The following is a 57,671-nucleotide window of genomic DNA, read 5'->3' as shown; positions in this document are numbered from 1 at the left end:
GAAGAAAGAAAAAAAGACATTATAAATCTGCTAGGAAAATCTGAAGCAGAGAAAACGAAATTAAACTAACTATTACTAACAAAAATGATTAAGAAATTAATAAGTGGTGCTGTTTTGTCCATCCTTTTGACCACAAGCGGACAAGCACAATCAGTTCAAAATACTGATAAACAAATAGTAAAAGTTGACTTTGATTTTTTTCAAAGAAGACTAGAAGAAGTTCATGACCCAAGTTATGATTCGTGGGTAATTAATGAAGGAAAAGAAACCGAAAAATCATTTAATAATGTGTCATTTAAGCTAAAAGGGAACTTTACTTCAAAGTGGTATAAAGTTGGAATGAATGCTCCATTTTACAACAAATTAGGAAGTGACGGTTTGGTTACGGCAGAAAATTTAGAATTGAAAATCAGCGGATTGAAATCGGGAAAACATACGCTTTTAACTTTTCATAATGCTTTTGATGTCATTACAGGAAAAACTTTTTCTCCAATCAAAATCTATGTAAACGGAAAACTTCAGGAAACAGTAAATGCAAGTCAGAGAGCCAATGCTAAAATTGATGCTTCAATGGCTTACATTACTTTTAATGCTGAGAAAGGAAAAGATGTAATTGTTCGTTTTGAAATTGATTCTACTTCAAATCCTGATATCGTAAAACAGATTGTAATTAACGGTTTTGAAATTGATACGCCAAATTTGATGAATCAGGCCAGAACTCCAGAACCAAAAAACAGAGACGAACATGTTGAAGTGGGTAAAACTTTAACTCTAAAATGGGATGCTGTAAAAAACGTAGCATCGCATAAAATATATTTCGGTGAAGATAAAAATGCGGTAGAAAACGCAACTGAATCTTCAAAAGAATTTAAGGGAAAACTAACTGAGAAATCGTATTCAGTTTCTGATTTATACAGCGGAACAACGTATTACTGGAGAGTCGATGAAGTGGATAATAATGGCGAAGTTACATTAGGAAATGTTTGGTCGTTTAAACCTGCTCAATTGGCTTTTCCAGGTGCTGAAGGTTACGGACGTTACGCTGTTGGAGGTCGTGGCGGAAAAGTAATTGAAGTAACGAACTTAAATGACGATGGGCCAGGAAGTTTACGTGACGCCATCAATCAGGAAATTGGACCTAGAACGATTGTTTTTAATGTTTCGGGAAATATAAAACTGGCTTCGAGATTGGTGGCAAATCAGCCTTATATTACTATTGCAGGACAAACTGCTCCAGGCGAAGGAATTACAATCAGTAGAGCGCCAATTGGGTTGACAGGAAATGATGGTGTAATTCGATTTTTAAAAGTGAGAATCGGAGGCGGAACTACTTTTGACGGAATGGGATTAACGGGCGCTGATTATAGTATTATCGATCACTGCTCGATTAGCTGGACAATTGATGAATCGTTTAGTTCGCGTGGTGCGCATCATATCACTTTACAACGAACTTTAATTTCTGAAGCTTTAAACATTGCGGGGCATGATAAATATCCAGCTGGAAAAATGCACGGTTTTGCAGCTACAATTGGCGGTGATATTGGTAGTTTTCATCATAATTTATTAGCACATAATCAAGGTCGTAACTGGAGCATTGGTGGTGGCTTAAATGGTGACGGTTATTACACAGGAAGACTGGATATCACAAACAATGTGGTTTACAATTGGGGTGGAAGAACAACTGACGGAGGAGCAAACGAAGTAAATTTTGTAAACAATTTTTATAAACCAGGTGCTTCAACTACCATATTTGTGGCATTAAATGCGCAGCATGAAGGCGTGGGAAAAGGAATGCAACGTTATTATTTTAACGGAAACATTATGCCAGGTTATTTTGATGAGAAATCTCAGGATAAAGGCAGAAAATCTACTATAAGTCATAACGAGAAAGTAGAATATGAAACTTTCGTTGATAAACCATTTTTTCCTTCTTACGTAGAAACGCAATCAGCGAAAGCGGCGTATAAAAATGTACTTTCAGATGTTGGTGCCAATCAGCCGTTTTTTGACAAACACGATAACAGAATTGTAGATGAAACTCTTAAAGGAACTTTCACTTACAAAGGAAGTAAAAGCGGATTAGGCGGAATGATTGATAACGAACAAGATGCAGGAGGGTGGCCAAATTTTGCATCAGAAACTCGTCCTGCAGATTGGGATACAGATCATGACGGTTTGCCAAACTGGTGGGAAAAAGCTTTTGGTTTAAACGAAAATTCAAAAGCTGGAGATTTTTCAGATGCAAATCAGGATACAGACAAAGACGGATTTACGCAGTTGGATAATTATTTAGACTGGTTGGCTCAGCCTCATTATTTTGTGAATACTGGAGAGAAAAAAACTTTAAATGCTCCAGATTATTTTAAAGGCTATGAAAACAAACCAGTTTATACTTTCTCAGATCTTAAAAATGGAAAAGTAGTTTTAAAAGGAAAAGAAATTCAGTTTACAACCGTTGAAAAAGGATTCGCATCTTTCATCCTAACCGTAAAAGATGCAGACGGAGATTCAATGAGCAGAACCATTAATTTCTTTATTAAGTAAAATTAGTTAGCCACGAATTCACGAATAAATATCTTCAAAGATTATCCAAAATAATTCGCGAATTCGTGGCGGAAAAAATCTGAATAATCTGCTAAATCTGCGAGAGATTAATTTTTTCCCGCAGATTTGGCAGATCAAGCAGATAAAAAATCCGTTTTAATCCGCGTTTTGCCAAGGGCAATCCGTATTATCAGCGTTACAAAATCATCACAATTAAAAAAATGAAAAAGAACATCATTATATCCTCTTTATTTCTTTCAACCGTAATCTTTGCACAGAACAAAGGTTTAGTTGCGAATTCAGAAAGTCCGTATTCGAAATTACAAAGCGTCGGCCTGCAAGATGTAAAATGGACAAACGGTTTTTGGAAAGAACAATTTGATGTAGAAACCAAAAATACTTTGCCATACATGTGGGATTTGTATCATAACGATGAAGTTTCGCATGCTTACAAAAACTTCGAAATTGCAGCAGGTTTAAGCAAAGGAACTTTCAAAGGGCCTTCGTTTCATGATGGTGATTTCTATAAGATTTTTGAAGGAATGGCAGCAACGTATGCCGTTACAAAAGATAAAAAACTCGATGCCGAAATGGATAAAGCTATTGCGCTTTTCGCGAAAGTGCAGCGTAAAGACGGCTATATTCATACTCCGGTTTTAATTGATGAACGCTGGGGAACTTTAGGGCCAGAAGAAGTAAAAAAACAACTGGGTTTTGAGAAATACAATATGGGACATTTAATGACTGCAGCTTGTATTCATTATCGTGCCACGGGTAAAACAAACTTCTTGAACATCGCAAAAGGTGTTGCCGATTTCTTGTATGATTTCTACAAAAAAGCTTCACCAGAATTGGCTCGAAATGCGATTTGTCCGTCTCATTATATGGGAATTGTCGAAATGTATAGAACGACTAAAAATCCGAAATACTTAGAATTGGCTAATAATCTAATTGATATTAGAGGAACTACAAACGACGGAACCGATGATAATCAGGATAGAGTTCCGTTTAGACAGCAGACAACTGCAATGGGTCACGCCGTAAGAGCAAATTATCTTTACGCTGGAGTTGCTGATTTGTATGCCGAAACGGGAGAAAAGAAATTATTAGACAATTTAGAATCGATTTGGGATGATGTAACGTATCGTAAAATGTACATTACAGGTGGCTGTGGTTCTTTATACGACGGCGTTTCGCCAGACGGAACTTCTTATGATCCAACTGTAGTTCAGAAAATTCATCAAGCATATGGAAGACCTTTTCAATTGCCAAATGCAACGGCTCATACCGAAACCTGTGCTAATATTGGAAATGTATTATGGAATTGGAGAATGCTTCAAATTACAGGAGATGCCAAATATGCTGATATCGTTGAATTAGCATTATACAATAGCGTGCTTTCGGGAATGGATTTAGAAGGAGAAAAATTCCTTTACAATAATCCGCTGAATGTTTCAAATGATTTGCCATTTCATCAAAGATGGGGAAATGAACGTGAAGGGTATATTGCCTTATCCAACTGTTGTGCACCAAACGTAACCAGAACAATTGCTGAAGTTGGAAATTATGCTTACAATATTTCTAAAGATGGTTTGTATGTGAATTTATACGGAAGTAATCAATTGAAAACAAAATCTTTAAACGGAGAAGAAATCGAAATTGAACAGCAAACCAATTATCCGTGGGACGGGAAAATAACGTTGAAAATTGTAAAAGCGCCAAAAGATTTACAGAACTTCTTTTTGAGAATTCCGGGTTGGAGTCAGAATGCTGTAGTTTCGGTTAATAATTCGAAAATTACAGATAAAATCGTTTCGGGAACTTATTTGAAATTAAATCAAAAATGGAAAAAGGGAGATATTATTGAATTGAATCTTCCAATGCCAGTTGAATTAATGGAAGCGAATCCATTAGTAGAAGAAGTTAAAAATCAGGTAGCCGTAAAAAGAGGACCTTTGGTATATTGTTTAGAATCAGATCAGCTTCCTGCTAAAATAAGTGTTAATGATGTGGCTTTAAAAGTAAATTCGAAATTTGCTACGAATCCGTTTACATTAAATAATAGAAATTTAGTAAGCATTGATGCAGAAGCTGTTATAAATTCTAATAATTCATGGGATAAAACGTTATACAAACCGCTTTCTGCTAAAAATGAAAATACTGTACAAGTAAAACTGATTCCGTATTTTGCGTGGGGAAATAAAGGAAAAGGAGAAATGACGGTTTGGATGTCGCATTAAAATTATATATAGATTCCTATTTTTTTGTAGAGGCGCACTGCAGTGCGTCTACGCCATGTATATCAAAGATTGTGGTTACGTTGCGTTAGACGCACTGCGGTGCGTCTCTACAGATATACATTGTGTAAAAATTTTAAATATTAAAAACTATGAAATATATTCTGGCTTTATTTTTAATAACACTTTCACTATCAGCCCAAACGCTCGATAATAAACTTGCTGTAACCGTTGCTCAAGACGGTTCAGGAGATTTCAAAACGATTCAGGAAGCGGTGAATAATATAAAAGATAATTCAGAGAAACGTGTTGTAATTACTATAAAGCCTGGAAAGTATGTTGAAAAGTTAGAAATTCCTGCTTCAAAATCTTTCATTACTTTAAAAGGAATTGATAGAAGTAAAACCATTATTTCATTTGATGATTATTCTGGTAAACCACTCAGGGAACCAGATCCGTCGGGTAAAAAAGAATTTGGAACAGGAACTTCGTATTCTTTCATGATCAAAGGAAATGATTGTACGCTTGAAAATCTTACTGTCGAAAACACAGCAGGAAGAGTAGGGCAGGCAGTGGCGCTTCACATAACGAGTGATAGAGTTATTGTGAAAAATTGTAATCTTTTAGGAAATCAGGATACACTTTACTTATCAGAAGGAAATACAAGAACTTATTTCGAAAACTGCTTTATCAACGGAACAACCGATTTTATTTTCGGAGCTGCAACGGCTTATTTTTATAAATGTACAATAGAAAGTTTAGTGAATTCTTATATTACAGCGGCATCAACTCCGCAAGGGCAGGCTTATGGTTTTGTTTTTGTCGATTGTACGCTTACTGCAAAAGACAAATCGGTGGACAAAGTATTTTTAGGAAGACCTTGGAGACCCTATGCCCAAACTGTTTTTATCAATTCAGATTTAGGTTCGCACATTATTGCGGAAGGTTGGAATGCTTGGATTGACACTAGATTTCCAGATAAAGATAAAACAGCTTATTATGCCGAATTTGGAAGTAAAGGCTCGAGCGCAAAGTATATTTCGCAGCGCGTATCATGGTCGCATCAATTGAAGAAAGAAGATCTTAAAAAATACAATCGAGATTTAGTTTTAAACGGATGGAATCCGAATAAGTAGCGCAATAATTTTACCCAAAATAAGTAACCTTAAACAGGACAAAAATTTATTTTAACAAAAACCCGCTGACATCACTGTTTAGTGGGTTTTTTGCTGTTTTTTGGTTAGCAAAAAATGAATAGATTATCGTTTAAATTTTGTTGGTCAGAATTTACTTTTAAAAAATATTTTTTTTAGTAAAAATTATTCAAACTTTTTTTATGCTATCCTGTAAATGCCCTGTTTATCATTTTGTAAGTTTTTTATCGTGAAATAAATATACTTTTAGTATTTTTCTCTATCGTTTTCGTAAGAAAAGGGTATTTCATAAGCGCTTATTTATCAGTAAGTATACTGTTTAATTTTGCAGAATATATACTATATATTTGTTTTTGATATAAATCTTATTGTTTTTTCGTCAAAATGAGTTTGTAAATTTTCTTTTAAGCAAACATTTGTCTTAAATATTTAGGTTCATCTATTTTTTCCATTCGTTTTTTATTAATATTGTTTTTTTAGTCACATTTTTTTTGACATTCTGCGATTAAAACAGGATAGAGCAGGACGGTTCTCATGTATCATCGTCCTATTTTTGGAATATTAAAATAAATGTGTTTTAAACATTTAATAATCTTTAGTTAAGATTTCTTTAAATAAAGTTTTATTATAGTTGAGACATGTTTAAAACATGACTAACTAACATTAATAACCTAACCAAAAAAAACATTTATGAAACAAGCACTTATAAAAAGATGTAGTTTTCTTTTGTTTGCACTGATGAGTGTATTGAGTTATGCTCAAAATCAAGTTACAGTAACGGGAACTGTTACAGACAATTTAGGAGGATTATTGCCTGGAGTTAACGTAACTGAGAAATCTACTAAAAATTCGGTGACGACAGATTACAATGGAAAATATGAGATTAAAGTTAAAAATGGTGGAACTTTAGTTTTTTCTTTCATCGGAATGAAAAAGATTGAAATTCCACTTAATAATCGTTCGATCGTTAACGCAAAAATGGAAGACGATTTTAATCAATTAGAAAATATTGTTGTAGTTGGTTATGGTAGCCAGAAGAAAAAAGAACTTACCGGAGCAATTGCTACTATTAAGGCAGATGACTTAATGGATTTGCCTGTAACAAATTTGTCTGATGCATTAAAAGGATTAGTTCCAGGTGTTAATGTTACTAGTGGAACTGGTCGTCCTGGTGATGCGGGAAGTGTTCAAATTCGTCAAACTTTTAGTTTATCTAAAGATGGAGGTTTTAGTATTCCTTTGATTATCATTGACGATATGATTCAAGTTGATCCTAGTAATGGTAAGCCTACATTAGAGCAGTTTAATAGATTAGATCCTTCGGAGATTGAAAGTATTACGGTGTTAAAAGATGGTTCTGCTGCAATTTACGGTTCTCGTGCTTCTCAAGGAGCGATTGTGGTAAAAACGAAACGCGGTAAAGCGGGTAAAGCGAAATTTAGCTATAATAGCCAATTTGCAATAAATGATGCAGTTAGCCACAGTAAAGTGTTAGACGCTTATGAGTTTGGGGTTTTCAGTAATAGATTCTTTAAATCGAGAGTAGCGGCGCCTGCTGTTATTGACCCAGCTACAATATATTCTGATGCAGAATTGGAGCAAATGAAAGGTTTAGATTATAACTGGTTAAAAGAAGCTTGGAGACCAGCTATTCAGCAAAAACACTCTTTTAATGTAAGTGGAGGTAGTGAAGATATTACTTATTTTGCGGGTGCAACTTACTTGACACAAGATGCTAATTTAGGAAACCAGAAATATGATAAATGGAATTTCCGTACAGGAATCAATGCGAAAATTGCCAAGAATTTAGATTTTTCTGCTTCTGTTTCTGGTAATGTTGGAACAGTTGATAAATCATTCACTAAAGCATCATCAAATATTAGTGATGGTAGTTATGCTTCTGCGGCGGGTGGAGAACAAGCAGATTACGGATTCTTGCTACACATGCCACAACATGTGCCTTGGCAAACAACTGTAGATGGTAATCAATATTATGTTTCTCCTTTTCCTAATTCAAACAAAAATTTTGGAAGCGCAAATGCAAATAATAATATTGCAGGGTGGAACTATTTTGCCAATTTGAATAATGGTTCGCATCAAGTTACTGATGATAATACATTTAATGTAAATGCTTCATTGAATTACAAACTAGCCGCGGTTAAAGGTTTGTCTTTCAAGGTAACTTTTTCGAGAAATCAAAGTTCATCTTATACTGAGCAAATTCAATTGCCATATGATTTAGTTAGAATTAGAGATTATCAGCTTCAAGATAAACACTTAGCAAGTGCAGCAGATCCTAGTTTTTATGATTCGGCAACTAATCCGACAGGTAGTTATATTTTAGAAACAAACGTAAGAAACTCAAGAGTTTATTATAACAATACAAACGGTAAAAGTACTCAGGGAGATTTCCTTATTAATTATGACAGAACTTTTGGAGATCACCAAATTGGTGCAATGGTAGGTGGTGAAGCTTCTGAAGTATACAATACATTTACACGTTTGGCTTATGAGCAAACAGGTAAAGATTATTTAGGAGATTATCGTACAGCTGGTCAATTAAGCCTTTCTAACAGCCAGGCTACAAAAGTAGAAGGAGGAACATTATCTTACTTTGGACGTTTGAATTATAGCTATAAGCAAAAATATTTGTTCCAGTTTATTCTTCGTAGCGATGCTTCTACAAAATTTGCACCAGAGAATTATTGGGGAACTTTCCCATCTGTTCAATTGGGTTGGGTAATGTCTAAAGAAAGCTGGTTTGAAAAAAGTGTGCCATGGGTTGACTTCTTTAAAATTCGTTATTCTATCGGAAAAACAGGAAAAGATAATATTCAGCCTTGGAGATGGGAACAATATTATGATCTTATCGTAGACAAAGGGTTTCAATTTGGCCCTGGAACAGCTACAAGTGGTGGAGGATTTAATGGAAATGGTTTAACTCCTAGAGTAAATCCAAATAGAAATGCAACATGGGATACCACTATAAAAAACAACGTTGGAGTTGATATTAATTTGTTGAAAAACAGATTAAGCCTAACTTATGATTTCTATTACGATAAAAATAAAGACATGTTAACAGACATGAGTAGCGCTGTAGGTGTGCCAATTTCTGTGGGAGGAGCATATGCTGAACAAAACTATGGTCAAATTGATGCATGGGGACATGAAATTGCTATTAACTGGAGTGATAAGATAAAAAGTAATATGAGTTACAATATTGGAGTCAACTTTGCTTATAACAATAATGAAATCAAAAAGTATCCTGATCAAGGAAATCTTGTACCGTCTAGCAATACTACACGTGTAGGTTATTCAACGTTTAATCCTGTGTGGGGATTTGCAGTATGGAAAGGCACATCAACAGGAGATGGTATTTTACGTACAGATGAAGATATTGCAAACTATTGGGCGTATTTAACAGAGCGTGCTACAGCAGTTGGAGGAGTGCCAAGATATTTCGATATCAATTCTATGTCAGGTATGAGAAAAGGATCTTTAGCTTATCAGGATGTTGCAGGTCAACTTAATCCAGATGGAACTTTGGCACCGGCAGACGGACAAATCATGAAAGAAAATGATTATGTGAAATTAGCAAACAGCAGTAGAACTTATAATATTGTAACAAACTTAGGTTTCAAATATGATGCATTTTCTTTAAGAACTCAAATATCAACTTCTTGGGGTGGTGCTACTTTTGTAGATTTAGTAAATCAAGGTACATCATCTGCAAACAATATGTGGTCTCGAGAAAGCTTCTGGAGTGATATGTATGGCGATGATAATCCAAATGGTAAATATCCAAACGTAGCGCAATGGACATACATGTCAAGTCCATCAGATTTTTGGCAGGTAAATACTTTCCGTTGTTTTGTAAGAAACTTAAGTCTTAATTATGATATTCCGAAGAAAGTTTTTGCAGATACAAAAATTTCTGGCATCACATTGGGTGTAACAGGTAATAATCTTTGGGATCTATACAATCCTTATCCAGATCATTATAGAAATATGTATGATAATTCTTCTGTAAATTATCCTACACTTAGAACTTGGTCGCTTAATTTTAACGTATCATTCTAATCAAAATTAAAAGAAATTATGAAAACACCATTTAAATATATAACGTTATCACTATTGCTTGCAGTAGGCGCTGCCTCTTGTAGTGATGATTTTCTAAAGGATAAGAAAGGTTATGGTTTTTACGATGATACTTTCTACCAAACCCAAGAACGTGTACAAGCTTACGTAGATAATCAATATTATGATTTTTATAATGCTTATAAGTCACCAACTGCTACTATTATTGGCTCTTATACCGATACAAATTCTAGATTGACAGAAGAAATAGGAGGAACGCAGGATTTTATCAATCCGAACAAGACACTTATTAACGCTGCTGATGCAAGTGGTTATTATGGAGCAAAATTAGCGACTAGTATTAATAACCATCCTTACAATAGAATTAGAGAATGTAATGCCTTTTTAGAAGATGTAGATGTAAAAGGTGCAAATTTGGATAAAACATTTCGTGATCAGTCAAAAGGACAAATGTATTACCTGCGCGCTATGCAGTACTTTGATTTAATGCGTGTTTATGGAGGCGTTCCTATTGTAACGACTGTTCAAGATGCATCGGCTACTGATCCTTCAATTCAGTTACCTAGAGCAAAAGTTTCTGAAGTTGTGGCACAAATTGTTAGTGATTTAGATATGGCTGCAAGTTTATTGCCTAGAAACTGGGGAGCTGCAGCTTACGGACGCTTTACTAAAGGAGCTGCGATGGCTCAGAAATCGAGAGTACTTTTAACATTTGCTAGCCCTTTATTTAATAAAAACTGGGACGGTTCAAATGAACGTTGGGAAGCAGCTTTGAAAGCAGGATTGGAAGCAGAAGCTCAATTGACTGCTGACGGGTATGGATTATATGGAAGCAATGCAAAACAATGGGAACAAATGTTCTTGATTGATAATGCTTTCTGTTCAGAAGCAATCACAGTACAGCTTTGCGGATTTGGTGTTACTTCTCAAGCAATTAATAACTCTTGGGAAAAAGGAATTCGTTTATTGAGTTTAGGAGGAACAGGTGGAGGAGTTGCTGCTCCAAAAGAAATGATTGATTTATTTCCGATGGCAGATGGTCGTAGACCAACTGCAGCAAATGGCTACAACGATTTTACTTTCTTTCTTAACAGAGATCCTAGATTTTATAGAACTTTTGCCTTCTCTGGTTCCAAATGGGGAAGCAAAGAAACGCCAAATAGTGTTCTTTGGGCTTACCGTTGGTTGGATGGTTCAAATAAAGCAGGATTTTCAGATGGGAATACTGCAATATCAAGCCCTGCTTTCGTAAGAAAAATGACTAATACCGCCGCTAGTAAAGAAACTAACTTCCAGTATTCTGGGACAGATATTTTTGAATATCGTTACGCTGAATTATTATTGAATATTGCAGAATGTTATGCCGCTTTAGGGCAAACAAACAATACTTTAAATTATTTAGGTAAAATCAGAAATCGTGTTGGTATACCAGCTGCAAATAATTATGGAATTGGTACATTATCAGATAAATATCAAGCCATTGAAGCGGTTTTATATGAAAGAAGAGTAGAATTAGCCTACGAAGGAAAACGTTTTTGGGATGTTCAAAGATGGATGCTATATGATAATGAAGTTCTTCCTGGAGTTGTAGGCGGTACTGTTAGTAAATTAGGTTTAACACCAATTAACGGAACAAAACGTACTGGTAACTTTTTGCAATATAAAAATACTGCAAGTTCTACAAGTACAGATCCTCTTGCGACAGATCGTCAAAATTTAGTTGCTGATCCAGATGCGGCAAATTTCCAAACTCAATTAACAACGTTGGCTGCATTTTATGAGGCAAACTTTATTCGCACAGCATTAGTTACGCCTATGGATAACTTTAATGGAGCACCTGTTAATATCAAATTCAATCCAAACTATTATATTAATGGTTTAAATACAACAGCTTTAACATCAAATCCATGGTTGTTACAAACGATTGGTTGGAATGATAACTTTGGTGGACTTGGAACTTTCAACTACCAAGAATAAATTTAACTATTAAGAAACAGAATTTTATATCAAGCTTTTCACCTGTATTCGTCAAAAGATACAGGTGATTTGTTTAAAAAGAATTACCACAACTAGAAATTAACATGAAAAATTCCGCATTATTTATCGCATCATCTCTGCTTTTTTTAGGAAGTGCAAAATGTTTTGCTCAATATCCTAAGATAAGTCCAGAAGTTCAGGCTCAGGAAAAAGCTATCAAAGAAGAAGCTCAAAGACTTTCTGATGAAGCTTGGACAAAAGCTTTAGTTGTTATTGAAGAAGAAGCAAAACATGGAAAACCTTACATTCCGTGGGCAGCAAGACCAACTGATTTACCACAGGCAGAAATTCCTGCTTTCCCAGGTGCTGAAGGTGGAGGAATGTACACATTTGGGGGTCGTGGTGGAAAAGTTTACACAGTAACAAGTCTTGAAGACCGTGGACCAGGAACATTGCGTGAAGCTTGCGAGCAAGGGGGAGCGAGAATAGTGGTATTTAATGTTGCTGGAATTATTAGATTAAAAAGTCCGTTGATTATTCGTGCACCTTACATTACGATTGCAGGTCAGACTGCTCCTGGTGATGGTGTTTGTATTGCAGGAGAATCAACTTGGATTGATACGCATGATGTAATTATTAGACACGTACGTTTCCGTCGTGGAGAAACTTTCGTAGGTCGTCGTGATGACGCTATTGGAGGAAATCCTGTTGGAAATATCATGATCGACCACGTTTCTGCAACTTGGGGATTAGACGAAAATATGTCAATTTACAGACACATGTACAATCCGGGACCAGGTTATCCAGACATCAAAGTGGGAACAGTAAATATTACCATCCAAAATAGTTTATTCGGAGAAGCTTTAGATACTTATAATCACGCTTTTGGAAGTACTTTAGGTGGAGAAAATTGTTCTTTCATGAGAAACATGTGGGCTAACAATGCAGGAAGAAACCCTTCTATTGGGTGGAATGGAATTTTTAATTTTGTAAACAACGTAGTTTTCAATTGGTACAACAGATCTACAGATGGTGGAGATTACACTGCAAACTACAACATCATCAACAATTTCTACAAACCAGGTCCAGTAACCGATTTAACACAGCCAATTAGCTACAGAATCTTAAAACCAGAATCAGGAAGAAGTAAATTACCTTATATGGTTTTTGGTCGTGCTTATGTAAACGGAAATGTTGTAAATGGAAACGAAAAAGTAACTAAAGACAACTGGGATGGTGGAATTCAGTTAGAAAATAAAAAAGGGGAATTAATGACTTACGATGAAGCAAAAGAATACTTTGCTAAAATGAAAGCAGTTAAACCTTTCCCAATGCCTTGGTTCAACAAATTTATGACTGCTGAAGAGTCTTATGAATTTGTACTTAAAAATGTTGGGGCAACGCTTCCAATTAGAGATAAAGTTGACGAAAGAATCGTAAGAACGGTAAAAACTGGAGTTCCAGAATATGCAAAAGGATTAGAGAAAAAGACCTTCTACCAATTCGAACACAGACGTTTACCGATGGATTCTTATAAAAAAGGAATTATCACTGATATTTCGCAAGTTGGAGGATATCCTGAATATAAAGGAAAACCTTATGTAGATACAGACAAAGACGGAATGCCGGATGCATGGGAGAAAAAATACGGTTTAAACCCGAACGACCCATCTGACGCACAAGGAGATTTGAACGGAGATGGTTATTCTAACATTGAAGATTATATCAATGGTGTAAATCCTGCAATAAAAGTGGATTGGAAAGATTTGGCTAATAACAAAGAAACATTAGTTAGACCTTTATTAGATTTAAAATAAGAAACAATTTTTGAAACATTCTTGTTTCATAGTAAACAAGAATGTTTTTAAAAAAGAGCCTGAAGGGCTCAAAGCACTAACATAGGACAACGTCCTATGTATAAAATGAAAGAAAAAGCCCTGAAAGGGCGAAAGCAATTAATGGTGTGCTGCTTGTAAAGACTTACGCCCTTTCAGGGCTATGTCTATATGAATTGTGAGTCATAGGATTTTATCCTATGGTGTTGCTTAAAGGCCGTTGGCCTTATGATTGAGTTAAAAAATAACTAAAAAAAGAAAGACAATGGCACTAAATAAATTAAATGCAGGTTTATTATCGCTGGTTTTTGCCTTTTCAACTTTAAATGCGCAACAGCATTTAGATCCTGAATATGTAAAAGTTACTAACGAAAGAGCTGCAAAAATCGTTACCAAATTAGATTTGAAAAACGAAGCAAAAGAAAAAGCAGTTTCAAATATCATCGCGCAGCAATTCAGAGATTTAACTGAAATTCAAGATGGAAGAGATGCTGAAATTAAAAAAGTAAAAGAAGACACCTCTTTAGCAAAAGAAAAGCAAAACGAGAAAATTGATAAACTGAAAGCAAAGGCAGACGAATCAATTGCAAAACTGCATAAATCTTACATCAAAAAATTAAGTAAAGAATTATCAGAAGACAAAATCACTGAGGTTAAAGACGGAATGACTTATGGTGTGCTTCCAATTACAGTGGCAGGTTACAACGACATGCTTCCAAATTTAACAGCAGAACAAAAAGATTATATCTACAAAGCTTTAGTTGAAGCCAGAGAACATGCAATGGACGCAGGTTCTTCTAAAGAAAAACATGGCTGGTTTGGTAAATACAAAGGGAGAATCAACAACTATTTATCAAAACAAGGTTATGATCTAAATAAAGAAAGCAAAGATTGGCACGAACGTGTTGAACAAAGAGAGAAAAACAAAACAAAAGATTCTACTGCAAAAGAATAATCTCTTAAAAACTAACTACTATTAACTAGACCACACAATTCAAATGCAAAATATTTTTCCCAACCGTACTTTAAAAAGAACATTCATGACTTTGTCATTTTGTTCGCTTATGTCATCGGCGTATGCCCAATATCCTGTAATTCCTAAAGATGTTCAAGCAAAAGCGGATGCGGTTTTAGCTGATGAAGAAAAAAGGTTAAGCGAAATCTGGAATGCTAATCTTCATGTAATAAAAGAAGAAGCAAAACAAGGAAAACCTTATTTACCTTGGGCTTCTTATCCAAAAGATTTTGTTTTTGCTGATATTCCTGCTTTTCCAGGTGCTGAAGGCGGTGGCGCATATACACAAGGCGGTCGTGGCGGAAAAATATTTGTCGTGACAAGTTTAGAAGACAGTGGAAAAGGAACTTTCCGTGAAGCCTGTGAAGCTGTTGGAGCAAGAACAATTGTTTTCAATGTTTCAGGAATTATCCGCTTAAAAAAGAGAATCAGCATGCGTGCGCCTTACGTAACTATCGCTGGGCAAACTGCTCCGGGTGACGGAATTTGTATTGCGGGAGAAACTTTAGAAATAGACACACACGACGTTATCATCAGACACATGCGTTTCAGACGCGGGGAAACTGAAGTTGCGAGAAGAGACGATGCGTTGGGTGGAAATCCAATGGGAAATATCATCGTAGATCACTGTTCGGTAAGCTGGGGATTAGACGAAAATATTTCATTATACAGACATCAGTTTGCTGCTAATGCAAAATCGAAATTAGAAAAACTTCCGGCTTGTAATATCACGATTCAAAACACGATTTCGTCAGAAGGTTTAGACACGTATAATCATGCCTTCGGAAGTACAATCGGCGGATTGAATAGTACTTTTATGCGCAACTTATGGGCCGACAACATTTCTAGAAATGCTTCTATCGGAATGTATGGCGACTTTAATTTTGTGAATAACGTAGTATTTAATTGGTGGAATCGTACACTTGATGGTGGTGATTATCGTTCGATGTTAAACATCATCAACAATTATTTCAAACCTGGACCAATAACGCCACAAAACGAGCCTATTGCACATAGAATCGTAAAACCAGAATCAGGATATATTGAACCAAAACAATACGGAAGAGCCTATGTTTCAGGAAACTTTATTGTTGGTTCACCTGAAGTTACAGCGGATAACTGGAATGGTGGAGTACAATTGGAAAATCTTCCAGAAGCGGAAACGGCAGCATTTTTAGCGGCAATCAAACAGCCAAAACCTTTTTCAATGCCAAAGTTTAATATCATGTCGGCAGAAGAAGCTTACGATTTTGTTTTGACGAATGTTGGAGCAACAATTCCGAAAAGAGATGCAGTTGACGAAAGAATTATTAAGCAGGTTAAAACTGGAAAAATCGAAGTAAAAGACGGTTTAGAAAATAATATCGGAAAAGAATATATCAAAAGAAGATTACCAGCTGACTCTTATAAAAAAGGAATCATTACACACCCAGATCAAGTTGGCGGATATCCAACTTACAAAGGAAAAGCCTATAAAGATTCAGACAATGATGGAATTCCAGATGCTTGGGAGAAAAAATATGGTTTAAATCCAAACGATGCTTCAGATGCCAATAAAGATGCAAATGGAGACGGATATACCAACATCGAAAAATATTTTAATGGAATCGATCCAAATAGCAAAACAGATTGGACGAAAACGGAAAACAATACGGATACTTTAGCGAAGCTGAAATCATTGTTGCAGTAGGTAAGTATTCTCAAAGCAAACCTGACAGGTTTTTAAAACCTGTCAGGTTTAAGCACACAAAGAATATCCATCTAGTTTGTCATTTCGACGAAGGAGACCCGAGCGATAGCGAATTGGCGAAGCAAATCTCCACAAGAAACTCCGCAAAGTATATCAATCTTTGTCGATTTAGCAACGAAGATTTATTTCATCCGTTCGCTATCGCTCGGGTCTCCTTCGTCGAAATGACAAGATTGGAGAAAATAGGATTTTATAAATTTATTGTTCCTTAAAAGGTTAATTTTAAGAATCTAAACTCTGAAATTTAAATTAAGAAAAAAAGTGAATTTCGATCAATTAAAAAATATCGTTTCTTCTTTCAAAAACACATTTTCTTTAATGTGTATTGCTTTGTGTATTAGCGGAAACATTACAGCCCAAAACAATTTCCCAGACATTATCAAAACCAAAGAAGGAAAACTTTCTTTCACAACCGATAATCAAGGAAACCAAATCCCAGATTTTTCTTTTGCAGGATATAGAAACTCTGAAGTTGCCATTCCGAATCTAGACAACAAAATTTTTGTTTCGAAACAAGAAGAAGATGCAACGCAGAAAATCCAAAATGCAATTGATTATGTCAGTGCATTAAAACCAGATAAATCAGGTTTTCGTGGAGCAGTGTTGTTAGACAAAGGAACTTTCAAAATCAGCGGAACATTATACATTAGAAAATCGGGAGTTGTTTTAAGAGGAAGCGGTAATGCCGAAAATGGAACTGTACTTTTAGGAACAGGATTAGAAAGAGAAGCTTTAATTAGAATTTTAGGCGTAAACGATAAAGTGTATAAAGATTCATTTGAATTTGCAAACGCTTACACACCACTTGGAACGCAGAAAATTCAGTTAAAAAACACTTCAAAATTAAAAGTTGGCGATGAAATCGAAATCAGCAAACCTTTAACGGATAATTTCATTAAAGAAGTAAACATGCAAGATTTCGGTGGAGAAACTTCTTGGATCGGATGGAAAAAAGGTGATTGGACGACAACTTGGAATCGTGTCGTAACCAAAATAAACGGAAACGAAGTAACGGTAAACGCTCCAATTACAATGTCTTTAGATGATGTTTTTGGAACTTCAAAAGTAACGGTTTATTCTTGGCAGGGAAGAATTGAAAATACTGGAATTGAAAATATCTTAATTAAATCAACTTACAATCCTTCAAACTTAAAAGACGAAGAACATCGTTGGCAAGCAATCAGCATTGAAAGCGCTAGAAATGCTTGGGTAAAACAAGTTAATTTTAAACACTTTGCGGGCGGAGCTGTTACGATTTTAAAAACAAGTCAGCAAGTTACAGTTGAAGATTGTATTGCAACTGAACCAATTTCTGAAATAGCTTCATTTAGAAGACATACTTTTTATACCGAAGGTCAGCAGACCCTTTTCCAACGCTGTTATTCAGAATTTGGATATCATGATTTCGCTGTAGGCGGATTCGGAACAACTGGACCAAATGCTTTCGTACAATGCGAATCGCATTTGCCATTCGAAAACAGTGGCGCAATCGGGAGTTGGGCTACTGGAGTTTTATTTGACATTGCCAATATCGACGGAAAAGCATTAAGCTATAACAACAGAGAACAAGGTGGAAGAGGCGCAGGATGGACAGCTGCTAATTCTGTAATCTGGGAATCATCAGCTTCAAAAGTAGAATGTTATAGTCCGCCAACAGCACAGAACTGGGCTTTTGGAGTTTGGGGACAATTTGGTGGAAACGGACACTGGAAAAACGTAAACGAACATATCAGTCCAAGAAGTTTATTCTATACGCAGTTAGAAGCTAGATTAGGAAAACTTCCAGTTCAGCCATTTATCTATGATTTAGGTTCTGAAGCTTCTTCAAGTCCGAGTGTAGAAGTTGCTGCAGAATTGACTAAAAACGCTGCTACAACGGCAAAAAGTTTACAAGAATTGATTGCAGAAGCTTCAAAAGCAAATCCGATTAATACAGACAGTAAAGGTTTAAAAAATGCAAACGATTTAAAAGTTGCATCAAATAAAACAGAAAAATCAACTTCTAAAGTAACTACAGAAAATGGCTGGTTAACTTTTGAAGGAAAAGTAATCGCAGGAAAACAAACTAACGTTGCTTGGTGGAGAGGGGATTTAAGCGATGATTTCGTAAACAAATCAACACCACATATCACTCGTTTTGTTCCAGGAAGAACAGGAAACGGATTGACTGATAAAGTGCAAGAAACAGTAGATTATTTAACTAAAAATAATATCGTTGCCTTAGAGCACAATTACGGTTTATGGTACGACAGAAGAATGGACGATCATGAACGCGTACGCCGAATTGATGACGATGTTTGGCCACCGTTTTACGAACAGCCTTTCGCAAGAAGCGGAAAAGATTTTGCTTGGGATCATTTAAGCAAATACGATTTAACAAAGTTCAACGATTGGTATTGGAGCCGTTTAGCTCAGTTTGCAACATTAGCAGAACCAAACGGACAACTGTTAATCAATCAGCAATATTTTCAGCACAACATTTTAGAAGCCGGAGCGCACTGGGCAAGTTCACCTTGGCGTTCAGCAAATAATATCAACAGTACAGGATTTCCTGAGCCACCGCCTTATGCAGGAGACAAACGTATTTTTATGGCGGAGCAGTTTTACGATATTACCAATGCTCAAAGAAGAAAATTACATGAAGGTTTCATCAGAAGATCATTCGAAAACTTTCAGGAAAACAGTAATGTAATTCAGTTAACAAGTGCCGAATATACAGGTCCGTTACATTTTATGGAATTTTGGTTAGACCAAGCTCAAAAATGGAAAGACGAAACGGGCAAAAAAGGATTAATTGGTTTAAGTGCGACAAAAGACGTTCAGGATGCTATTTTAAATGATGTTAAAAGAAATAAAACCGTTGATGTAATCGATATTCGTTATTGGTATTACAAAGAAGACGGCTCAGCTTATGCACCGCAAGGAGGCGTAAATTTAGCACCAAGACAGCACGCTAGAAAACTGAAAACTGGAAAAGAAACGGATAATCAGGTATATCGCGCCGTTCGTGAATACCGAGAAAAATATCCTGAAAAAGTTATTTTATATTCAACAGACGGTTCTTCAAGATTCGGATGGCCTGCTTTAATGGCGGGAGCTTCATTGCCAAACATTCCGAAAATCGAATTGCCTCAGTTTTATTCCGCTTTAAGCGAAATGAAATTAGTTGACGGAAATACGTTTTCAGACAATCTTTGGAAATTAGAAAACAAAGGAAAAAGCTATCTTTTTTATTTCAAAAACGATCAAGATATCACAATCGATTTAGCAAACGAAAAAGGAACATTTGAAGTATTTGCAATCAATGCTTCAACAGGAAATATAACCAAAAAAGCCAACATCAGTGGAGGAAAACAAATAACGATTCCACAAGCCGAAATAAAAGAAAAAGTGCTTTTTGTAGTAAAAAAATAAAAGTTTTAATAGCCACGAATTCACGAATTAATTTTGAGAAGTATTAAATCTGCTTAATTTCTCAAATCTGCGAGAGAAAAATTTCACACAGATTTAAGCAGATTCAGCAGATTTTATAAAATTTAGATCTGCGTAAATCTGCCAAAATCAGTAAAATCTGCGTGAAATAAAAAACACAAAGATTATAAAAAAAATAATTCGTGAATTCGTGGCTAAAAACCAAAAAAGATAAATTCAAAAACAACCCAAAATGAATCTGAAAATTAAATCTTTATACGCTCTTTGTATAAGCTTTATGTTGACAGCACAAAGCGGATTTTCGCAATCTGCCAAAACAAAAGCATCTCTGCCTGAAATCAAAGTATCTAAAAATCAGCATTATTTTGTAACCGAAAACGAAAAACCATTTTTCTGGTTAGGCGACACAGGCTGGCTGGCATTCGGAAAACTGGACAGAGCAGGAATTGAGAAATATTTCAAAGACCGAAAAGACAAAGGATTTAATGTCGTTCAGGTAATGGTTTTGCACAACATCAATGCTGTTAATGTTTATGGCGATCCGGCTTTGATAAACGAAGACGTTTCAAAACCTTTGATCACGGCAGGAAATGATTTCAAAGATGCAAAGCAATACGATTACTGGGATCACGTAGATTACACTTTAGATGTAGCTCAGAAAAACGGAATTTACGTTGCAATGGTTCCGGTTTGGGGAACAAATGTTTCAAAAGGAAATAAAGTAAGCAAAGAACAAGCAACAGTTTACGCTAAATTCTTAGCCGACAGATATAAAAACAGAACCAATGTAATTTGGTTAAATGGTGGAGATACACATGGGAACGAATTTCAGGATATCTGGAACGCAATCGGGAATACTCTAAAAACCAACAATCCGAATCAGTTAGTGACTTTTCACCCGTTTGGAAGAACTGATTCTTCAGAGAATTTCCACAACGAAAAATGGTTGGATTTTAATATGTTCCAATCTGGACACAGAAGATACGATCAAGATTCTATAAAAACGAATTTCAAAGAAGACAATTACAAATTTGTTCTAAGAGATTTCGAATTAAAACCAACAAAACCAACACTTGACGGAGAACCATCATACGAAGGAATTCCACACGGTTTACACGACACTCTACAGCCAAAATGGACAGCAAGCGATGTTCGTCGTTACGGATATTGGTCGGTTTTATCAGGCGGAGCAGGATACACATACGGGCACAACGCTGTAATGCAAATGTTCAGAAAAGGCGACAAACCAGCTTACGGAAACAAAGAATTATGGACATCAGCGATCAACACGCCTGGAGCAAAGCAGATGGTTTATATTAAGAAATTAATGGAAGAAGTGCCATTTTTAGAAGGAGTTCCAGATGTTTCTTTAGTGGTTAATCAAGGTCAGAAATACGATTATATTCCAGCCATAAGAGGAGAAAAATACGCTTTGCTATATACTTACAACGGAAGAATAATAGAAGTTAAACTAGGAAAAATTTCAGGAGACAAATTCGAAGCAAGTTGGTACAATCCAAGAAATGGCAAGAAAACTAAAATCGGATCATTTGATAACAAAGGAACTCAAAATTTTCAACCAGAAGGTAAAAAAGAAGATGGTAATGATTGGGTTTTGATTTTGAGATCGAAGTAAGATAAGAGTTTAGAAACCTGACAGGTTTTTAAAACCTGTCGGTTTAAACAATAGCATTTACACGTAATCTTGTCATCCTGACGAAGGAAGGATCACACACGAAACTCGACAAAGATTGGAGAGTTGCTTTACGGAGTTTCTAGTGAGATTCCTCGTTCCTCGGAATGACAAAAAATGAGCTAAAAAATCTGTGCTTATCATTTTATCCCGATAGCTATCGGGAGTGGCAAAAGAAAAAAACACAACTATGAAAAACATACTTATAATACTCTGCTTTATAACCGGATTAAACACCACTTTCGCAAACGATGGCTGGCTGAATATCCTAAACGAAGGCGGAAACAACAAAGGAATAAAATGTACACAAGCCATTCAGAATGCCATTGAAAAAGCTTCTAAAAACGGCGGAGGAACTATTTTTTTCCCTGCGGGAGAATATTTAACAGGAGCTTTAACACTAAGAAGCAATATTACGATTCACTTAGATTCTGGAGCACTTTTAAAGTTTTCAGAGAACTTCGATGATTTTCTTCCGTATGTAGAAATGCGTTACGAAGGAATTGTCATGAAAAGTTTCCAACCTTTATTTTATGCAAAAGATGCAGAAAATATCATCATTACAGGAAGAGGCGTAATCGACGGACAAGGAAAAGCATGGTGGAACGAAGTGTATCGAATAGAAACAGCAAAAGAACCGCTTCCTCCAACAAAATATCAAACCATGTGGGAAGAGCAAAACAAAGGCCTTTACACAGAACCTTATTATAAAAGAACGGTTGATAAGAAGTTATTCAGACCATCTTTTTTCCAAGCTTACAACTGCAAAAATATTTTAATTGAAGGTGTAACCTTTAAAAACTCACCTTTCTGGACAATCAACCCAGAATTTTGTGATAATGTAACCGTTACCGGAATTTCAATTTTTAATCCACATTCGCCAAATACAGACGGAATCAATCCTTCTTCTTGTACCAATGTTCACATTTCAAATTGCCATATCAGTGTTGGAGATGATTGCATCACGATCAAATCAGGAAGAGACGGAGACGGACGTAAATATGGAAAAGCAACAGAAAATGTTACCATTACAAATTGCACCATGTTGAGCGGTCACGGCGGAGTGGTTATTGGAAGCGAAATGTCGGGCGGAATTAAAAAAATCACAATATGCAACTGTGTTTTTGATGGAACAGATCGCGGAATCCGTATCAAGTCAGCACGTGGAAGAGGCGGTGTTGTAGAAGATATTCGTGTCGATAATATCGTCATGAAAAACATCAAAGAAGAAGCAATCGTTTTGAGCCTTTTCTACGATAAAGGAACTACAGTTGAACCTGTTACAGAGAAAACACCGATTTTCAGAAACATTCACATGAGTAATATTACAGCTTCAAATGTAAATAAAGCTGGGCAGATACTTGGAATTACAGAAATGCCAATTCAAAACATCACTTTCTCAAACATCAATATGGACGGAAAAGAAGGTTTTACAGTAAGTACGGCGACAGATGTTGAATTTCATGATGTAAAAGTGAATGCAACTGTTGGATCCTCTTTCAAAATATCAGATTCAAAAAATATTATTTTAGACAATGTTGGATCTTCAATGGCCATAAAAGGAGTTCCCGTTATCAAATTAGATAATGTTTCAAATACGTTGATCAACAATAATTTTCCATTCAATCCAACCGATATTTTTATCGAGGCTGATGGAAAAGAAACTAAAAATATTTTCTTGAAAAACAATGTTTTAAACAACGTAACAACGAAAATCAAAAAAGGAGCTTCTTTAGATAGAAAAGCAATTACAGAATAGATTATAATAACACAGATTTCACGAATTTACACCAATTTAATTCGTGCTAATTCGTGAAATTAGTGTTCAATTTTATATCATGAAAAAAATATTCATCATAGTAACTCTTTCACTTTTCGCGATTAGTTATTCGCAAAAAAAGAAAGATTTATATCTTTTTACATCATTTAGAGAACCCGCAACAGAAGGTTTGTATTTGGCATACAGCGAAGACGGTTACAACTGGAAAGGATTGGAAGGATCATTTCTAAAACCAGAAATTGGAGCCAGTAAAATCATGCGGGATCCGTCAATCACAAAAGGAGCAGACGGAACGTATCACATGGTTTGGACAACCGATTGGAAAGGCGGAAATGGTTTTGGCTACGCAAGTTCAAAAGATTTGATTCATTGGTCAGAACAGCAATACATTCCCGTGATGAAAAGCGAACCAGAAGTCGTAAACGTTTGGGCACCGGAGATTTTTTATGATGATGTAAAAAAAGAATACATAATCATTTGGGCATCAACAATTCCGTTTAGATATCCAAAAGGAGTGGAAGAAGAGAAAAACAACCACAGAATGTATTATGTAACGACTAAGGATTTCAAAACGTTTTCAGATACAAAATTATATTACGATCCAGGTTTCAGTGTAATTGATTGTGTGATTGTCAAAAAAGGAAAGAAAGATTATGTTTTGGTTTTGAAAGACAATACAAGACCCATGCGAAATATAAAAGTAGCTTTTGGGAAATCTCCTTTGGGACCGTTTGAAAAACCTTCAAAACCGTTGACAGAATATTTGTCAGAAGGCCCGACAGTAGTGAAAGTCGGTAAAAACTGGTTGTTGTATTATGATAATTACGGTTCAAAAAATTATAAAGCGTTAAGTACAACAGATTTTGTTCATTTTGAAGATGTTTCCTCCAAAATAAGTCTTCCAGAAGGACACAAACACGGAACGATTACAACAATCTCTGCAGACGTTTTAAAAGGATTAATTGAGAAGAAATAAATTCAACGCAAACCTGACAGGTTTTTAAAACCTGTCAGGTTTAATTAGAAAACATAAACAATGCTTACTTTCCAAAACATAAAAACCAACATAATTACAACAGCTACAATTCTTTTGGCTTGCGCAACTGTAAATGCGCAGAACGACACTGTGCGTTATGTTGGCAAAACACTTTCAAATATCGATTACCATCACGGACAGTTGAGTCCAGCGGTTGGAGTCCACGCTACACAAATTATGCGTGCCAGCCGTGAGCACCCAGAAAAAGCAGATGGTTTTGGATGGACTTATAACCATCAGCCGATGATGGCGTATTGGAATAATACCTTTTATCTGCATTATTTAAGCGATCCTTCGGGCGAACATATTCCGCCAAGTCAAACTTTATTAATGACTTCTAAAGACGGTGTAACGTGGACTAAACCAGAAGTGATTTTCCCAATTTATAGAATTCCTGACGGATGGAAGAAAGAAGGAGTTGAAGGCGTTGCCAAAAATCTGGATGCCATTATGCACCAAAGAATGGGGTTTTATACGTCTAAAGACAACCGACTTTTTGCATTAGCGTATTACGGAATCGCAATGGATGAAAAAGACGATCCAAACGATGGAAAAGGAATTGGTCGTGTAATCCGTGAAATCAAGAAAGACGGAAGTTTCGGCGAAATTTATTTCATTAGATACAACAAAACTTGGGACAAATCGAAATCAAAATTCCCATTTTATACCGCATCAAAAGATAAAGGTTTGAAAAAGGCTTGTGAAGAAATCTTATCAGAACCATTGGTTTTACAGCAATGGGTAGAAGAAGCCGATCGTGACGATGAATTGATTCCGCTACAGAAACCATATAAAGCCTTTAGTTATTACCATTTGCCAAACGGAAATGTAGTCGGTTTATGGAAACACGCTTTAACTTCTATTAGTAAGGACGGAGGAAAATCGTGGGATTATATGCCATTGCGTGCTCCGGGATTTGTAAACAGCAATGCTAAAATCTGGGGACAAAAAACGTCAGACAATCGTTATGCGACGCTTTACAATCCGTCAGAATACCGTTGGCCATTGGCAATTTCTACAAGTGACGACGGTTTAAATTATAAAGATTTATTATTGGTTCACGGAGAAGTAAGTCCGATGCGTTACGGCGGAAACTACAAATCGGCAGGTCCTCAATATGTTCGCGGAATAACAGAAAAGAACGGAACTCCGCCAGACGGGAAAATTTGGGTGGGGTACAGCATGAACAAAGAGGATATTTGGGTGGCATCGATTCCGGTTCCTGTTACTTCGGTTGTGACAGAAAATATAAATGACGTTTTCAATAATCTTCCTGACGGACAAGAATTAAAATTATGGAATACCTACGATCTTTCGTGGGCATCAACCAAAATCGAAAAGAAAGCCGATGGTAAAAAATGGCTGACGTTGAGAGATCAGGATTATTTTGATTATTCTCGTGCCGAAAGAGTTATTCCTTTTGCTTCAAAAATGGAAGCCGTTTTCACAGTTAAACCAGAGCAAAATAATCACGGTTTATTACAGATTGAATTTCAAAACAAACAAGGTCTGCCTTCAGTAAGATTGATTTTTGATTCGGATGGAGAATTAAAGGTAAAAAATGGTGCGCGTTTGAGTTCGGTTACAAAGTACGAAGCAAATAAAGCATATAAAATTACAGTTAAATTAGATGCTAAAAACCGTCAATACACTATAAAAGTAAACGATGGAAAAGAATCAACAAAGATATTTTATGCGCCAACAGATGGTTTTGAACGAATCATGTTCCGCACAGGAGAGCAAAGACATTCGCCAGATCCGGACACAGCACCAGACACAGACGATTACGACGACCTGCCTCAAACAGGAAAATTAATTCCAGAGGCAGTATTCAATATCGAATCTTTGGTAACTAAAAAGTTGTAAAAATTATGGAACGCGGATGAAACGGATTTACTTCGTAAAAACGCGGATAAAAACGGATATTTTTTTTTTTAAGTAAAACAAATAAAAAAATCCGTGCGAATTAGCGTCTTCGCGATAGCGAATCCGTTTTATCAGCGTTCAATTTTAAAAGTTAGAATGAAGAATTTCAAAAACATATTATTAGGATTTAGCTTTTTAATCACTTTCATTTCAAATGGACAAATTTTACCTGTACGTTTAACAACGGAAATGGCTGAAAATCCATTAGCAGTAGTTCAGAATCAGCCAAGATTAAGCTGGCAATTGGTTTCAAAAGAATCCGATGCCTCACAAGTGGCGTTTCTTATTTTGGTTGCTTCATCAGAAGAAAAACTGAACAATGACGACGGAGATATTTGGAATACCGGAAGAGTAAATACCGATAAAAATCTGCATATTGTTTATAATGGAAAACCATTAAAAAGCGAAACCAAATATTTCTGGAAAGTTAAGGTTTGGAATCAATCAGGGAAAGTTTCTAAATGGAGCAAAACAGCTACTTTCAGAACGGCGCCGATAGAATCAGATTTAAACCCAATTTGGATTGGAGCTATTACAAAGGCTGATAGTCATTTACCGGAAGGAAGAAACTACCACACAGCCACTTTCAACAGAGAAAAAAAGAACTCGTTTATCAATGCATCCGATTCTTTGGCACGTAGAAGTATCATGTTGCGAAAGCCTTTCGAAATAGAAAAAGCAGTCAAAGAAGCTGTAGTTTATATTTCAGGTTTAGGACATTACGAATTAACGATCAACGGAAAAAAAGTGGGTAATAGCCAATTTGCACCTTTGTGGACGGATTACGATAAAACGGTTAATTACAATGTTTACGAATTAAGCGCGAAAGAATTTCAAAAAGGAGATAATGTAATTGGCGTTCTTTTAGGAAACGGAATGTACAATACGCTTGCAGAAAGATATACCAAATTCTTCGTAAGTTTTGGTCCGTCAACTTTATTCTTTAAAATGAAAATCAAGTATAATGACGGATCAGAAGAAATTATAAAATCAGATGGATCTTGGAAATACAGCAAAAGTCCGATTACGTATAATAGCATTTTTGGAGGAGAAGATTACAATGCTAACTTAGAACAAAGAGGCTGGAATAGAAAAGGTTTCAAAGATAGAGATTGGAAAAAAGTAGTCATTCAGGAAGCACCAAAAGGAGTTTTAAGACCACAGACTGCACCGCCAGTTACGATTCAGAAACAATACGAAGTGAAATCCGTAAAAGAACTAAAACCTAATTTCTACGTGTTTGATATGGGGCAGAATCTTTCAGGATTTCCAACTATAAAAGTAAAAGGGAAAAAAGGGCAAACAATTCGTGTTTGGGTTGCTGAAGGTTTGAATGAAGAAGGCACAATAGCGCAGGGAAGATCTGGGAAACCTTATTATTATGATTACACTTTAAAAGGAGACGGAACAGAAGAATGGACGCCAAAATTCAGTTTCTATGGTTATCAATATGTTCAAATTGAAAACATTAATTATAAAGAAGATAAGAATAAAGATCTTCCAACATTGGTTGATTTAAAATCGAATTTCATTTACAATTCGGCTGGAGAAGCGGGAAGTTTTTCATGTTCCAATGAGATTTTCAATAAAACACACGAATTGATAAATAATTCGATCAAAAGTAATTTCCAAAGTGTTTTTACCGATTGTCCACAACGTGAAAAACTAGGATGGCTTGAAGAAATTCAGTTAAACGGTCCGGGGTTGATGTTCAATTATAACCTTCAGAATTTCATTCCTGCAACGATGCAGAATATTTCTGATTCGCAAAGAGAAAATGGTTTAATTCCGACAATAGTTCCTGAATATGTAATTTTTGGAGGTGATTTTACCGATTCTCCAGAATGGGGTGTAACGGGCGTAATCTTGCCTTGGATGTATTATGAATATTACGGAGATGCTTCATTGTTAGAGAAATATTTTCCTGTAATGAAGAATTATGTGGATTATTTAGGAACGAAAGCAACAAACCATATCGTTTCACACGGATTAGGCGATTGGTACGATTACGGAACGCATCCAGCGGGATATTCTAAAAACAGTCCTATTGCGCTTTCTGCGACTTCTCATTACTATTATGGCGCTTATTTAGTAGCAAAAGCATCAAAATTATTAGGTAAAACCGAAGATTTTGAGAAATATAATACGTTGGCTTCTGAGATTAAAATGGCTTTCAACAAAGAATTTTTCAACGAAGAAACCAAACAATATGGAACAAGTAGTCAGTTTAGTAATGCCGTTCCGATTTTTATGGATATTGTAGAACCGCAGTATAAAGAAGCTGTAATGCAGAATTTATTAGCTGATATAAAAGAAAAAGGAGATCGTTTGACCACGGGAGATGTTGGAAATCGTTATTTATTCCAGACTTTGGCAAGAAACGGCGAAAACGAAACGATGTACAGAATGCACAATCATTACGATGCGCCGGGTTATGGTTTTCAGATTAAATTTGGCTTGACCACTTTAACCGAACAATGGGATCCGAGAAAGGGAAATTCGTGGAATCATTTTATGTTAGGTCAAATTGAAGAATGGTTTTACCAAAGTTTAGCCGGAATTATGTCCGATCCTGAGAAACCGGGATTCAAGCATTTCTTTATTCAGCCGGAAGTGGTTGGCGATATGACTTTCGCGAAAGCGGACTATCAATCAGTTTACGGAAAAATTGCTTCTTCTTGGGAAAAGAAAGACGGCAAATTTATTTTGACAGTTCAGATTCCGGTTAATACAACTGCGACAGTAAAATTGCCGGTTGCTAAAAATTCAGAAATAAAAATGGATGGTAAAAGATTTAAGGTAGGTTTTGATGAAAAAGTGCAAAAGCCTGTTTTGGAATTGGGTTCAGGAATTTATACAATCGAATGCACAATATAATGAAACGCGGATGACGCAGATTCGCTATCGCGAAAACACGGATTTACACGGATTTCTTTATTTGTTTTTAGGAAAAAGAAAATCCGTTTTAATCCGCGTCTTTACGAAGTAAATCCGTTTCATCCGTGTACCAACACACAACAATATTAAAATGAAAAAAATAAAATACATCTTCTTAGTTTCCATTTTTGCTTTGACATTTGCCAATGCACAAAACACTTCTGACACTAATTTTAGAAAGCCAGTATCAGAAACACTGAAAAAAATAGAAACTCTTTTTAACGTAACGATCAACGACGACAGAGGTTTATTAAAAGGAAAAGAACTGGATTATGCCGATTGGAGAATTGAACCTGGAAATTTAGCGCTTTCGCTGACTAATATTTTAGCACCGTTTGAATTGATGTATTTTAAACAACCCGATGGAACCTACATTATACGCAAGTATGAAAACCATAAAGTTTCGGTAGATAAAGGAAAAGAACGCTTGTTTTACTTAGAAAGCCTTTATTCGACCAAAGAAGAATGGGAAAAACGTAAAACGGAGTTAAAAGCTTGTATGATTGCATCATTTGGTTTGGATAAGGCGCCCCCTACACCGAAATCTAAGCCACTTTTAACTCCAAAGAGAATTTACAAAGATTACAGTGTCGAAAATATTGCATTAGAAATTTTACCTGGTGTTTATGCGACAGGATCGATTTACAAACCGTATCCGTTAAATAAAAAAGCAGCAGTTATTTTAACTCCTGACGGACATTTTGGTGATGGAAGATATAGAAAAGATGAGCAGTACCGTTGTGCTATGATGGCAAAAATGGGAGCAATTGTGGTAGGTTACGATTTATTTGCTTGGGGAGAATCGTTACTACAATTCCCAGAAGAGACACACAGAAACAGCATTGCATCGACAGTTCAGGTTTTAACTGGAATTCGTTTATTGGATTATTTAGCAACGGTAAAAAATGCTGATATGTCTAGAGTTGGAATTACAGGTGGTTCTGGCGGAGGATCTCACACGATGTTTTTAGCAGCAATTGATGACAGAGTAAAAGTTTCAGCTCCAGTTGTGATGGTTTCTTCTCATTTCTCAGGCGGTTGTCCATGCGAAAGTGGTCGTGGAATTCACTTATGTGGAAACGGAACAAATAATGCCGAAATCTCTGCAATGATGGCTCCAAAACCGCAATTGATTGTTTCTGACGGAAAAGACTGGACATTGGCAGTTCCAGAATTGGAATTTCCTTTTATCCAAAGAACATATGAATTGTACGGAAAGAAAGATTTAGTTGAGAATGCTCATTTTGCAAAAGAAGGTCATGATTTCGGAATCTCGAAACGTATGGCTTTGTATCCGTTTATGGCGAAATATTTAGATTTGGATTTGAATAAAGTGAAGAACGATAAAGGTGAAATCGACGAATCGACTTGTGTAATTGAGCCGAAAGAGAAGTTGTTGGTTTTTGGAGATAAAGGAGAAAAATTGCCGAAAAATGCTTTGAAAGACATCAACAAATTATATGAAATGTTTGGAGAAAAAAATCTGAAAGTTTACGAGGTTAAAAAGTGATAGTCACGACCCGAGCGATAGCGAACAGGCGAAGCAATTCACGAATTATTTTTTATAAACGATATGCATTTTTTACCTGACATTACTCGAATTAACCTTTTCGGTAAAAATTAGAGAAATAAAACACAAAGAATAATTAGAGCAAATTCGTGAATTCGTGGCGAAAAAAAACATTTATTGAGCTAAGAAATAGCCACGAATTCACGAATTATTTTTATATACGAAACGCAATTTTTGTGTCAAATTACTCGAATTAACACTTTTGGTCAAAATTAGAGAAATAAAACACAAAGAATAATTAGAGAAAATTCGTGAATTCGTGGCGAAAAAAAAATATACTATGAAGTTAAAAAGTAAAATAACGGCTATTTGTTTTGGAATTTTTTCCTTTACTGCAACAGCACAAAGTGACCTAAAATTATGGTACGATAAACCTGCATCCATCTGGAACGAAGCTTTGCCTTTAGGCAATGGACGTTTAGGCGCAATGGTCTTTGGAGATCCAGCGGTAGAACGTTTGCAATTGAACGAAGAAACAATTTGGGCAGGCTCTCCAAACAGCAATGCGCATTCAAAATCAATAGAAGCTTTGCCAAAAGTAAGACAGTTAATTTTTGATGGAAAATTTGAAGAAGCACAAGATTTGGCTACGAAAGATATTATGTCGCAAACCAATGACGGAATGCCATATCAGACTTTTGGAAGCGTTTATATTTCATTCAACGGACATCAAAAATATACCGATTATTACAGAGATTTAGATATTAGCAACGCTACGGCGAAAGTAAAATACAAAGTAAATGGTATTGAATTTACAAGAGAAATTTTAACCGCGTTTTCAGATCAGGTAATTGTAGTAAAACTTTCTGCAAGTCAGCCGGGACAGATTACCTGTAATGTTTTCATGAACAGTCCTATTGATAAAACAGTCGCTTCAACAGAAGGTAACCAGATTATACTTTCGGGAGTTGGAACTAACTTTGAAGGTGTAAAAGGAAAAGTAAAATTTCAAGGAAGACTTACAGCTAAAAACAAAGGTGGCGAAATTGATGCCAACAACGGCGTTTTAAGCATCAACAAAGCCGATGAAGTGACTTTATACATTTCGATTGCTACGAACTTCAAAAACTATCAGGATATTTCGGGAGATGAAATTGCAAAAAGTAAAGACTATTTGGCTAAAGCGGAACCAAAAGATTTTGAAACTATAAAGAAAGCACATGTTGATTATTACCAAAAATTCTTCAGCAGAGTGTCTCTAAATTTAGGTTCAAATGATTTAGTTAAAAAGCCAACAAACGAAAGAATCCGAGATTTCTCTAAACAATTTGATCCGCAATTGGCGAGTTTGTATTTCCAGTTTGGACGTTATCTTTTAATTTCGAGTTCACAGCCAGGCGGACAACCCGCTAATTTACAAGGAATCTGGAATGATATGGTGACTCCGCCTTGGGACAGTAAATACACGACCAACATCAATGCCGAAATGAATTACTGGCCGGCACAAGTAACCAATTTGCAGGAAATGCATGAACCTTTTGTGCAAATGGCAAAAGAGTTGGCTGTAACTGGTGCAGAAACAGCTAGAACGATGTACAATGCAAATGGTTGGGTTTTACATCACAACACTGATATATGGCGCGTAACTGCTCCGGTAGATTCAGCTGCCTCAGGAATGTGGCCGACTGGTGGTGCTTGGGTTTGCCAAGATTTATGGGAAAGATATTTATATACAGGAGATAAAAAATATCTAGCAGAAATTTATCCAATTATGAAAGACGCTGCTGATTTCTTTTTGGATTTTATGGTTATAGATCCAAACACAAAATATTTAGTGGTTGTTCCGTCAAGTTCGCCTGAAAACACGCACGCAGGCGGAACAGGAAAAGCAACAATTGCATCGGGAACTACAATGGATAATCAGTTGGTTTTTGATTTGTTTACGCATGTAATTGAAGCTTCGGCTTTGGTTTCTCCTGATGCTGTTTATGTGAAAAAAGTAAGTGATGCTTTGGCAAAAATGCCTCCAATGAAAGTGGGTAAACACAATCAGTTGCAGGAATGGCAGGACGATTGGGATAACCCAAAAGATAATCATAGACACGTTTCGCATTTGTACGGATTGTATCCAAGTAATCAGATTTCACCGATAAAAACACCTGAATTATTTGAGGCTGCTAAACAGTCGCTGATTTATAGAACAGATGAATCTACAGGTTGGTCAATGGGATGGAAAGTGAATTTATGGGCGAGATTGTTAGACGGAAATCATGCTTATAAATTGATTCAGGACCAATTACATTTGGTAACAGCAGATCAAAGAAAAGGTGGCGGAACTTATCCGAATATGTTAGACGCGCATCAGCCTTTTCAAATCGATGGTAATTTTGGATGCACAGCTGGTTTTGCCGAAATGCTGATTCAGAGTCAGGAAGATGCGATTCATTTATTACCTGCTTTGCCAACTGTCTGGAAAGACGGAAGCATTAAAGGCTTGGTTGCAAGAGGCGGATTTGTAATTGATATGACTTGGAAAAACAATAAAGTTTCGGTGTTGAAAATATATTCGAAAATTGGAGGAAATTGTAGGTTGAAAGTAGAAAATATTTTGAAAGGCTCTTCGCTTAAAAAAGCAAAAGGGAAGAATCCGAATCCGTTGTTTTATGATGTGGAAGTGAAGAAACCGATTATTTCTAATGAAGCAAAATTGCCTAAAGTACAATTGCCAAATTATAATATTTACGATGTGAATATGAAAGCAGGGCAGACTTATACTTTTACTGGAAATTAAAAATATTTTAAAACCATATAAGTGATATAAGGAAATATAAAGTTTAGGACGTTCCTGCAAGGTTTCTAAAACCTTGTAGGTATAAATGATAAACTTGGCGATTAAAAATAAGACACCTGCAAGGTTTTGGAAACCTTGCAGGAGTGAGAAAACGTAAAGGTCTCTTGCGTGAGTGATGGAAGTGGAGCTCTTTTTTGTGAGGCTTTTTCTGCCGAACAAAAAAAGCGGGAACGGACAGCACGACCCGGAGGGACACGCCCAAAGAATTAGTTTTAAAATAATAATTAGAATATGTTACAACATTTCAAACATAAAATAATAACACTTTCAATAGTAATCGTTTGCATAAACAGCAGTTGCAAATCGACTGTAGATCATTCACAAAAAGGAAAATCGGTTATTTTAAAAGAAAAAAACTTCAAACATTATGTTGATTATTTCAACACGATGGAAGATGAAAACTTAAAATTTGCAATTCCGAATGATAGTGCGTGGGTCTGGATGGAAAAGAATATTCCGTTGTTTGAATGTCCACAGCAGAATTTTGAGGAGATTTATTATTTCAGATGGTGGAGTGTCCGAAAGCATATTAAAAATACACCACAAGGATTTGCAATTACAGAGTTTTTGGTAGATCGTTCGTATGCCGATAAATACAATATGATCAGTTGTGCTTTGGGGCATCATATCAACGAATTCAGATGGGTTCATGATCCGAAATATATTGAGCAGGATGTGAAACTTTGGTATAGAGGAAATGATGGAAAACCGATGAACAAACTGTATAAATTCAGCAGTTGGACAGCCGATGCTTTGTACAATCGTTATTTGGTAAATAAGGATGAAAAATTCTTATTGGATTTGTATCCAGACATGGTTACGGATTATGCCGTTTGGGAAAAAGACCGTCAGCGCAAAGATGGTTTGTTTTGGCAGCATGACGTAAAAGATGGAATGGAAGAATCTTTAAGTGGAGGACGAAAAGTGCAAAATGCTAGACCGACGATTAACAGTTATATGTACGGGAATGCTATAGCAATTTCTAAAATGGCTGAGTTGAAAGGTGATAAGGAAACAGAAACCAAATTCAAAGCGAAAGCTGATGTTTTACAGCAATTAGTCGAAACCAAATTATGGAATTCTAAAAGTGAGTTCTTTGAAACTCTAACAGAAAAAGATACTTTAGCACAAGTTAGGGAAGCGATTGGATTTATTCCATGGTATTTTAATCTTCCAGAGAAAAACAAAGGATTTGAAAAAGCTTGGGAGCAGATTAAGGATGAAAAAGGATTTTCGGCTCCGTTTGGTTTAACAACCGCAGAAAGAAGAAGTCCGAGATTTAGAACACACGGGACAGGAACCTGCGAATGGGACGGCGCGATTTGGCCATTTGCAAGTTCGCAGACCTTAACGGCTTTGGCAAATGTTTTGAATAATTACGATCAGAATTTTGTAGCCAAACCTGATTATTTCAAACAAATGGAATTGTACGTTCAGTCACAGTATTACAGAGGGAAACCTTATCTTGGTGAGTATTTGGATGAAACAACGGGCTATTGGTTAATGGGCGACAGAGAAAGAAGCCGTTATTATAATCATTCGACTTTCAATGATTTAGTGATTACAGGATTGGTTGGCTTACGTCCGAGAGCAGATGAAAAGATTGAAGTAAATCCGCTAGTTCCGCAGGAGAAATGGGATTGGTTTTGTTTGGATAATGTTCTGTATCATGGCAATATTATCACGATTCTTTGGGATAAAACAGGAGAAAAATATAAAAAAGGAAAAGGTTTTAGAATCTTTAAAAACGGAAAGGAAATTGCAGTTTCTGAGAAATTGGAACGAGTGATTTCGGAGTAAAGTTTGGATGCTTCGGAGAAGCATAATATTTATAGAAAAATAAACAGCCAAATGATAAAAAGCTCCGGCGGAGCGATACCTATAGAAAATTATGTCACCCCGCTGGGGCTTATTGAACTAACTATTATAAAATCTATAAATATATCGTCCCTCTGGGACTTGACATTATTTAAACAATACCATGAAAAAGTTTTTTTTACATCTTACCATAATAATTTCGTTTTTCACAATTTCGGCGAAAGCCCAAAACAAAATAATTGTAAGTGATTTAAAATGCGAAATGCTGACGAATCCGGAAGGAATTGACGTTTTACAGCCAAGATTGAGTTGGAAAATAAAAGCAAGTGTAAACGATGTAAAACAAACTCATTATAAAATTTTAGCTTCTTCGTCTTTAGAAAAACTAAATGCAGGAAACGCAGATTTATGGGATAGCGGAAAGGTACAAAGCGACGAATCTGTAAATGTAATTTATAAAGGAAAAAAGCTAAAAGACAGACAAGACGTTTATTGGAAAGTAGCCATTTTTACTAATAAAGGCGAAGTTCAATCAAAAGAAACAGCACATTTCAGTATCGGAATTTTGACTTATGCTGATTGGAAATCGACGCGTTGGATTGGTTATGAGAAAACTTCTCCAGGAGATAGTATTTCGCAGTATTCTCGATTATCAGCGAGATATTTGAGAAAAGAAATTGACTTAAAAAAGAAAGTCAAAAATGCCAAAGTTTATATTATGGGAATGGGTTTGTACGAGCTGTACATTAACGGAAATAAAATTGGAGATCAGGTTCTGGCACCCATTCCTACGGATTATACGAAGAATGTAAAATACAATGTTTTTGATGTGACTTCGCAATTACAGGAAGGTAAAAATGCATTGGGAACGATTTTAGGGAACGGACGTTTTTTTACGATGCGTCAGGATTATAAGCCTTATAAAATCAAAACTTTTGGATATCCGAAAATGGCTTTGCAGCTGTTTGTAGAGTATGCAGATGGAAGTAAAGACGTTATTCGCACAGATGACACTTGGAAGATTACGACTGATGGTCCAATCTTGTCAAACAATGAATATGACGGTGAAGAATACGATGCCCGTAAAGAAATGAAAGGCTGGAATACCATTAATTTTAATGATAAAAAATGGCTTTCGGCAGAATATGTTCAAGAGCCTGGCGGATTCTACGAAGGACAGATGTCGGCGAATATGAAGGTAAAACGTGAAGTAAAACCGATTTCGATTAAACAAACGCCAAAAGGAACTTATATCTTAGATATGGGACAGAATATGGTGGGCTGGTTACAATTGAAAGTAAAAGGAAATGCAGGCGATAAAATCACAATGAAATTTGCGGAATCTTTACAGCCTGACGGTTCGTTATACATTGCCAATTTACGTGATGCCAAAACAACTGATATTTATACTTTAAAAGGTGAAGGAGAAGAAGTTTGGGAACCGCGTTTTATTTTTCACGGTTTTAGATTTGTAGAGATTTCAGGATTCAAATCCAAACCAACTTTAGAAAATTTTGTTGGAAAAGTCGTTTACGATGATATTGCCACAATAGGAACTTTCGATTCTTCGAACCCAATTATGAATCAGATTTTTAAGAATGCGTGGTGGGGAATCAGTGGAAATTATAAAGGAATGCCAATTGATTGTCCGCAAAGAAACGAGCGCCAGCCTTGGTTGGGAGACAGAACAACGGGCGCTTACGGAGAAAGTTTCTTATTTGATAATCAGACGTTATATGCAAAGTGGTTAGATGATATCAAAAATGCACAAACTATTGATGGGGGAATTCCAGATGTAGCACCAGCTTTCTGGCGTTATTACGGTGATAATGTGACTTGGCCGGGAACTTATATTACAGTTGCTGATATGCTGTATCAGCAGTTTGGAGGCAAAAAAGTGGTTGAAAAACAATATCCGTCGATGAAAAAATGGATGGATTATATGGAAGAAAACTATCTGGTTGATGATATCATGACCAAAGATAAATACGGCGATTGGTGCGTTCCGCCAGAGTCCTTGGAATTAATTCGTTCTAAAGATCCTTCTCGTTTAACCGATGGTGAATTGATTTCGAGCGCGTTTTATTATCAGCTTCTAAATATCATGAAAAAGTTTGCTGTGATTGCCAATTCGCAAAATGATATTAAACATTATGACGAATTAGCTTCAAGAATAAAAAAAGCATTCAACGCTAAATATTTTAATGCATCCAAAAACAATTACGCCAATAATACCGTAACAGCCAATTTACTGCCTTTGACTTTCGGAATGGTTCCAGAAGAATTGCAACAAAAAGTTTTCGAAAATCTTGTACACGAAGTAGAAGTGACTAAAAATGGTCATGTAAGCACTGGGGTTATTGGAACTCAGTTTTTAATGCGAACATTAACCAATTTTGGTCGTGGCGATTTGGCTTTCAAACTGGCCTCAAATAAAACCTATCCAAGCTGGGGTTATATGGTCGAAAATGGTGCCACAACCATTTGGGAACTTTGGAACGGAAACACAGCCGATCCAGCAATGAATTCGCAAAACCACGTCATGCTTTTAGGTGATTTACTGATTTGGTATTACGAAAATATGGCAGGAATCAAAAGCAATCCTGAAACTCCGGGCTTCAAACAAATTATTATGAAACCGGACTTCAATGCAGGATTAACTTATGTAAATGCTTCATACGAATCGATTTACGGAACAATTAAAAGTGACTGGAAAAAAGATAAAAAAGCTTTGGTTTGGAATATTACGATTCCTGCAAATGCTTCAGCTTTAGTGTATTTACCAACAACAAATGTTTCAGCAATAACAGTGAATAAGCAAAAGTTAACTCAATTTTCTACTTCTATTAAAACGGATAATAATACTGTTGTAATATTACCATCGGGTTCCTATGTTTTGAGTGTAAAATAAGGAAGTTTTTTCGTACTATTGTAGACTATTGTAAAAAGTAATTTATGGATGCCATTAAAGTTTTTGAAGATAAAAAAGTACGAAGCCATTATGATACCGATAATGAAATTTGGTATTTTTCTATAGTGGATATTGTTGAGGCATTAACAGATTCTAAAAACCCGACAGATTATTTAAAAAAAATCAGAAAGAGAGATGTTGAACTTGGAAGTTACATAGGGACAAATTGTCCCCAGGTAACAATGCTAACTAATGGGAAAAAGCGTAAAACATTGGCAGGCAACGTTGAGAATATTTTTAGAATAGTACAATCCATTCCATCTCCTAAAGCTGAACCGTTTAAACAATGGCTGGCAAAAGTTGGTTATGAACGTATTCAGGAAATTCAAGATCCGGTGCAAAGCATTGACCGGGCGAGAGAAAACTGGAAGCAACATGGAAGAAGCGAAAAGTGGATTCAGCAACGCATGATGGGACAGGAAACCCGAAATAAGCTAACTGATTATTGGAAAGAAGCGGGTATTGAAGAGAAAAATGAATTTGCAATTCTAACTAATATTATTCATCAGGAATGGACTGGTCTTTCAGTGAAAGAACATAAAGAGGCAAAAGGCTTAAAGTCGCAAAATCTTAGAGATCACATGAGTGAGGCTGAACTTATTTTTACTGCACTGGCTGAACTTTCAACAAGGCAAATAGCCGAAAATGATGAAGCAAAAGGAATAATCGAAAATGCAGTGGCAAGCAAAAAGGGTGGAGCAGTGGCAAAAAATGCACGAGTTGAACTGGAACAGCAAACGGGCAAAAATGTAGTGACAAATGAGAATTTTTTGCCTCCTGCAGACGAGAAAAAGACTTTACCTAGGAAGAAATAATATTTTTTTTCTCAAAAAATGAACTCTTAGCAATATTACTTTGATACAATAAAAATATAAATGTGATTTCGAATATAACGTTTTCGTCAGGAAATTTTGCAATTAGCGTTAAATAATCTGCTTTTTTAATAATTCGGGACAGTACAGGATACATTGTTAATTTTTTGGTGTTATTTTTACACTTATTAAATATTTTTACCTAAAAAAATGTTAGGTATGTATTTATAGTCAAAAAAAATAATTCATAATTTAATTAAGAATGAAGGTAACAAAATTAGCATTTGTCTTGTTTGGACTTTTCCTTTTAGGAAGTTGTAAATCGGCTTTAGAGAAAAAGACTTGGAAAGAAGGAATTTTAGTAGATCAATTTGTTTACGATAAAGCACCTTATCCGTCTTGTCATGCGATTACAATCGTCGAAGCTACAAATGGTGATTTAGTTGCTTCTTGGTTTGGCGGAACTCACGAAAGAAATCCTGATGTTTGTATCTACGTAGCCATTAAACCAAAAGGAAGCGACACTTGGAACGAGGGCGTAAAAGTTGCTGACGGCGTTATGAAAGACGGACCAAGATTACCAACTTGGAACCCAGTTTTATATCAAATTCCAGGAGGCGATTTAATGTTATTCTACAAAATAGGTCCAAAACCATCTGAATGGTGGGGCGTAATCAGAACTTCATCTGACGGCGGAAAAACTTGGTCTGAGGCTCAAAAAATGCCAGACGGTTTCTTAGGGCCAATCAAAAATAAACCAGTTTTATTAAGCAACGGAACTTTATTATGTCCGTCAAGTATCGAAGGAGATGGTTGGAGACTTCGTATGGAATCTACTCCAGATTTCGGAAAAACTTGGGTAATGGGAGATACACTTCCAAGAGGAAAACAAAAAATCAATGCCATTCAGCCTAGTATTTTATTCCATAAAGACGGAAGTATTCAAGCTATTGGAAGAACTAGAAACAGAGCGATTTTCAGTACATTCTCAAAAGATAATGGAAAAACTTGGTCGGATGTTGAGTTAATCGGACTTCCAAATAACAACTCAGGAACAGACGCTGTTACACTTAAAGACGGCAGACATTTATTAGTTTACAATCACGTTCTTCCTCCTGGAAAAGAAGCGAAAGGGCCAAGAACGCCTTTAAACGTTTCGGTTTCTAAAGACGGAATTCATTGGAATGCTGCTTTGGTTTTAGAAGATTCAAAAATCAGCCAATATTCTTATCCTTCAATTATTCAAAGTTCAGATGGAATGGTGCATATTGTTTATACTTGGAGAAGGGAAAAACTGAAATATGTAAAAGTGGATCCAAGTAAATTAGTGGCGCTTCCAATCAAAAACGGAATCTGGCCAGGCGACGAAGGAAAAGTAGTTACAGCGGTAAAAGCCGAAGAAGAGTAAAGAAAAAGTTCGCTACTAATTCCACGAATTTTCACAAATTTTTTAAAAACTAATTCGTGGAAATTTGTGCAATTCGTGGCAAAAAAATATAACCATGAAATCTAAAAAACATTTATTAATTGCAATGCTTGTCGTTTTAGCAACGACATTCAACAGCTGTGCAACGGCTCAGTCTTCCAATAAAAAACAAAAATACAAGGTTGCAGTTTGCGACTGGATGATTTTGAAAAGACAAAAATTAGGCGCTTTTGGTTTAGCAGCTGAAATAAAAGCTGACGGAATAGAACTCGATATGGGAGGTTTAGGAAACCGTCCGACTTTTGACAGTAAGCTAGGCGATCCTGTAGAAAGACAAAAATTCTTAGATAAATCAAAAGAAACTGGCGTTGGGATCAGCTCAATTGCCATGTCTGGATTTTATGCACAATCTTTTGCTACAAGAGAAATCATGCCAATGATTACTGATTGTATTCAGACTATGAAAAACATGAAAGTAAAAGTGGCTTATCTTCCGTTAGGAACACAAACCGATTTGGTTAAAAATCGAGAATTGCGTCCAGAAGTAATTAAAAGACTGCAATGGGCAGGAAAAGAAGTCGGTAAAATAGGTGGAGTAATTGCGATTGAAACCTCTTTAGACGCGACAGAAGAGAAAAAACTTTTAGACGAGGTTGGTTCAAAATACATTAAAAGTTCTTTCAATTTTGCGAATGCTTTAGATAATAAAAGAGATATTTCTTCAGAATTAAAAATATTAGGCAAGAAATATGTAGCGCAGATTCACGCTTCAAATACCGATCAGTTTTGGTTAGAAAATGATAAAGCGATCGACATGCCAAAAATCAAACAAACTTTGGATGAAATGAAATGGAGTGGATGGCTAATTGTAGAGCGTTCTCGTGACGTAACGCAAGTTCATAATGTAAAAGCCAATTACGGAGCAAACGTAGCTTATTTGAAGAAGATTTTCCAGAATTAAACAATAAACAGTGATCAATATGTAATCGTTAAACAACACAATTTTTCACTATAAATCTGCCGAGTCTGCTAAATCTGCGAGAGATATTTTTCACGCAGATCGGGCAGATTTAGCAGATTATTTTTAAAATGAATACCCAAAAACAGCATACTATGAAATATTTACAATTACTTTTTTTATGTTTTTACGTCTCTTTCGCGACAGCGCAGAACATTACAGTGGTTAGTGATCCGAGTTCGCCAAGAGCAAAATTTGGAGCAGAGAAATTATCAGAAACACTTTCAGCAAAAGGATTCAGCGTAACTTCTTATGATAAATTCAAAAAATCAAAAGATAAAGTAATTGTAATTGGAGAAAAAGGAACCGATTTCTGGAAGAAAAATGCTAAAAGTGCTAAAATCGACGACAGTAAATTAAACAAGAAAGAAGGTTTTCAGATTCGTACTCAAAATAATGTAATTTATATTGAAGGAACAGATGCAAGCGGAGCTTTGTATGGTGCTTTAGAATTAACAGATAAAATTAAGGCTTCAGGAAAACTTCCTTCAGAAATCAATATTGATGATAGTCCGGAAATGGTCTTACGTGGCGCTTGCATCGGAATGCAGAAACCCGTTTATCTTCCAGGTCGTGATGTTTACGAATATCCATATACACCAGAAACTTTCCCTTGGTTTTATGATAAAGCTTTATGGGTAAAATACTTAGATATGCTGGTAGAAAACCGCATGAACTCTTTGTATCTATGGAACGGACATCCGTTTGCTTCTTTAGTGAAACTAAAAGAATATCCATTTGCAGTAGAAGTAAGTGATGAAGATTTTAAAAAGAATGAGGAAATTTATAAATTCCTTACCGTTGAAGCAAATAAACGTGGAATTTGGGTAATTCAGATGTTTTATAATATTATTGTTTCTAAGCCTTTTGCAGAGCATTATAACATTAAAACTCAGGATCGTTCAAGACCTATTACGCCTTTATTGTCTGATTATACTAGAAAATCTATTGCTGCTTTTATCGAAAAATATCCAAACGTTGGTTTGATGGTTTGTTTGGGAGAAGCAATAAACACAGTCGATGATGATGTAGAATGGTTTACCAAAACCATTATTCCGGGTGTTCGTGACGGTTTACAAGCATTAGGAAAAACAGAAGAACCGCCAATTATCCTTCGTTCTCACGATACAGATGGCCCTTTGGTTATGGAAAAATCACTTCCGTTATACAAGAATCTTTATACAGAAAGTAAGTATACTGGAGAATCTTTAACGACTTATACACCGGGCGGGCCTTGGGGAGAAACACACAAACAATTGAGTGCTCTTAAATCGATTCATATAGAGAATGTTCATATTTTGGCGAATTTAGAGCCTTTCAGATATGGTTCACCAGATTTTATCCAGAAAACGGTAAAAGCAATGCATAGCGTTCACGGAGCAAATGCACTGCATTTATATCCGCAGGCATCGTATTGGGATTGGCCATATTCGGCAGATAAAACAAAATCAGGAGAACGTTTATTAGAAATGGATCGCGATTGGATTTGGTACAAAGCTTGGGCAAGATACGCTTGGGATAGCAAAAGAGATCGAAACGAAGAAATTAAATTCTGGGATAATGATTTAGCGGCGAAATTCGGAACTACTCAAGAAGCTGCAAATAACATTTTAAAAGCGTACGAAGAAACAGGAGAAATCGCTCCAAAAACACTAAGACGTTTCGGAATCACAGAAGGAAATCGTCAGACTTTATTGTTAGGAATGTTCGAAAGCCAATTGGTAAATCCGTCCAAATGGAGAGTATATCCGGGATTCCACGAATCTTGCGGGCCTGCGGGCGAATTGCTTTTAGAATATGCTAAAAAAGAATGGAACAAAGAACCACATTCTGGTGAACTTCCAACTCAAATTATTGCTGAAATTACAGAACACGGAAGATTAGCTGTTGAGGCAATAGACAAAGCAGAAGGAAGTGTAACCAAAGACAAAGAAGAATTTGAACGTCTTAAGAATGATATGCATGCTTATAAGGCTTTCGCCGATTTCTTCTCAGAAAAAGTAAAAGCAGCGTTGTTAGTTTTAAGATACAGTTATTCAAATGATATTAGCGATTTAGACAAAGCAATGCCTCATTTGGAGAAAAGTATTGAGTACTATGAGTTATTGGTAAACTTGACAAAAGGTACGTATTACTATGCGAATAGTATGCAAACTGCTCAACGCCGAATCCCGATTGGAGGAGACGACGGAAACAACAAAACTTGGGCAGAATTGTTACCGCATTATGAGCGTGAATTGGCTAATTTTAAAAGAAACCTAGAGAAGCTAAAATCTTCAAAAGATGGTAAAATAGAAACAAAAGAAGGTAAACCATGGAAAACCGCTGATGTAACTTTTATAGATGAAAAACCAGGAACTTATTTAGTTAAAACGGGAACAAAAGTTTACGGAACAGATATTTCTGAGTTAACTAAAATTGCTCCAGAGCTTCAAAACTTAAGAGGATTTTCTTTTGTAGAAAACGATCAAAACGAAAAAGGAACACATTTGAAGTTTAGAAACACAAAAGCGGTTAAATTAGTTGTCGGGTATTTCAATTCAGATCAGAAGAGATTCTTATTACCACCAAGTTTAGAAACCGATGCTGCGGGAAATGCGCACGGTCAAGCCGAAGTGATTCTAGCAAATGCAATGAATTTAAAAGATTTACCACGTGTAAACATTCATACGTATACTTTCCAGCCAGGTGAGAATAAATTAGATTTAGGTAAAGGAAAAGTATTGATTTTAGGTTTTATCGACGCAGATCAAACCATATCACCACGCGATGTTGGATATATCGATGCAGGAGAAAAAGCAGCTATTGACTGGTTGTTTTATTAAAATTATAGGCAAAGTTAAACCTGACGGGTTTTAAAAACCCGTCAGGTTTGCTCGCAAGAATAAACACAATATTGTCATCCCGAGGAACGAGGGATCTCACTAGAATTTCCGTACAGAAATTCGCCAATCTTTGTCGAGTTCCGAGTGTGATTCCTCGTTCCTCGGAATGACAAAAAAGTCGAGTAAAATAAAAACTTTAATAACCTTATATCACTTATATGGTTTAATAAGAAAATATGAATAGAATAGTTTTTTTTATTTTTTGTTTTTTTTCAAGCCTTTGCTTTGTTTGGAGTCAGAGCAAAGATTCGGGGAAGTTTCGTAAAGAAATTTCGCTGAATTCGTCTTGGGAAACCGTAATACTGGATAATCTTCCGCTGAAAGAAGAAGATTTTGTAGAAAATCCAAAAACTGATTCCAATTGGCAGCAGGTTAGTGTGCCTCACAATTGGGATCAGTATTATGGTTTCAGAAGAACAAAACATGGAAATTTACATGGTACCGCCTGGTATAAAAAAGCATTAAAACTCGATAAGAAAGACAGTTCAAAACAACATTTTCTTTATTTTGAAGGCGTAAGTTCTTATGCAACGGTTTGGGTAAATGGTAAAAAAGTGGGCGAACACAAAGGCGGAAGAACCACTTTTACTTTAGACATTACCAAAGCGGTTTCTTTCGATGCGGCAAATATCATTTTAGTAAAAGCATCACATCCATCATTTATTGCCGATTTGCCATGGGTTTGTGGAGGCTGCTCAGGAGAATGGGGATTTTCAGAAGGCTCTCAGCCAATGGGAATTTTCAGACCTGTTACTTTAGTTATTACAAATGATGTTAGAATTCAGCCGTTTGGTGTTCATATCTGGAACGATAAATCGGTTTCTAAACAAAAAGCTATTCTTCATAGCACTACAGAAATCAAGAATTACAGCACTTCACAACGAAACTTAACTGTCGAAAATATCCTTTTTGACGCTTCAGGAAAAAAAGTTGCTATCAATAAAAGCGATAACAAAATCAATTCGGGAGAAACAAAGGAAATAGCACTGACACTTCCTGAGATTAAGAATCCGAAATTATGGTCGCCATACAATCCGTACTTGTATAAATTGGTGACTTCAATTTATGAAAACGGAAAAATAATCGATCAGTTAGCAACACCTTACGGAATTCGCTGGGTAAGCTGGCCAGTTAGCCGTGACGGAAAAGACAATCGTTTTTTCATTAATGATGAACCTGTTTTTATAAACGGTGTCTGTGAATACGAACATTTAATTGGGAAAAGCCACTCGTTTTCAGACGAAATGATTCATTCCAGAATCGAACAAATCAAAGCAGGCGGATTTAATGCTTTTAGAGAAGCGCATCAGCCTCATAATTTATTGTATCAAAAAGAATTAGACGAGAACGGAATTCTGTTTTGGAGTCAGTTTTCGGCACATATTTGGTACGATACGCCTGAGTTCAAAGAAAATTTTAAAACCTTATTACGCGAATGGATTAAGGAACGCAGAAACAGTCCGTCGGTAGTTATGTGGGGATTGCAAAATGAAAGCACGATTCCGAAAGAATTTGCAGAAGAATGCACGCAGATTATTCGTGAAATGGATCCGTTATCGGCATCGCAAAGAATCGTAACAACTTGTAACGGAGGCGAAGGAACAGATTGGAATGTGGTTCAAAACTGGTCAGGAACGTATGGCGGCGATCCGTTAAAATACCATCTAGAAATGACGAGTCAGTTATTAAATGGAGAATATGGCGCATGGCGTTCAGCCGATTTACATACCGAAGGCGAGTTTGACCAAAAGGGAACTTTAAGTGAAAACCGTTTTTCTCAATTAATGGAAATTAAAGTTAGAGAAGCCGAATCGGTAAGAGATAAAATTGCGGGACAGTTTAACTGGCTTTTTGCTTCACATGAGAATCCAGGAAGAGTACAAAATGGAGAAGGATTTAGAGATATTGACAAAGTCGGCCCAGTAAATTACAAAGGACTTTTTACCATTTGGGGCGAACCTTTGGATGCGTTTTATATGTATCGAGCGAATTATGTTTCGAACAAAACCAATCCGATGGTGTATATCGTTTCGCACACTTGGCCAAGTCGTTGGGAAAAACCAGGAATCAAAAACGGAATCGATATTTATTCGAATTGTGATGAAGTAGAATTGTTTAATGATGTCAATAAAGCTTCACTTGGAAAACTAAAAAATCCAGGAATCGGACAGCATTTTCAATTTAATAATGTCAATATTCAATACAATGTTTTATATGCCATTGGTTATGTAAATGGGAAAGCGGTTGCGCAAGATTATATTGTTTTAAATAACTTCCCAAAAGCACCAAGTTTTGATGCTTTAACAACTAACAAAGTTGATATTACTAAAGCAAAAAGCGGTTACAATTATATTTACAGAGTAAATTGCGGAGGTTCTGAATTAACAGATTCTGCGGGAAATACTTGGTTTACTGATACGCATAAAAACGGTCAAAATACTTGGGGTTCATTATCATGGACAGATAATTTTGAAAAATTGCCAGACTTTTTTGCCAGTCAAAGAAAAACTTTTGACCCGATAAACGGAACAAAAGATCCTGAGTTATTTCAAAGTTTTAGATACGGAGTTGATAAATTGCGTTATGAATTTCCAGCTCCAGACGGTGAATATTTAGTAGAATTATATTTCACAGAACCTTGGTACGGTACTGGTGGCGGAATGGATTGCAAAGGCTGGCGTTTGTTTGACGTTGCCATCAACGATAATGTTGTTTTAAAAGATTTTGATATTTGGGCAGAAGCTGGACATGATAACGCTTTGAAGAAAACATTCAAAGTAAAAAGCATAAATGGAAAAATTGTGATTTCGTTCCCAAATGTAAAAGCATCCCAGGCGATTATTTCTGCCATTGCGATTGCAACAAAAGACATTCATGCAAGACCTGCGGAGGAATCACCAAAAAACATTCAGAATTTGGTTTTAGATTCTTATGATAAAACTAACAGAGTAGCTTCATGGCTGGATATTAATTCAAAACAATATTCAGATTCTGATGTTGTTTTTACCGAATTGCCTTCAGAGGTTTTTGGTGCTGATTATTTACAGTTTTCAGTTAATTCTAAAAATAAAGGTTCGTTTAAGGCAAAAGAAGATTCAGATATTTATGTTTTTCCTGATGCTAAATTCAAAACGTCAGTAAGTTTTTCGGATTATAAAAAATTAGAAGAAAAAGCGAAAAACAGCAACGGAATTTCATTTGATGTTTTCACTAAAAAAGTAAAGAAAGGCGAGAAGGTTCTTTTTGATAATTCAGAAAATATAAACACAATTGTAGTCGTTCCAACTTACGATATGGGCGAAAAGGACGATTCGAGACCAGTTGTAATTATTGAAGCCGAAAAGGCAAAAATAACGGGAACTGGAATAGAAAAAGGAAATTTCAAAAAAGCCGATTATATTGAGTTCACAAAAAAGACAAACAATAGCATTGAGTTTGAAGTTAAACCAGGAGTTGCTGGAATTTATTTAATGCGTTTCCGTTTTATGAATAGAAATGAAACGCCATTAAAAGTCAAATTCAAAATGGAAGATGCCTACGGAATTTTAATGCGAAATGATACGATTGAGTTTTTCCCTTCACCAGAAAAATGGAAAATTTTGAATACGACTTCTGGCGGTTATATTAATGCAGGAACGTATAAAATTACGTTGGAAGGAGATGATTTGAAGGGATTAATGTTGGACAATTTCGAATTTCAATAAGTTTTTTGAGGTTCAAAGAGGCAGAGTGACAAAGGAACAGAGGTTTAATTAGGATTGCATTGTAGAGACGCACCGCAGTGCGTCTACGCTCCAATTGTCCATACTGTGTGTTAGACGCACTGCAGTGCGTCTCTACAGAAAAATACAATTAGAATAAAAAACATATTTATGATTAAACATAAAAACATATTTCAAAAAATTACAATTGCCTTATTGTTTTCAGTATCAGTTTTTGCACAAAAACAAGCCAGAATTGTAGAAGATTTCAATAAAAATTGGAACTTCAAATTAGGAGATTATCCCGAAGCAATAAATGCCAATTTCAATGCATCAGATTGGAGAGCGCTTCAATTACCGCACGATTGGAGTATTGAAGGCGCTTTTGATAAAGATGCCAAAACCAAACAAGCACAAGGATTTTTACCGGCTGGAAAAGGCTGGTATCGTAAAGTTTTTACTATTCCTGCAAATTGGAAAAACAAAACAGTTTCGATTGAATTTGACGGTGTTTTTAAGAACAGTGAAGTTTTCATTAATGGAAAATCATTAGGAGTTCGTCCAAATGGTTATATCTCTTTTGGTTATGATTTAACGCAGTATTTAAACTTTGGAAAAGAGAATTTGATTGCTGTTAAAGTCGATAACGATTCTCAACCCAATTCCAGATGGTACACGGGTTCTGGAATTTATCGTAATGTACGTTTGGTTGCCAGCGAAAAACTTCATGTTGGTAAGTGGGGAACTTTTGTAACGACTCCAGAAGTTTCGGCAGCAAAATCAAAAATACATTTAGAAGTTACAATTGATAATGATAATGCTTCGGCAAAAGAATTTAAACTCGTTACTTCGATTGTAAATGCAGAAAATAAAGAAGTTGCCAATTATACTTCAACAGAAAAAATCGGTGCTAAAACATCAGAAAAAAAGATTCACGATTTGGTTTTAGATCAGCCGAAATTGTGGAGCACAGAAAATCCGTATTTGTATAAAGTTATTACAAAAGTGTACGAAAAATCGAAATTGATTGATAATTATGAAACACCTTTAGGTTTCCGATTTTTCAATTTCGATTCAGAGAAAGGATTTTCTTTAAATGGTGTTCCAACCAAAATTTACGGCGTTTGTCTGCATCATGATAATGGCGCTTTGGGTGCGGTAGAAAATATTCATGCGGTTAGAAGAAAACTGACTTTGATGAAAGAAATGGGAGCCAACGCTATTAGAATGTCTCATAATCCGCATTCTTTGGAAATGATGCAATTGTGCGACGAAATGGGGTTTATCGTTCAGGACGAAGCTTTTGACGTTTGGAAAAAGAAAAAAGTAACCAACGATTACCACAAAGATTGGGATGCTTGGCACAAACAAGATTTAGAGGATTTTATCAAAAGAGATCGTAATCATCCATCAGTTATGATGTGGAGTATTGGTAACGAAATCAGAGAACAGTTTGATTCGACAGGAATTTCGATTACTAGGGAATTGGCTAAAATTGTAAAATCGTTGGACACAACACGTCCAGTAACTTCGGCTTTGACTGAAAATGTAATTGAGAAAAATTTTATTTACCAATCGGGCGCTTTAGATCTTTTGGGATTTAATTATAAACATGAAGATTATAAAGATTTTCCAACTAAATTTAATGGACAAAAGATATTAGCGTCCGAAAGTGTTTCGGCTTTAGAAACGCGCGGGCGTTATGATTTTCCAGACGGAATTAAAGCGTGGCCAACAAAACACGGTGCTCCGTTTGATGGAAATGCCGATTGGACGGTTTCGGCTTATGATCAGGTGAAATCGTATTGGGGTGCAACGCATGAAGAGAACTGGAAAACGATCAAAAAACAGGATTTCATGGCGGGAACTTTTATCTGGACAGGATTCGATTATATCGGAGAACCAGATCCGTATCCATTTCCTGCAAGAAGTTCGTATTTCGGAATCGTTGATTTAGCCGGACTTCCAAAAGATGTGTATTATATGTACCAAAGTGAATGGTCGAATAAAACGGTTCTGCATATTTTACCGCATTGGAACTGGAAAAAAGATCAGGAAGTCGAAGTTTGGGCATATTACAATAATGCCGATGAAGTGGAATTGTTCTTAAACGGAAGATCGCTTGGTAAAAAGTCAAAACAAAATGATGATTTGCATATTTCTTGGCGCGTAAAGTTTGAACCAGGAACATTAAAAGCTATTTCGAGAAAGAACGGAAAAGTAGTTTTAGAGAAAGAAATCCGCACAGCAGGAGAAGGTTCTAAAATTGATTTAAAAGCAGATAAGACATTAATCAAAAACGATACTTACGATTTGGTTTATGTAACCGTTTCAATGGTTGATAAAGATGGAAACTTATTGCCAACTGCAATGGATTTAGTCAATTTTGAAGTAACAGGCGGAGGAAAATTAGTTGGAGTTGATAATGGCTATCAGGCTAATTTAGATTCTTTTAAAGTCAATTCTTGTAAATTGTTTAATGGAAAATGCGTTGTAATTATTCAATCTAATGGGAAGAATGAAAATATTCAGTTGAAAGCGACGGCTTCTGGTTTACAAGCTTCAACAATCAAAGTTGAAGTGAATTAATCTCGCAAAGTCGCGGAGACGCAAAGTTTTTGAACCATATAAGTTATGTAAGCGATTTTAAGTTTTTACTTAATTGAACTTACATAACTTATATAGTTTATTTTTTTAATAAACTTTGCGCCTTCGCGACTTTGCGAGATTCTTTATACATTTATGAAAAAAACAAATGGCACCAACTTTCTTTGCAGATCAATTAGAATTTCGAAAATGGCTTGAGAAAAACCATCAAAACGAAAAGGACCTTTTAGTTGGTTTTTATAAAGTTACAAGCAAAAAGCCTTCTATGAGTTGGTCAGAATCGGTAGATCAAGCACTCTGTTTTGGCTGGATTGATGGTGTTAGAAAATCTATTGATACGGAAAGTTATACGATTCGTTTTACTCCAAGAAAACCTTCTAGCATTTGGAGTGCCATTAATATCCAAAAAATGGAAGATTTGACAAAAGCGGGATTAATGACCGATGCTGGTTTGAAAGCGTTTAGTTTTAGAACCGAAAATAAGTCTAAGATTTATTCGCACGAAAAAGAACCAGTTCCGCTTTTGGAATCCTACGAAAAAGAGTTTAAAAGCAACAAAACCGCATGGGAGTTTTTTGAGAAGCAAGCGCCTTCATACAAGAAAGTTATGATTCATTGGATTATGAGCGCCAAACAGGAAAAAACACAACTTTCAAGGCTTGAAAAAACTATTGCTGAAAGTGAAAAACAGAAAAGAGTCTTGTAGCTATTTTGAATAAAATGCTTTACTTTAGTACTCTGACTTTTAGTGAAATATGGAAAAAGAAAATACCACGAAAATTAAAGGGGAGATTTTGCTGGGTATTATTTTTGCCCTAGAATTATATGGCTTGCCTGTACAGTTTTATTTGCTGTTAAAAAATCCTGAATTTACTTTTTTCAGCGCAGCAGTTCGTTTTTTTAGTTTCTTTACTATCACAACAAATACAATCGTTTTTCTTTGCAGTGCTTTGTTGCTATTTGGCGGTAAAAGTAAGGCAAATGCTTTTTTCAAAAAATGTACTACAATCACTGCAATTACAGTTTACATTTTGATTGTCGGAATTGTTTTTAATTTGCTCCTTCGTCCAATTTTAGATTTGCAAGGACACCATCGCATTGTAAGCGAAATTTTCCATACTATTGTTCCTGTTTTATTTTTCTTTTTCTGGCTGTTTTTTGTAAGTCCAGATAGAATCTCTTTTAAAACCATTTGGTTTTGGTTGGTTTACCCGATTATTTATATGATTTATACCATATTTCACGGTTTTATTTCGAGTTTTTATCCCTATCCTTTTATAGATGTTACAAAACTCGGGTTGCAAACAGCGCTTATAAACGGTGTATTTGTTTTAATCTCTTTTGTGGTTTTGTCTGTGATTTTGATTTCGATTTCAAAAATTAGAACTAAGAAGATTAGCTTGGAAGACTAAAATAAAATATTCAATCTTCTAGTCAGGAATTGACAAAAAAAGGAACTTTCTTCTTTCCTTCTTTATCCTGAAATTTTTCTACAAACTTCCGATGGCATTAATTTAATAGATCAAAAATATCTTCATTTTTGTATCTAAACTTTACTTTTAGATTATAATTAATTCTTTTTTAGGTTGTTAAAAGTGAAAATTTATTACCTGAATGTTCCGTAATTACTGGTTTAACTAATTAATTAGTATAAATATTAATCAATTAGTTTTGCTACTAATTAATTAGTAGTTATATTTGTCAAAAGATTTCTACTATGATAAAATTAGCCAAACGAGAAGAACAGATTATGCAGGTTTTTTGGGATTTAAACAAAGCCTTCATCAGAGATATTATTCCATTGTTGCCAGATCCGAAACCACATTATAATAGTGTTGCTACGATTGTTAAAATATTAGAAGAAAAAGGGTTTTTAAATCGGGAAACAATAGGGAATATGCATTGCTTTTTTCCTGTAATTCAAAGAGAAGAATATCAACAATTTGCCCTGAAAGATGTTGTGAGTCAGTATTTTGATAATTCGTATCCACGAATGCTTGCCTTTTTTGCTAAAGAGCAAAAATTAACCGAAAAAGAATTGGACGAAATCGTAAACATGATAAAAAAAGATTCTATATGATACCTTATATTCTATACACAGCACTTATTCTTTTTGCGTGCCTTATGTTTTATAAGCTGCTTTTGCAGAAAGAAACTTTTTATAACTTGAATAGATTTGTTTTGCTGGCGTGCATGGTAGTAGCTTTTACTTTGCCGTTGCTTCCGATTCCGCAGCAATTCTCCCTTCAAAAGCAGAAAGTAACTGCAGCTATTCCTTCCATAAAAAAAACAGTTGCAAAAGAACCAACTGCTGAGCTGAAAACACTTCCTGTAAATGAAGTTTTAGTAAATGAAACAAAGCAACAATTTAATATGACTTTGGTCATGCAGTGGATAGTGTATTTGTATTGGTTTGGTGTCATTGTTTTTGCGCTTAATTTTTTGATGCAAGCTGTTATATTATTTTACAGAGCGTATACATCAGAGATTATTCGGGATGGAAAATTTAGAATTGTCGAAATAACAGGCGATAAAGCACCTTGTTCTTTTGCTAATAATATTTTTATAAATCCTGAAAAATACGAATGGGAAACGTACAATCAGATTTTGCTGCATGAAAAAATTCATATTGAGCAAAAACATACTATTGATCTTTTGCTTGCAGAAATCGTACTTATTTTTCAGTGGTTTAATCCTTTTGCTTGGCAATGGCGAAAAGCATTAGAAAGTAATCTTGAATTTTTGACCGATAACGAAATGCTACAACAAGGTAGTGTAGAAAAAGAAAGTTATCAATTTAGCCTGCTTAAAGTAGCGGCGCCACAATTTCCTTTGAGTCTTACAACTAACTATAATCAATCATTACTCAAAAAACGAATCATTATGATGAATTCAAAAAAATCAAACGTAAACACAACATGGAAATATTTTTTCCTGCTACCATTATTGGTATTGTTTGCCTGCCTTTTTAATCAACCGGCAGCGCAAAGTCAGACGCTAATTTCGAATATTAAAAACGAAGGAACTAAAGCGAGTCCAAACACTCAAAAGGGTGATCAAACCGAAGGAAACTGGTTTGCCACAATCAAAGGCAATACGGTAGAAATGGAATTTAAAAACGACGAGAATAGCCATTCTACTCATACTTATGATATTAGCGAGTTTAGCGGATTATCAAAAGATAAACAAGGAACATTTTCTCTAACGCGTGAAGCGGGAACAATGAACTTTACTGGAAAATTTGAAGGAAATAGCGGAATGGGAACGTATAAGTTTGTTGGCAATAAAAATTTTGCCAAAGAAATGGCTGCACAAGGGATTACATTGGCAGATGATACAGATCTTATGGTTTTCTTTGCTGTAAATATAAAAACGTCGTATGTAAAAATGCTGCATAAAAAAGGGTATAAAAATGTAGACAAAGAACAAGTAATTCCGTTGGCGGCTTTAAACGTAAGTGAAGATTACATCGATTCTATTAAAGATGCCGGAATTGGAAATATAGATATTGAAACCCTGATTCCTTTTAAATCCTTAAACATTGATAAAGCTTTTATTGAAGATATTATTAAATCGGGTTATAAAAATGTTTCACCAGAAAATCTGATCACTTTAAAATCTCAGAATATTGACGGAAAGTATATTAATGATTACCGTTCTTCGGCAAAAACAAAAAAGAATGAAAAGGGAGAAGAAGATGAGGACAATATTATTGCTTTCAAAACTTTAAACATAGATAAAGCTTATATAGATTCTTTTAAGAAAATGGGTTATAATGATCTTTCAAACGACGACTTAATTGCTTTAAAAGCTTTAAATGTAACTCCAGAATATGTTAGCCAATTCGAAAAAGTAGGTTATAAAAACATTTCGTCTGAAAATCTTACGGCTTTAAAATCGCAAAATATCACAGCAGATTTAATTAAGGAATATAAGGATTTGGGTTTTTCAGATCTAGATTTAAATGATATTGTGGGTGCAAAAGCGGTTGGTGCAACGCCAACTTTCATTAAAGCTATGAGAGAAAAAGGACATAACTTTAAAGATATTGGAAAGTATATAGCTTTAAAAGCAGTTGTTGGCAACTAAGCTAATATTGCTTTTGATAGTTAAAGCAATACATTTTCTTTGTAAATAAAATATTCAAGTTGTAAGACTACAATCAAAATATACTAATAAAGCCCAAATCTGTAGATTTGGGCTTTATTTTTTAGGCAACTTTTAAAATAGTATACTCAAACGAATTAGTGAAATAAAACCATTTCATGCCAAAATGCTGTAAAAAATGTTGTTGGTCGAAATTCTATTCGAGAGATTTCAATTTATACTACATTTATGCTTTATAGATTATTTTAAAGCAGATCAGCAATGAAAAAAATATTTCTTTCCTTATGTCTTTTTGGTGTAATTTCTAGTGCTTCAAGTCAGGAATTGACGAATGCTCCAAAGCCTTTTGGACCGCTTCCGACACAAAAACAAATCGATTGGCAGGAAATGGAATTTTATGCTTTTGTGCATTTTTCGTTAAATACATTTACCAATAAAGAATGGGGGTATGGAGACGAATCTCCGGAACTTTTTAATCCGTCGCAGTTAGATGTTCGTCAATGGGCGCGTGTGGTAAAAGAGGCTGGAATGAAAGGAATTATTTTGGTTGCCAAACACCACGATGGGTTTTGTCTTTGGCCTTCAGCTTACACAGAACGTTCAGTTAAAAATTCGCCTTGGGAAAACGGAAAAGGTGATTTGGTCAAAGAATTGGCCGCAGCTTGCAAAGAATATGATTTAAAATTAGGACTTTATCTTTCGCCTTGGGATAGAAATCACCCGCAATACGGCAAGCCTGAATATATCACGTATTTCAGAAATCAGTTAAAAGAATTATTGACCAATTACGGAGACGTTTTCGAAATGTGGTTTGATGGTGCAAACGGTGGAGATGGCTATTACGGCGGTGCAAATGAAACTAGAAAAATCAATTCGCTGACTTATTATAATTGGGATGAAACCTATAAACTAATTTACGATATCGCACCGAAGACCTTAGTTTGGGGCGTTGGACCATCTGAAGCAAGATGGATTGGAAATGAAGAAGGTCGTGCAGGAAAAACCAATTGGTCGTTACTACGCCAGAAAGATGAATTGGCTGGCAAAGTGCATTATACCGAATTTATGTCTGGACACGAAGACGGAGAAAAATGGGTTCCGGGAGAAGCTGACGTCTCTATAAGACCGGGATGGTTTTATCATTCAGTTGAAGATGATAAAGTTCGTTCGCTTGACGAAATGGTTGATATTTATTATGAATCGATTGGACGAAATGCGACTTTATTATTAAATCTTCCTGTTGATACGCGCGGATTGGTTCATGAAAATGACGAAGCAAGATTGAAAGAATTGGTTGCCACAATTAAAGCCGATTTCAAAAACGAACTGTTAGCAGGAAATCAGGTTCAGGCTTCAAACATTCGTGCAAACAATTCTAATTTCGGTCCGCAAAATGTTATTGACGGAAACAAAAATACGTATTGGGCAACAGACGATAAAGTAAAACAAGCTACAGTTGAATTTACGTTTAAAAAGCCCACAGCAATAAATAGAATTTTACTTCAAGAATATATTAAATTGGGTCAGCGTGTAAAAGCGTTTTCTATTGAAGTAAAAGTGGACGGACAATGGAAAACAATTGCCAATGAAACTACAATTGGCTACAAAAGAATTTTGCGTTTAGATCGCATTACGGCTTCGGCACTTAGAGTAAATGTATTAGATGCAAAATCGGGATTTGTAATCAGTACAATCGAAGCTTACAATGCGCCGACTTTTGTAAAAGAACCGCAAATTTTTAGAGATAAAAATGGTTTGGTGACAATTAAATCAGAAGAAGGAAACGCTATTTATTATACTTTGGATGGAAAAGCACCTACTGAAAAAAGCACTTTATATAAAGTTCCATTTGCATATAATAAAGAAGTAGAAATTAAAGCTATTTCACGAAATACTAAGGAGAAAATCAACAGTGGCATAAAGTCGGCAAAATATGGCGTTTCTAAAGAGAAATGGAAAGTGATTTCGGTTTCGAGCGGTGATAGTAATTCGGTTGAAAAAATTATTGACGGAAATGCAGATACAGATTGGAGTTTTGGAAATGAAGAAAACAAGTTGCCTCAAACTGTTGTTATTGATATGGGAGAATTGATCAGTATTAAAGGTTTTACCTATACGCCACAACAAGTTGGTAACAATTTAAATTTGATTTCAAATTATGAATTGTATACAAGTTTAGACAGTTTTTATTGGGATAAACAATCAGAAGGAGAATTTTCGAATATTAAACATAACCCAATTGAACAAATTAAAAGTTTTTCTGCAGTAAAAGCAAGATTTTTGAAATTTGTTGCGACAGCTGCGGTAGGAAAAGCGCAAACAGTTTCGATAGCTGAAATTGGTGTTGTGGAATAAAATACAGGTTTCCAAATTCATTCCGTAGGAACGTTTCGTCGGTAGCTCCGGTTGCCGAAATTGGCGTTATAGAATAAGATATGGATTCGTAGAAACTAGTCATTCCATAGGAATGTTTCGTTGGTAGAACCAAATTTGTATTACGATTATACGTTCCGTAGGAACGTTTGATTAACAAAACGGTGCCGCATTTCTA

30 protein-coding genes (1 of these 30 running past the window's edge) are annotated in these 57,671 nt (G+C 35.6%); all 30 read left to right on the top strand.

The window, feature by feature from the left end:
* A protein-coding gene (locus DM397_RS23785; protein ID WP_162615469.1) for a DUF5703 domain-containing protein crosses the window boundary here: on the top strand, positions 1-69 show its end. The gene continues 2,259 nt to the left of window position 1, outside the view; only the last 69 of its 2,328 coding nucleotides appear in the window; its start codon lies off the left edge, out of view; its stop codon occupies positions 67-69.
* A 15-nt stretch (positions 70-84) separates the two neighbouring features.
* Positions 85-2,544, top strand: coding sequence for a pectate lyase family protein (locus DM397_RS06530; protein WP_111376761.1), 2,460 nt, complete (start codon positions 85-87; stop codon positions 2,542-2,544).
* A gap of 221 nt (positions 2,545-2,765) precedes the next feature.
* Complete coding sequence (locus tag DM397_RS06525) at positions 2,766-4,784, top strand: aceric acid hydrolase (protein WP_111376760.1); 2,019 nt, start codon at positions 2,766-2,768, stop codon at positions 4,782-4,784.
* Between the two features lie 149 nt (positions 4,785-4,933).
* The gene (locus tag DM397_RS06520; RefSeq protein WP_111376759.1) at positions 4,934-5,917 is read left to right on the top strand and encodes a pectinesterase family protein; all 984 of its coding nucleotides are present in this window, start codon (positions 4,934-4,936) and stop codon (positions 5,915-5,917) included.
* Positions 5,918-6,625: 708 nt separating this feature from the next.
* Complete coding sequence (locus DM397_RS06515) at positions 6,626-10,015, top strand: SusC/RagA family TonB-linked outer membrane protein (protein WP_111376758.1); 3,390 nt, start codon at positions 6,626-6,628, stop codon at positions 10,013-10,015.
* An 18-nt stretch (positions 10,016-10,033) separates the two neighbouring features.
* Positions 10,034-12,010 (top strand): RagB/SusD family nutrient uptake outer membrane protein, encoded by a 1,977-nt coding sequence (locus DM397_RS06510; RefSeq protein ID WP_111376757.1) that lies wholly within the window; start codon positions 10,034-10,036, stop codon positions 12,008-12,010.
* A gap of 104 nt (positions 12,011-12,114) precedes the next feature.
* Positions 12,115-13,827, top strand: coding sequence for a polysaccharide lyase (locus DM397_RS06505; RefSeq protein ID WP_111376756.1), 1,713 nt, complete (start codon positions 12,115-12,117; stop codon positions 13,825-13,827).
* A gap of 283 nt (positions 13,828-14,110) precedes the next feature.
* Positions 14,111-14,800, top strand: coding sequence for a DUF3826 domain-containing protein (locus tag DM397_RS06500; protein ID WP_111376755.1), 690 nt, complete (start codon positions 14,111-14,113; stop codon positions 14,798-14,800).
* Between the two features lie 43 nt (positions 14,801-14,843).
* Complete coding sequence (locus tag DM397_RS06495; RefSeq protein WP_111376754.1) at positions 14,844-16,550, top strand: polysaccharide lyase; 1,707 nt, start codon at positions 14,844-14,846, stop codon at positions 16,548-16,550.
* 321 nt (positions 16,551-16,871) lie between these two features.
* Positions 16,872-20,024 (top strand): DUF6298 domain-containing protein, encoded by a 3,153-nt coding sequence (locus DM397_RS06490; RefSeq protein WP_167511673.1) that lies wholly within the window; start codon positions 16,872-16,874, stop codon positions 20,022-20,024.
* Positions 20,025-20,274: 250 nt separating this feature from the next.
* Positions 20,275-21,678 carry a glycoside hydrolase family 140 protein gene (locus DM397_RS06485; protein WP_111376753.1) on the top strand — a complete coding sequence of 468 codons (1,404 nt, stop codon included), beginning with the start codon at positions 20,275-20,277 and terminating at the stop codon, positions 21,676-21,678.
* A 247-nt stretch (positions 21,679-21,925) separates the two neighbouring features.
* Positions 21,926-23,494: a glycoside hydrolase family 28 protein gene (locus tag DM397_RS06480; RefSeq protein ID WP_111376825.1), complete on the top strand. Its 1,569-nt coding sequence runs from the start codon at positions 21,926-21,928 to the stop codon at positions 23,492-23,494.
* A 79-nt stretch (positions 23,495-23,573) separates the two neighbouring features.
* Entirely contained in the window at positions 23,574-24,491 is a 918-nt protein-coding gene (locus DM397_RS06475) for a glycoside hydrolase family 43 protein (RefSeq protein WP_111376752.1), read from the top strand.
* 60 nt (positions 24,492-24,551) lie between these two features.
* The gene (locus DM397_RS06470; protein WP_111376751.1) at positions 24,552-26,417 is read left to right on the top strand and encodes a sialidase/neuraminidase family protein; all 1,866 of its coding nucleotides are present in this window, start codon (positions 24,552-24,554) and stop codon (positions 26,415-26,417) included.
* Between the two features lie 156 nt (positions 26,418-26,573).
* Complete coding sequence (locus DM397_RS06465; RefSeq protein ID WP_111376750.1) at positions 26,574-29,354, top strand: glycoside hydrolase family 78 protein; 2,781 nt, start codon at positions 26,574-26,576, stop codon at positions 29,352-29,354.
* A 151-nt stretch (positions 29,355-29,505) separates the two neighbouring features.
* On the top strand, positions 29,506-30,924 hold the full coding sequence (locus DM397_RS06460) for an alpha/beta hydrolase family protein (protein ID WP_111376749.1): 1,419 nt from the start codon (positions 29,506-29,508) through the stop codon (positions 30,922-30,924).
* A 340-nt stretch (positions 30,925-31,264) separates the two neighbouring features.
* The gene (locus DM397_RS06455) at positions 31,265-33,715 is read left to right on the top strand and encodes a glycoside hydrolase family 95 protein (RefSeq protein WP_111376748.1); all 2,451 of its coding nucleotides are present in this window, start codon (positions 31,265-31,267) and stop codon (positions 33,713-33,715) included.
* A gap of 291 nt (positions 33,716-34,006) precedes the next feature.
* Positions 34,007-35,575, top strand: coding sequence for an MGH1-like glycoside hydrolase domain-containing protein (locus tag DM397_RS06450; protein WP_111376747.1), 1,569 nt, complete (start codon positions 34,007-34,009; stop codon positions 35,573-35,575).
* A gap of 181 nt (positions 35,576-35,756) precedes the next feature.
* Positions 35,757-38,504 carry a glycoside hydrolase family 78 protein gene (locus DM397_RS06445; protein ID WP_111376746.1) on the top strand — a complete coding sequence of 916 codons (2,748 nt, stop codon included), beginning with the start codon at positions 35,757-35,759 and terminating at the stop codon, positions 38,502-38,504.
* A 44-nt stretch (positions 38,505-38,548) separates the two neighbouring features.
* Positions 38,549-39,379, top strand: a complete 831-nt coding sequence (locus DM397_RS06440) for a BRO family protein (protein ID WP_111376745.1) — start codon at positions 38,549-38,551, stop codon at positions 39,377-39,379.
* A 259-nt stretch (positions 39,380-39,638) separates the two neighbouring features.
* The gene (locus DM397_RS06435; protein ID WP_111376744.1) at positions 39,639-40,784 is read left to right on the top strand and encodes a sialidase family protein; all 1,146 of its coding nucleotides are present in this window, start codon (positions 39,639-39,641) and stop codon (positions 40,782-40,784) included.
* A gap of 94 nt (positions 40,785-40,878) precedes the next feature.
* Positions 40,879-41,763 (top strand): sugar phosphate isomerase/epimerase family protein, encoded by an 885-nt coding sequence (locus tag DM397_RS06430; RefSeq protein ID WP_111376743.1) that lies wholly within the window; start codon positions 40,879-40,881, stop codon positions 41,761-41,763.
* Positions 41,764-41,915: 152 nt separating this feature from the next.
* Entirely contained in the window at positions 41,916-44,645 is a 2,730-nt protein-coding gene (locus DM397_RS06425; protein WP_111376742.1) for an alpha-d-galacturonidase, read from the top strand.
* A gap of 236 nt (positions 44,646-44,881) precedes the next feature.
* A complete protein-coding gene (locus DM397_RS06420) occupies positions 44,882-48,409 on the top strand; it encodes a malectin domain-containing carbohydrate-binding protein (protein WP_111376741.1) in 3,528 nt (1,175 codons plus the stop codon).
* 168 nt (positions 48,410-48,577) lie between these two features.
* A complete protein-coding gene (locus DM397_RS06415; protein ID WP_111376740.1) occupies positions 48,578-50,995 on the top strand; it encodes a sugar-binding domain-containing protein in 2,418 nt (805 codons plus the stop codon).
* Between the two features lie 166 nt (positions 50,996-51,161).
* Positions 51,162-51,719: a YdeI/OmpD-associated family protein gene (locus DM397_RS06410; protein ID WP_111376739.1), complete on the top strand. Its 558-nt coding sequence runs from the start codon at positions 51,162-51,164 to the stop codon at positions 51,717-51,719.
* A gap of 49 nt (positions 51,720-51,768) precedes the next feature.
* Entirely contained in the window at positions 51,769-52,425 is a 657-nt protein-coding gene (locus DM397_RS06405; protein ID WP_111376738.1) for a Pr6Pr family membrane protein, read from the top strand.
* A 305-nt stretch (positions 52,426-52,730) separates the two neighbouring features.
* Positions 52,731-53,093: a BlaI/MecI/CopY family transcriptional regulator gene (locus DM397_RS06400; RefSeq protein WP_111376737.1), complete on the top strand. Its 363-nt coding sequence runs from the start codon at positions 52,731-52,733 to the stop codon at positions 53,091-53,093.
* A complete protein-coding gene (locus tag DM397_RS06395; protein WP_111376736.1) occupies positions 53,090-55,102 on the top strand; it encodes a M56 family metallopeptidase in 2,013 nt (670 codons plus the stop codon). The genes DM397_RS06400 and DM397_RS06395 overlap by 4 nt, the downstream gene beginning before the upstream one ends.
* 279 nt (positions 55,103-55,381) lie before the next feature.
* The gene (locus DM397_RS06390) at positions 55,382-57,475 is read left to right on the top strand and encodes an alpha-L-fucosidase (protein WP_111376735.1); all 2,094 of its coding nucleotides are present in this window, start codon (positions 55,382-55,384) and stop codon (positions 57,473-57,475) included.
* The last annotated feature ends 196 nt before the right edge of the window (positions 57,476-57,671 follow it).

This window comes from Flavobacterium nitrogenifigens, from assembly GCF_003254565.1.
In the GTDB taxonomy this organism is placed as follows: Bacteria; Bacteroidota; Bacteroidia; order Flavobacteriales; family Flavobacteriaceae; genus Flavobacterium; species Flavobacterium nitrogenifigens.
Note: the sequence above shows the minus strand (reverse complement) of the source record. Positions and strands in the feature narration are given on the sequence as shown.

Coding starts and splice junctions, on each gene's coding strand:
- DM397_RS06505 (WP_111376756.1), top strand. CDS start 12,115: ATGAAAAATTCCGCATTATTTATCGCATCATCTCTGCTTTTTTTAGGA.
- DM397_RS06500 (WP_111376755.1), top strand. CDS start 14,111: ATGGCACTAAATAAATTAAATGCAGGTTTATTATCGCTGGTTTTTGCC.
- DM397_RS06465 (WP_111376750.1), top strand. CDS start 26,574: ATGAAGAATTTCAAAAACATATTATTAGGATTTAGCTTTTTAATCACT.
- DM397_RS06445 (WP_111376746.1), top strand. CDS start 35,757: ATGAAAAAGTTTTTTTTACATCTTACCATAATAATTTCGTTTTTCACA.
- DM397_RS06440 (WP_111376745.1), top strand. CDS start 38,549: ATGGATGCCATTAAAGTTTTTGAAGATAAAAAAGTACGAAGCCATTAT.
- DM397_RS06455 (WP_111376748.1), top strand. CDS start 31,265: ATGAAGTTAAAAAGTAAAATAACGGCTATTTGTTTTGGAATTTTTTCC.
- DM397_RS06475 (WP_111376752.1), top strand. CDS start 23,574: ATGAAAAAAATATTCATCATAGTAACTCTTTCACTTTTCGCGATTAGT.
- DM397_RS06400 (WP_111376737.1), top strand. CDS start 52,731: ATGATAAAATTAGCCAAACGAGAAGAACAGATTATGCAGGTTTTTTGG.
- DM397_RS06390 (WP_111376735.1), top strand. CDS start 55,382: ATGAAAAAAATATTTCTTTCCTTATGTCTTTTTGGTGTAATTTCTAGT.
- DM397_RS06420 (WP_111376741.1), top strand. CDS start 44,882: ATGAATAGAATAGTTTTTTTTATTTTTTGTTTTTTTTCAAGCCTTTGC.
- DM397_RS06485 (WP_111376753.1), top strand. CDS start 20,275: ATGAATCTGAAAATTAAATCTTTATACGCTCTTTGTATAAGCTTTATG.
- DM397_RS06530 (WP_111376761.1), top strand. CDS start 85: ATGATTAAGAAATTAATAAGTGGTGCTGTTTTGTCCATCCTTTTGACC.
- DM397_RS06510 (WP_111376757.1), top strand. CDS start 10,034: ATGAAAACACCATTTAAATATATAACGTTATCACTATTGCTTGCAGTA.
- DM397_RS06395 (WP_111376736.1), top strand. CDS start 53,090: ATGATACCTTATATTCTATACACAGCACTTATTCTTTTTGCGTGCCTT.
- DM397_RS06430 (WP_111376743.1), top strand. CDS start 40,879: ATGAAATCTAAAAAACATTTATTAATTGCAATGCTTGTCGTTTTAGCA.
- DM397_RS06480 (WP_111376825.1), top strand. CDS start 21,926: ATGAAAAACATACTTATAATACTCTGCTTTATAACCGGATTAAACACC.
- DM397_RS06460 (WP_111376749.1), top strand. CDS start 29,506: ATGAAAAAAATAAAATACATCTTCTTAGTTTCCATTTTTGCTTTGACA.
- DM397_RS06425 (WP_111376742.1), top strand. CDS start 41,916: ATGAAATATTTACAATTACTTTTTTTATGTTTTTACGTCTCTTTCGCG.
- DM397_RS06435 (WP_111376744.1), top strand. CDS start 39,639: ATGAAGGTAACAAAATTAGCATTTGTCTTGTTTGGACTTTTCCTTTTA.
- DM397_RS06415 (WP_111376740.1), top strand. CDS start 48,578: ATGATTAAACATAAAAACATATTTCAAAAAATTACAATTGCCTTATTG.
- DM397_RS06410 (WP_111376739.1), top strand. CDS start 51,162: ATGGCACCAACTTTCTTTGCAGATCAATTAGAATTTCGAAAATGGCTT.
- DM397_RS06450 (WP_111376747.1), top strand. CDS start 34,007: ATGTTACAACATTTCAAACATAAAATAATAACACTTTCAATAGTAATC.
- DM397_RS06470 (WP_111376751.1), top strand. CDS start 24,552: ATGCTTACTTTCCAAAACATAAAAACCAACATAATTACAACAGCTACA.
- DM397_RS06520 (WP_111376759.1), top strand. CDS start 4,934: ATGAAATATATTCTGGCTTTATTTTTAATAACACTTTCACTATCAGCC.
- DM397_RS06525 (WP_111376760.1), top strand. CDS start 2,766: ATGAAAAAGAACATCATTATATCCTCTTTATTTCTTTCAACCGTAATC.
- DM397_RS06405 (WP_111376738.1), top strand. CDS start 51,769: ATGGAAAAAGAAAATACCACGAAAATTAAAGGGGAGATTTTGCTGGGT.
- DM397_RS06495 (WP_111376754.1), top strand. CDS start 14,844: ATGCAAAATATTTTTCCCAACCGTACTTTAAAAAGAACATTCATGACT.
- DM397_RS06515 (WP_111376758.1), top strand. CDS start 6,626: ATGAAACAAGCACTTATAAAAAGATGTAGTTTTCTTTTGTTTGCACTG.